General features: G+C 73.9%; 60 protein-coding genes (2 of these 60 only partly in view). 34 read left to right on the plus strand and 26 right to left on the minus strand.

The window, feature by feature from the left end; genetic code table 11:
* Positions 1-289, minus strand: the start of a protein-coding gene (gene miaB, locus KPL60_RS17265; RefSeq protein WP_226366466.1) for a tRNA (N6-isopentenyl adenosine(37)-C2)-methylthiotransferase MiaB. It extends 1208 nt beyond the left edge of the window; the window shows 289 of its 1497 coding nt (coding positions 1-289); its start codon is at positions 287-289; its stop codon lies beyond the left edge, outside the window.
* Between the two features lie 99 nt (positions 290-388).
* Here miaB and KPL60_RS17270 point away from each other — a divergent pair, with 99 nt between their 5' ends.
* Positions 389-1318: a TAXI family TRAP transporter solute-binding subunit gene (locus KPL60_RS17270; protein ID WP_226366467.1), complete on the plus strand. Its 930-nt coding sequence runs from the start codon at positions 389-391 to the stop codon at positions 1316-1318.
* Here KPL60_RS17270 and KPL60_RS17275 read toward each other — a convergent pair.
* Together KPL60_RS17275 and KPL60_RS17280 are read right to left on the minus strand one after the other, a co-directional pair.
* Positions 1312-2730, minus strand: a complete 1419-nt coding sequence (locus KPL60_RS17275) for a HAMP domain-containing sensor histidine kinase (RefSeq protein ID WP_226366468.1) — start codon at positions 2728-2730, stop codon at positions 1312-1314. The two genes, KPL60_RS17270 and KPL60_RS17275, sit on opposite strands and share 7 nt — an antisense overlap.
* 3 nt (positions 2731-2733) lie before the next feature.
* Positions 2734-3417 carry a response regulator transcription factor gene (locus KPL60_RS17280; RefSeq protein WP_062396678.1) on the minus strand — a complete coding sequence of 228 codons (684 nt, stop codon included), beginning with the start codon at positions 3415-3417 and terminating at the stop codon, positions 2734-2736.
* A 134-nt stretch (positions 3418-3551) separates the two neighbouring features.
* On the opposite strand from KPL60_RS17280, the gene KPL60_RS17285 reads away from it, so the two are divergent.
* From KPL60_RS17285 to KPL60_RS17300, 4 genes are all read left to right on the plus strand, one after another.
* The gene (locus tag KPL60_RS17285) at positions 3552-4280 is read left to right on the plus strand and encodes an amino acid ABC transporter ATP-binding protein (protein ID WP_020622568.1); all 729 of its coding nucleotides are present in this window, start codon (positions 3552-3554) and stop codon (positions 4278-4280) included.
* Positions 4281-4320: 40 nt separating this feature from the next.
* A complete protein-coding gene (locus KPL60_RS17290; protein WP_226366469.1) occupies positions 4321-5205 on the plus strand; it encodes a glutamate ABC transporter substrate-binding protein in 885 nt (294 codons plus the stop codon).
* A gap of 97 nt (positions 5206-5302) precedes the next feature.
* A complete protein-coding gene (locus KPL60_RS17295; protein ID WP_208820948.1) occupies positions 5303-5950 on the plus strand; it encodes an amino acid ABC transporter permease in 648 nt (215 codons plus the stop codon).
* Positions 5947-6813: an amino acid ABC transporter permease gene (locus tag KPL60_RS17300; protein WP_226366470.1), complete on the plus strand. Its 867-nt coding sequence runs from the start codon at positions 5947-5949 to the stop codon at positions 6811-6813. Before KPL60_RS17295 ends, KPL60_RS17300 begins: the two co-directional genes overlap by 4 nt.
* Positions 6814-6824: 11 nt before the next feature.
* Here the strand turns inward: KPL60_RS17300 and KPL60_RS17305 are convergent, their stop codons facing one another.
* Positions 6825-7538 carry an AAA family ATPase gene (locus KPL60_RS17305; protein WP_226366471.1) on the minus strand — a complete coding sequence of 238 codons (714 nt, stop codon included), beginning with the start codon at positions 7536-7538 and terminating at the stop codon, positions 6825-6827.
* A gap of 23 nt (positions 7539-7561) precedes the next feature.
* Positions 7562-9574, minus strand: coding sequence for a prolyl oligopeptidase family serine peptidase (locus tag KPL60_RS17310; RefSeq protein WP_226350493.1), 2013 nt, complete (start codon positions 9572-9574; stop codon positions 7562-7564).
* Between the two features lie 49 nt (positions 9575-9623).
* Between KPL60_RS17310 and KPL60_RS17315 the strand changes: the two genes are divergently transcribed.
* Positions 9624-10532 (plus strand): LysR family transcriptional regulator, encoded by a 909-nt coding sequence (locus tag KPL60_RS17315; protein WP_226366472.1) that lies wholly within the window; start codon positions 9624-9626, stop codon positions 10530-10532.
* 13 nt (positions 10533-10545) lie between these two features.
* On the opposite strand, the gene KPL60_RS17320 is transcribed toward KPL60_RS17315, so the two are convergent.
* From KPL60_RS17320 to KPL60_RS17335, 4 genes are all read right to left on the minus strand, one after another.
* Positions 10546-11256: an SDR family oxidoreductase gene (locus KPL60_RS17320; protein WP_226366473.1), complete on the minus strand. Its 711-nt coding sequence runs from the start codon at positions 11254-11256 to the stop codon at positions 10546-10548.
* A 77-nt stretch (positions 11257-11333) separates the two neighbouring features.
* Complete coding sequence (locus KPL60_RS17325; RefSeq protein ID WP_226366474.1) at positions 11334-12161, minus strand: CoA ester lyase; 828 nt, start codon at positions 12159-12161, stop codon at positions 11334-11336.
* A gap of 83 nt (positions 12162-12244) precedes the next feature.
* Positions 12245-12574, minus strand: a complete 330-nt coding sequence (locus KPL60_RS17330) for a hypothetical protein (protein WP_226350489.1) — start codon at positions 12572-12574, stop codon at positions 12245-12247.
* A gap of 20 nt (positions 12575-12594) precedes the next feature.
* On the minus strand, positions 12595-13263 hold the full coding sequence (locus KPL60_RS17335) for an alpha/beta fold hydrolase (RefSeq protein ID WP_226366475.1): 669 nt from the start codon (positions 13261-13263) through the stop codon (positions 12595-12597).
* 68 nt (positions 13264-13331) lie between these two features.
* Here KPL60_RS17335 and KPL60_RS17340 point away from each other — a divergent pair, with 68 nt between their 5' ends.
* Positions 13332-13616 carry a hypothetical protein gene (locus KPL60_RS17340; RefSeq protein WP_073577416.1) on the plus strand — a complete coding sequence of 95 codons (285 nt, stop codon included), beginning with the start codon at positions 13332-13334 and terminating at the stop codon, positions 13614-13616.
* Between the two features lie 80 nt (positions 13617-13696).
* Here the strand turns inward: KPL60_RS17340 and KPL60_RS17345 are convergent, their stop codons facing one another.
* The 7 genes from KPL60_RS17345 to KPL60_RS17375 all read right to left on the minus strand — a co-directional run bounded on the left by KPL60_RS17345 (position 13697) and on the right by KPL60_RS17375 (position 21530).
* Positions 13697-14458 (minus strand): succinate dehydrogenase/fumarate reductase iron-sulfur subunit, encoded by a 762-nt coding sequence (locus tag KPL60_RS17345; RefSeq protein WP_062396701.1) that lies wholly within the window; start codon positions 14456-14458, stop codon positions 13697-13699.
* Positions 14455-16362 carry a fumarate reductase/succinate dehydrogenase flavoprotein subunit gene (locus KPL60_RS17350; protein WP_226366609.1) on the minus strand — a complete coding sequence of 636 codons (1908 nt, stop codon included), beginning with the start codon at positions 16360-16362 and terminating at the stop codon, positions 14455-14457. The genes KPL60_RS17345 and KPL60_RS17350 overlap by 4 nt, the downstream gene beginning before the upstream one ends.
* Before the next feature lie 8 nt (positions 16363-16370).
* Positions 16371-17171: a hypothetical protein gene (locus tag KPL60_RS17355; RefSeq protein WP_226350486.1), complete on the minus strand. Its 801-nt coding sequence runs from the start codon at positions 17169-17171 to the stop codon at positions 16371-16373.
* Positions 17172-17343: 172 nt separating this feature from the next.
* Entirely contained in the window at positions 17344-18000 is a 657-nt protein-coding gene (locus KPL60_RS17360) for an alpha-ketoglutarate-dependent dioxygenase AlkB (RefSeq protein ID WP_226366476.1), read from the minus strand.
* 75 nt (positions 18001-18075) lie between these two features.
* Positions 18076-18825 (minus strand): succinate dehydrogenase/fumarate reductase iron-sulfur subunit, encoded by a 750-nt coding sequence (locus tag KPL60_RS17365; protein WP_208820962.1) that lies wholly within the window; start codon positions 18823-18825, stop codon positions 18076-18078.
* Between the two features lie 14 nt (positions 18826-18839).
* Entirely contained in the window at positions 18840-20807 is a 1968-nt protein-coding gene (locus KPL60_RS17370; RefSeq protein ID WP_226350484.1) for a fumarate reductase/succinate dehydrogenase flavoprotein subunit, read from the minus strand.
* Positions 20808-20810: 3 nt separating this feature from the next.
* Positions 20811-21530: a succinate dehydrogenase cytochrome b subunit gene (locus tag KPL60_RS17375; RefSeq protein ID WP_178372991.1), complete on the minus strand. Its 720-nt coding sequence runs from the start codon at positions 21528-21530 to the stop codon at positions 20811-20813.
* An 87-nt stretch (positions 21531-21617) separates the two neighbouring features.
* On the opposite strand from KPL60_RS17375, the gene KPL60_RS17380 reads away from it, so the two are divergent.
* Positions 21618-22577 carry a LysR family transcriptional regulator gene (locus KPL60_RS17380; RefSeq protein WP_224401790.1) on the plus strand — a complete coding sequence of 320 codons (960 nt, stop codon included), beginning with the start codon at positions 21618-21620 and terminating at the stop codon, positions 22575-22577.
* Between the two features lie 9 nt (positions 22578-22586).
* Here KPL60_RS17380 and KPL60_RS17385 read toward each other — a convergent pair whose 3' ends face one another.
* On the minus strand, positions 22587-23021 hold the full coding sequence (locus KPL60_RS17385; RefSeq protein ID WP_226350483.1) for an STAS domain-containing protein: 435 nt from the start codon (positions 23019-23021) through the stop codon (positions 22587-22589).
* A gap of 135 nt (positions 23022-23156) precedes the next feature.
* On the opposite strand from KPL60_RS17385, the gene KPL60_RS17390 reads away from it, so the two are divergent.
* Complete coding sequence (locus KPL60_RS17390) at positions 23157-24524, plus strand: mycothione reductase (protein ID WP_226366477.1); 1368 nt, start codon at positions 23157-23159, stop codon at positions 24522-24524.
* Here KPL60_RS17390 and KPL60_RS17395 read toward each other — a convergent pair.
* Positions 24521-25681, minus strand: a complete 1161-nt coding sequence (locus tag KPL60_RS17395) for a low temperature requirement protein A (protein ID WP_226366478.1) — start codon at positions 25679-25681, stop codon at positions 24521-24523. The two genes, KPL60_RS17390 and KPL60_RS17395, sit on opposite strands and share 4 nt — an antisense overlap.
* Positions 25682-25734: 53 nt before the next feature.
* On the opposite strand from KPL60_RS17395, the gene KPL60_RS17400 reads away from it, so the two are divergent.
* From KPL60_RS17400 to KPL60_RS17415, 4 genes are read left to right on the plus strand one after another with little or no spacing between them, the layout of a single operon-like run.
* The gene (locus KPL60_RS17400) at positions 25735-26889 is read left to right on the plus strand and encodes a low temperature requirement protein A (protein WP_226366479.1); all 1155 of its coding nucleotides are present in this window, start codon (positions 25735-25737) and stop codon (positions 26887-26889) included.
* Positions 26890-26905: 16 nt separating this feature from the next.
* Positions 26906-27394: a carboxymuconolactone decarboxylase family protein gene (locus KPL60_RS17405; protein WP_226366480.1), complete on the plus strand. Its 489-nt coding sequence runs from the start codon at positions 26906-26908 to the stop codon at positions 27392-27394.
* Between the two features lie 12 nt (positions 27395-27406).
* Entirely contained in the window at positions 27407-27745 is a 339-nt protein-coding gene (locus KPL60_RS17410) for a GNAT family N-acetyltransferase (protein WP_226350478.1), read from the plus strand.
* Positions 27742-28710, plus strand: a complete 969-nt coding sequence (locus KPL60_RS17415; protein ID WP_226366481.1) for a pirin family protein — start codon at positions 27742-27744, stop codon at positions 28708-28710. The genes KPL60_RS17410 and KPL60_RS17415 overlap by 4 nt, the downstream gene beginning before the upstream one ends.
* Before the next feature lie 1478 nt (positions 28711-30188).
* Here the strand turns inward: KPL60_RS17415 and KPL60_RS35150 are convergent.
* Positions 30189-30464 carry an ACT domain-containing protein gene (locus KPL60_RS35150; protein ID WP_226350651.1) on the minus strand — a complete coding sequence of 92 codons (276 nt, stop codon included), beginning with the start codon at positions 30462-30464 and terminating at the stop codon, positions 30189-30191.
* A gap of 187 nt (positions 30465-30651) precedes the next feature.
* Between KPL60_RS35150 and KPL60_RS17430 the strand changes: the two genes are divergently transcribed.
* The gene (locus KPL60_RS17430) at positions 30652-31404 is read left to right on the plus strand and encodes an SGNH/GDSL hydrolase family protein (protein ID WP_226366482.1); all 753 of its coding nucleotides are present in this window, start codon (positions 30652-30654) and stop codon (positions 31402-31404) included.
* A 105-nt stretch (positions 31405-31509) separates the two neighbouring features.
* Here KPL60_RS17430 and KPL60_RS17435 read toward each other — a convergent pair whose 3' ends face one another.
* From KPL60_RS17435 to pdhA, 3 genes are read right to left on the minus strand one after another with little or no spacing between them, the layout of a single operon-like run.
* Positions 31510-32928, minus strand: coding sequence for a dihydrolipoamide acetyltransferase family protein (locus KPL60_RS17435; RefSeq protein ID WP_226366483.1), 1419 nt, complete (start codon positions 32926-32928; stop codon positions 31510-31512).
* Positions 32925-33893, minus strand: coding sequence for an alpha-ketoacid dehydrogenase subunit beta (locus KPL60_RS17440; RefSeq protein ID WP_226350650.1), 969 nt, complete (start codon positions 33891-33893; stop codon positions 32925-32927). Before KPL60_RS17440 ends, KPL60_RS17435 begins: the two co-directional genes overlap by 4 nt.
* A gap of 23 nt (positions 33894-33916) precedes the next feature.
* Entirely contained in the window at positions 33917-34975 is a 1059-nt protein-coding gene (gene pdhA, locus KPL60_RS17445; protein ID WP_374228704.1) for a pyruvate dehydrogenase (acetyl-transferring) E1 component subunit alpha, read from the minus strand.
* A 166-nt stretch (positions 34976-35141) separates the two neighbouring features.
* Between pdhA and KPL60_RS17450 the strand changes: the two genes are divergently transcribed.
* Positions 35142-35576, plus strand: a complete 435-nt coding sequence (locus KPL60_RS17450; RefSeq protein ID WP_226366484.1) for an Lrp/AsnC family transcriptional regulator — start codon at positions 35142-35144, stop codon at positions 35574-35576.
* Here KPL60_RS17450 and KPL60_RS17455 read toward each other — a convergent pair.
* From KPL60_RS17455 to paaZ, 3 genes are read right to left on the minus strand one after another with little or no spacing between them, the layout of a single operon-like run.
* Entirely contained in the window at positions 35573-36232 is a 660-nt protein-coding gene (locus tag KPL60_RS17455; protein WP_226366485.1) for a DsbA family oxidoreductase, read from the minus strand. The genes KPL60_RS17450 and KPL60_RS17455 overlap by 4 nt on opposite strands.
* Before the next feature lie 37 nt (positions 36233-36269).
* A complete protein-coding gene (paaK, locus tag KPL60_RS17460) occupies positions 36270-37589 on the minus strand; it encodes a phenylacetate--CoA ligase PaaK (RefSeq protein ID WP_226366486.1) in 1320 nt (439 codons plus the stop codon).
* On the minus strand, positions 37589-39619 hold the full coding sequence (gene paaZ, locus KPL60_RS17465) for a phenylacetic acid degradation bifunctional protein PaaZ (protein ID WP_226366487.1): 2031 nt from the start codon (positions 39617-39619) through the stop codon (positions 37589-37591). The genes paaK and paaZ overlap by 1 nt, the downstream gene beginning before the upstream one ends.
* 158 nt (positions 39620-39777) lie before the next feature.
* Between paaZ and KPL60_RS17470 the strand changes: the two genes are divergently transcribed.
* Genes KPL60_RS17470 through KPL60_RS17480 form a run of 3 tightly spaced genes read left to right on the plus strand, consistent with a single transcriptional unit; the run spans position 39778 to position 41587 of the window.
* Entirely contained in the window at positions 39778-40596 is an 819-nt protein-coding gene (locus tag KPL60_RS17470; RefSeq protein WP_226366488.1) for an enoyl-CoA hydratase/isomerase family protein, read from the plus strand.
* Positions 40593-41189 carry a TetR/AcrR family transcriptional regulator gene (locus KPL60_RS17475; RefSeq protein ID WP_226350469.1) on the plus strand — a complete coding sequence of 199 codons (597 nt, stop codon included), beginning with the start codon at positions 40593-40595 and terminating at the stop codon, positions 41187-41189. The genes KPL60_RS17470 and KPL60_RS17475 overlap by 4 nt, the downstream gene beginning before the upstream one ends.
* Positions 41186-41587 (plus strand): GNAT family N-acetyltransferase, encoded by a 402-nt coding sequence (locus KPL60_RS17480; protein WP_226350468.1) that lies wholly within the window; start codon positions 41186-41188, stop codon positions 41585-41587. Before KPL60_RS17475 ends, KPL60_RS17480 begins: the two co-directional genes overlap by 4 nt.
* Before the next feature lie 52 nt (positions 41588-41639).
* Here KPL60_RS17480 and KPL60_RS17485 read toward each other — a convergent pair whose 3' ends face one another.
* Positions 41640-41993: a hypothetical protein gene (locus KPL60_RS17485; RefSeq protein ID WP_226350467.1), complete on the minus strand. Its 354-nt coding sequence runs from the start codon at positions 41991-41993 to the stop codon at positions 41640-41642.
* Between the two features lie 143 nt (positions 41994-42136).
* On the opposite strand from KPL60_RS17485, the gene paaA reads away from it, so the two are divergent.
* From paaA to KPL60_RS17565, 16 genes are all read left to right on the plus strand, one after another.
* Complete coding sequence (gene paaA, locus KPL60_RS17490; RefSeq protein WP_226366489.1) at positions 42137-43084, plus strand: 1,2-phenylacetyl-CoA epoxidase subunit PaaA; 948 nt, start codon at positions 42137-42139, stop codon at positions 43082-43084.
* Positions 43081-43449, plus strand: a complete 369-nt coding sequence (gene paaB / locus KPL60_RS17495; protein WP_226350465.1) for a 1,2-phenylacetyl-CoA epoxidase subunit PaaB — start codon at positions 43081-43083, stop codon at positions 43447-43449. Before paaA ends, paaB begins: the two co-directional genes overlap by 4 nt.
* Positions 43446-44324 (plus strand): 1,2-phenylacetyl-CoA epoxidase subunit PaaC, encoded by an 879-nt coding sequence (gene paaC, locus KPL60_RS17500; protein WP_226350464.1) that lies wholly within the window; start codon positions 43446-43448, stop codon positions 44322-44324. Before paaB ends, paaC begins: the two co-directional genes overlap by 4 nt.
* The gene (gene paaD / locus KPL60_RS17505) at positions 44321-44809 is read left to right on the plus strand and encodes a 1,2-phenylacetyl-CoA epoxidase subunit PaaD (protein ID WP_226366490.1); all 489 of its coding nucleotides are present in this window, start codon (positions 44321-44323) and stop codon (positions 44807-44809) included. Before paaC ends, paaD begins: the two co-directional genes overlap by 4 nt.
* Positions 44809-45978, plus strand: coding sequence for a 1,2-phenylacetyl-CoA epoxidase subunit PaaE (gene paaE, locus KPL60_RS17510; protein ID WP_374228706.1), 1170 nt, complete (start codon positions 44809-44811; stop codon positions 45976-45978). The genes paaD and paaE overlap by 1 nt, the downstream gene beginning before the upstream one ends.
* A gap of 11 nt (positions 45979-45989) precedes the next feature.
* Positions 45990-46766: an IclR family transcriptional regulator gene (locus KPL60_RS17515; protein WP_226350462.1), complete on the plus strand. Its 777-nt coding sequence runs from the start codon at positions 45990-45992 to the stop codon at positions 46764-46766.
* 98 nt (positions 46767-46864) lie between these two features.
* The gene (locus KPL60_RS17520) at positions 46865-48208 is read left to right on the plus strand and encodes an MFS transporter (protein WP_226350461.1); all 1344 of its coding nucleotides are present in this window, start codon (positions 46865-46867) and stop codon (positions 48206-48208) included.
* Complete coding sequence (locus KPL60_RS17525; protein WP_226350460.1) at positions 48205-49269, plus strand: aromatic ring-hydroxylating dioxygenase subunit alpha; 1065 nt, start codon at positions 48205-48207, stop codon at positions 49267-49269. Before KPL60_RS17520 ends, KPL60_RS17525 begins: the two co-directional genes overlap by 4 nt.
* Positions 49266-49457 carry a hypothetical protein gene (locus tag KPL60_RS17530; RefSeq protein WP_073577386.1) on the plus strand — a complete coding sequence of 64 codons (192 nt, stop codon included), beginning with the start codon at positions 49266-49268 and terminating at the stop codon, positions 49455-49457. Before KPL60_RS17525 ends, KPL60_RS17530 begins: the two co-directional genes overlap by 4 nt.
* Positions 49454-50395 (plus strand): PDR/VanB family oxidoreductase, encoded by a 942-nt coding sequence (locus KPL60_RS17535; RefSeq protein WP_226350458.1) that lies wholly within the window; start codon positions 49454-49456, stop codon positions 50393-50395. The genes KPL60_RS17530 and KPL60_RS17535 overlap by 4 nt, the downstream gene beginning before the upstream one ends.
* 27 nt (positions 50396-50422) lie before the next feature.
* On the plus strand, positions 50423-51019 hold the full coding sequence (locus KPL60_RS17540; protein ID WP_226350457.1) for a phosphoribosylanthranilate isomerase: 597 nt from the start codon (positions 50423-50425) through the stop codon (positions 51017-51019).
* A gap of 68 nt (positions 51020-51087) precedes the next feature.
* On the plus strand, positions 51088-51843 hold the full coding sequence (locus KPL60_RS17545) for an SDR family oxidoreductase (RefSeq protein WP_226350456.1): 756 nt from the start codon (positions 51088-51090) through the stop codon (positions 51841-51843).
* On the plus strand, positions 51843-52985 hold the full coding sequence (locus KPL60_RS17550) for a CaiB/BaiF CoA-transferase family protein (RefSeq protein ID WP_226350455.1): 1143 nt from the start codon (positions 51843-51845) through the stop codon (positions 52983-52985). Before KPL60_RS17545 ends, KPL60_RS17550 begins: the two co-directional genes overlap by 1 nt.
* Positions 52982-53623: a GntR family transcriptional regulator gene (locus KPL60_RS17555; protein WP_226366491.1), complete on the plus strand. Its 642-nt coding sequence runs from the start codon at positions 52982-52984 to the stop codon at positions 53621-53623. Before KPL60_RS17550 ends, KPL60_RS17555 begins: the two co-directional genes overlap by 4 nt.
* A gap of 10 nt (positions 53624-53633) precedes the next feature.
* Entirely contained in the window at positions 53634-54824 is a 1191-nt protein-coding gene (locus tag KPL60_RS17560; protein WP_226366492.1) for an alpha-amylase family glycosyl hydrolase, read from the plus strand.
* Positions 54825-55045: 221 nt separating this feature from the next.
* Positions 55046-55237, plus strand: partial view of a hypothetical protein gene (locus KPL60_RS17565; protein ID WP_226366493.1) — the beginning only. Its footprint extends 696 nt past the window's final position; only the first 192 of its 888 coding nucleotides appear in the window; the start codon lies at positions 55046-55048; its stop codon lies beyond the right edge, outside the window.

The raw sequence follows: 55237 nt of genomic DNA on the forward strand, positions 1-55237 counted from the left end.
ACGGGGCCCGCCGCGTGATCGTGTCGCGGTCCTTCTGGGCCAGGCAGCCGCCCACGGCGATCTGCATGTCCGGGTTCGCGACCTTGCGGGGGCGCAGGTGCCCGAGGTTGCCGTAGAGCTTGTTGTCCGCGTTCTCCCGCACCGCGCAGGTGTTGAACACGACGACGTCGGCGGTGTCGGGGTCCTCGGCCCGGGCGTACCCGGCGTCCTCCAGCAGACCGGCCATCCGCTCCGAGTCGTGCACGTTCATCTGGCACCCGTAGGTGCGCACGGTGTAGCTGCGGCTCACACACCCGAGGGTAGGCGCCCGGTGCGACGACGCCGGGACGGGGCCGTCGGGGATGATGGGCGGGTGCACCGGCCCGGGCCCCCGCTGACGAGGCGCACCGTGCTGCGCGCGGGGGCGGCGCTGGGTCTGGGGGCGGGGCTGGCCGCCTGTACCGGGCCCCGGCCCGCCGCCCCCCTGGTGATCGCCGGCGGGGTGCAGCCGGGGGTATACATCAACCTCGCGCGCACGCTGTCGGAGATCTGGCGGGAACGGCTCGGGCTCGCCGCGGCCCCGCAGGTGCTGGAGACCGCGGGCAGCGCGCAGAACATGGACCTGCTGACCACCGGGGCGGCCGCGGTCACGATCAGCCAGGTCGACGTGGCCGCCGACGTCGCCGCCCGCACCACCGGTCCGGCCGAGCCGCGCGCACTGGCCCGGCTCTACGACGACGTCACCCACATCGTCGTGCGCGCCGACTCCGGCCTGCGCACCATCGCCGACCTGCGCGGACGACGGGTGTCGATCGGCCCGGGCGGCAGCGGCTACCAGCCGATCGCGACCCGGCTGCTCGACGTCGCCGGGATCGGCGTCGCGGGCCTGGGCACCCGCGCGGAGCTGGGTCTCCCGGACGCGGCGGCGGCGCTGCGTGAGAACGGCCTCGACGCGTTCTTCTGGTCCGGCGGGGTCCCCACCGACGGCGTGCGGGAGCTGGCCGCGCAGGTCCCGATCCGGCTGCTGGAGCTCGGCGGCGTGCTCGACCGCATGCGCGACCGGTACCCCGTCTACTCGGTGGCGACGGTCCCCGCGAACACCTACGGCCTGCCCGGCCCGGTCTCCTGCCTGTCGGTGCGTAACGCGCTGCTGGTCACCGAGGGGATGGACGCCGACCTGGCCGGCGCGCTCATCCGCGCCGCCTTCGACGAGCAGCCGCGGCTGGCCCAGGCCAGCCCGGCCGCGGTGACCGTCGACTCCCGCTCGGCGATCGGCACCCAGCCGATCCCGCTGCACGAGGGCGCCGTCGCGTTCTACCGGGCCACCAAGGGCTACTGAGGTGCCCCCGGGCGCAGCCACAGCGTGACCCGCAGCCCGCCGCCCGGGGCGTCGCCCAGCTGCAGGCTCCCGCCGGCCGCGGCCGCGGTCCGCACCGCGATGGCCAGGCCCAGCCCGCTGCCCTCGACGTTGGTCTGCCCGGGCGCCCGCCAGAACCGGTCGGTGGCCCGCGCCCGGTCCTCCGGCGCCAGGCCGGGACCGCCGTCGACGACGCTGACGCCGATCCGGTCCGCGGTGCGCAGCGTCGCGACCCGCACCCGTCGCCCGGCCGGGGTGTACTTGAGCGCGTTGTCGAGCAGCGCGTCGAGCACCGACTCCAGCGCGGGCTCGCCGATCCGGGCGTGCAGGCCGTGCGGGCCGCTGCGGCGCAGCTCGATCCCGGAGTGCTCGGCCAGCGGCCGCCAGTTGTCCACCCGCTCGGCGATGACGACGTCGAGGTCGGTGTCCTCGGCGTCGCCCGGGTCCTCCACCGCGCGCTCGGCGCGGGCCAGCGCGAGCAGCCCGTCGAGCACCCGGGACAGCCGCTCGGCCTCCTCCATCGCCGCGAGGTGGTCGTCGGCGGCGGCCGGGTCGACGTGCCCGTCGAGGTTCGACAGCCGCAGGCGCAGCGCCGTGAGCGGGTTGCGCAGCTGGTGGGAGGCGTCGGCGACGAACGCGCGCTGGGCGGCCAGCGCCTCGCGCACCGTCTCGGTCATCCGGTCGAAGGACCCGGCCAGCGAGCGCAGCTCCGGCGGGCCGCTGCGCCGCGACGGCGGACCGGGCGGCCCCCCGGCGACGACGGCCGTCCCGACCCGGCCCATCGCCTCGTCGAGCCGGCGGACCGGGCGCAGCACCCAGGCGGTCAGCGGCAGCGCGACCAGGGTGCCGGCGAGCAGCGCGAACACCGCGGCCCCGGCGATCAACGACCAGGTGCGCACCGCCTCGGCCCGCAGCGCGTCGGTCGATGACACCGTCGCCACCGCGCCGACGACCTCGCCGTCGACGAGCACGGGCTCGGCCAGCACCAGCGGCCGGGCGTCCCACGGCATCAGCAGCGGGTAGGTCGACGAGCGGCGCCCGGCCAGCGCGACCGCGGTCCGCTCGGTGGCGTAGTCCCCCAGCTCGGGCAGCCGGTCGGCCGGGCGGGACGCGGTCAGGGTCCGGCCGGTCCGGTCGAACACCAGCACCGCGACGCCGTAGACGTCGTCGTAGCGGGTGATCTCGTCGGTGAAGGTGGTGAGCGCGGAGCTGCCCGCGGGGGCCTCGATGAGCGGGCGCTGCGCGGTGGAGGCGAAGGAGATCGTGTCGGTGAGCCGGTCGGTGAAGACCTCCTCCTGGGCGCGCTGGGCGGCGGTCCAGGCCAGCGGGACGCCCAGCCCGGCGGCGAGCAGCCCGACGAGCACGAGCACGACCAGCAGCAGCCGGCTGCGCACGGGTCAGTCCTCGGTGGCGGCGAAGCGGTACCCGACGCCACGCACGGTGCGCACCAGCTCGGGGCGACCGAGCTTGGTCCGCAGCGTCGCCACGTGCACGTCGAGGGTCCGGTTCGCGCCCGCCCAGCCGCGCCCCCACACCTCGGCGACGATCTGGGCGCGGGTGCAGACGGCGCCGTCGGCGCGGGCGAGCAGCGACAGCACCTGGAACTCCTTGCGGGTGAGCACGACCTGCTCCCCGGCGACGGTGACCTCGTGCCGTTCGGGGTCGACGCGGACGTCGCCGACGGTCACCGGGGCCGACCCGGCCGGGGCGACCGTGCCGTCGTCGCCGACCTTGCGGCGGCGCTGCACCGCGTGCACGCGGGCCACGAGCTCGCCGATGTCGTAGGGCTTGACCAGGTAGTCGTCGGCGCCGGTGTGCAGCCCGGCGATGCGGTCGGTGACCTCGCCGCGGGCGGTCACCATCAGCACCGGGACCTCGGAGACGGCGCGGATCGCGCGGCAGACGTCGAGCCCGTCGGCGTCGGGGAGGCCCAGGTCGAGCAGCACGACGTCGACGCCGTCGAGGTGGTCGACGGCGCCGCGGCCGTGGTCGAGGCGGGTCGTGGTCATCCCGTGCCGGTGCAGCGCCGGGCGCAGCGCGGCGGCGACCCGGTCGTCGTCCTCGATCAGCAGGATGTGCACCGCTGTCCGCCCTTTCCGTTATGTGGCCGAGACCCTAAAGGTTCCTCAAGGTGATGGACTCGCTTGTCCGTTCCGTCCAGGCTCTCGCCATGTCCGGAGGCAGCATGACCAGCCCGCCCGCGTCCAGCACTCCCATGGTGCGGATGGCCGGGGTGCAGAAGCACTTCGGCGACCTCCACGTGTTGCGCGACATCGATCTGGACGTCGCCCGTGGGGAGGTCGTCGTCGTCCTCGGCCCCTCCGGTTCCGGCAAGTCCACACTCTGCCGCACGATCAACCGGCTCGAGCCGATCGACACCGGAACGATCGAGATCGACGGCACCGCGCTGGCGGCGGAGGGCAAGGCGCTGGCCGCCCTGCGCGCCGACGTCGGCATGGTCTTCCAGTCGTTCAACCTGTTCGCGCACAAGACGATCCTGGAGAACGTCACGCTGGCCCCGCTCAAGGTCCGCGGCGTCTCCAAGGCCGAGGCCGAGAAGACCGGGCTGGCGCTGCTGGAGCGCGTCGGCATCGCCAACCAGCGCGACAAGTACCCGGCGCAGCTCTCCGGCGGCCAGCAGCAGCGCGCGGCGATCGCCCGCGCGCTGGCGATGAAGCCGAAGGTGATGCTCTTCGACGAGCCGACCTCGGCGCTCGACCCGGAGATGGTCAACGAGGTGCTCGACACCATGACCTCGCTGGCCAAGGAGGGCATGACGATGGTCGTCGTGACCCACGAGATGGGCTTCGCCCGCCGGGCCGCGCACCGCGTCGTCTTCATGAGCGACGGCGAGATCGTCGAGGACGCGACCCCGGACGAGTTCTTCACCGCCCCGCGCAGCGACCGCGCCAAGGACTTCCTCGGCAAGATCCTCTCGCACTGAGGACGCCTTCCACCACCACCCCCGACGAGCGGAGCGAACCGTGAAGAGAACCCGCATCCTGGTGGCTGCCGCCCTGGCCGCCACCCTCGCCCTGGCCGGCTGCGGCCGCGAGGGCGCCCCCGGCGCCGAGGGCTCGGGCTACCAGCCGACCGTCGCGCAGAACGTGACCGTCGAGGGCTCTCCCACCTTCGACGCCATGAAGCAGCGCGGCCGCGTCGTCGTCGGCGTCAAGGACGACCAGCCGAACCTGGGCTTCCGCGACGCCACCACCAACGAGTTCTCCGGGTTCGACATCGACATCGCCCGGATGGTCGCGGGCGGTCTCGGCTTCTCCCCCGACCAGATCGACTACAAGGTCATCCCGTCGGCGGCGCGCGAGGACAACATCGAGCGCGGCGACGTCGACTACTACGTCGGCACCTACACGATCAACGACAAGCGCAAGCAGCGCGTCGGGTTCGCCGGTCCGTACTACGTCGCCGGGCAGAGCCTGCTCGTCCGCGCCGACGACGACGCGATCACCGGCCCCCAGACCCTGCAGGGCAAGCGGGTCTGCTCGGTCACCGGCTCCACCCCGATCCAGCGGGTCAAGGACCAGAAGCTGACCGACCAGGTCGTGGAGTTCCAGACCTACACCCAGTGCGTCGACCAGCTGATCAACAACCAGGTCGACGCCGTCACCACCGACGACGCGATCCTGCTCGGCTACGCCGCGCAGAACCCGCAGCAGCTGAAGGTCGTCGGCGAGAAGTTCTCCTCCGAACCCTACGGCATCGGCGTCCCGAAGGCCGACACCGCGCTCCGCAACAAGATCAACGACCTGCTGCAGGCGTCGATCGACGACGGAACCTGGAAGACCATCTACGACGGCACCCTGGGCAAGTCCGGTACCCAGACCGAGCCGCCGGCCATCGAGCGCTACTGATCCCGCCCGCGGCCCGGCGGGGCGGTGACCGCGTCACCACCCCGCCGGGCCGCGTCGGGTCCAGACACGTCGGGACCAGAGAAAGGAGAGCCGCCCGGTGGATGTCCTGCTGGACAACCTCGACCTCTACGTCGGCGGGTTCGCCGGCACGATCGGCCTCTTCGTCGTCGCCGCGATCGGGTCGCTGCTGCTCGGCACGCTGGTGGCGGGCATGCGGGTCAGCCCCGTCCCCGCGCTGCGTGCCTTCGGCACCGGCTACGTGACGATCCTGCGGAACACCCCGCTGACGCTGGTGCTGTTCTTCTTCGCGTTCGCCTACCCCCGCCTCGAGCTCGTCCAGCTCAGCTTCTTCGCGCTGGCGAGCGTCGGCCTGATCCTCTACACCGCCGCGTTCGTGTGCGAGGTCGTGCGGTCGGGCATCAACACGGTCCCGGTCGGACAGGCCGAGGCCTCGCGGGCGCTGGGCTTCACCTTCACCCAGACCCTCGGTCAGGTGGTGCTCCCGCAGGCGGTGCGCGCCACCGTCCCGCCGATGACGAACATCCAGATCGCGCTGCTGAAGAACACCACGATCGCGTCCGGCTTCTCGGTGTTCCAGGCCGGCGGCATCTACCAGAACCTCTCCGAGCGCGGCTACAACGTGCTCGTCGGGCTGCTGTGGGTGGCGCTGATCTTCGTGATCCTGGTGGCCCCGCTGACCTGGATGCAGCGCCGCCTCGACGCCCGCTGGGGGGTGGCCCGATGAGCTCGGTCCTCTACGACATCCCGGGCCCGGCGGCCCGCGCCCGCAACCGCACGATCGGCGTCGTCGGCGTCGCGGTGATCGTGGCGATCCTCGGGTTCGTCGTCTACCGCTTCTGGGCCACCGGCCAGTTCAGCGGCCGGATGTGGGACTGGATCACCTACGAGGCGATCCAGATCCGGATCCTCGAGGCGCTGTGGAACACCATCCGCGCATTCGCCGTCGCGGCGGTCCTGTCCCTGCTGTTCGGGGCGGTGTTCGCCGCCGGGCGGCTGTCGGACCACGCGTGGATCCGGGTCCCGTGCACCGTGATCGTGGAGTTCTTCCGCGCCGTCCCACTGCTCGTCCTGATCTTCATCATGTACTACGGCATGTCGCAGGGCGCGGGCATCGAGATCACCGCGTTCTGGGCCGTCGTGCTCGGCCTGATGCTCTACAACGGCTCGGTGCTCGCCGAGGTGTTCCGCGCCGGGATCAACGCGGTCCCGCGCGGGCAGAGCGAGGCCGCCTACGCCCTGGGGCTGCGCAAGACCCAGGTGATGTCCTCGGTGCTGCTCCCGCAGGCGGTCCGCTCGATGCTGCCGACGATCCTGTCGCAGCTGGTGGTGGTCCTGAAGGACACCGCGCTCGGCTTCCTGATCCTCTACGAGGAGCTGCTGCTCGTGGCCCGCCAGCTCGGCAGCCAGGTGCAGCTCGGGTCGCCGATCCTGCAGGTCGCGCTGGTCGTCGCGGTCATCTACATCGGGCTGTGCCTGATCCTGACCGGGCTGTCCCGGCTGGTGGAGAAGCGGCTGTCGCAGGGCCCGCGCAAGGCCACCGCCCAGGCGGCCCCGGAGCCCGTGCCCACCGGCGGCGCGGCGGTCTGAGGCCCGTCGCCCTACAGGTGCCGCAGGAACGCGTCGGGGTCGGCGAGGAAGCTCCGGGTCAGGACGACCGGGAGCGCCTCGTCGTACCCGACGCGGCGGACCGCGCCGTCGTCGCCGATCTGCAGGACGGTCGCCCCGGACAGGGCGAGCAGGATCGGCGAGTGGGTGGCGACGACGAACTGGCTGCCCTGCGCGGTCAGGTCCACCATCCGGGCCAGCACCGCCAGGGCCCCGGTGACCGACAGCGCCGCCTCCGGCTCGTCGAGCAGGTAGAGGCCGCGCGGGAAGAACCGGTGGCGCAGCAGCGCCAGGAACGACTCGCCGTGGCTGCGCTCGTGCCCGGAGCCGCCGTAGGCCGGCAGCAGCGGCGGGCCGCCCGGCTCCCGGTCGAGTCGTTCCACCTCGGACGCCACGTTGTAGTACGACTCCGCACGCAGGAAGAAGCTGGTGCGCTCCCGGCCCGGCCGCCGGGCGACCCGCACGTGGGACCCGAGGTCGGACTCGCTCGCCCGGGTCGCGAACCGGAACGACCGCGACCCGCCCTCGGGGTTCAGCCCCAACGCGACGGCGACGGCCTCCACCAGCGTCGACTTCCCGGACCCGTTCTCCCCCACCAGGAACGTCACGCCCGGGTAGAGCGCGAGCCCGCCGTGCTCGCGCAGCCACCGGACCACGGGGAGCTCGAACGGGTAGCCGCGCGACGGGGCCGCGGGATCGAGGGACATGCGGGCGATGAAGTGCCCCGCACTCACAGGTTCTCGATCTCCACCGGCTCGATGTCCTCCTCCGCGGGCAGCGCGAACCCGAACACCCGGGAGTAGAACGCGAGCTCGGCGTCGAGGGCCCGGCGGATGTTCGCGGCCTGCCGGAAGCCGTGCTGCTCCCCGGCGAACAGCAGGTAGGCGACCGGCACCCCGCGCCCGCGCAGCGCATCGACGATCATCTCCGACTGGTTGGGCGGGACGATGGCGTCCTCGTCGCCCTGGAGCACGATCAGCGGGGTGCGGAAGCGCCCGACGTGGGTGAGCGGGGAGCGCTCGGTGTACACCGCCTCCGCCGCGGGCCACGGCCCGACCAGGCCGTCGAGGTAGCGGGACTCGAACTTGTGGGTGTCCCGGGCGAGCGCGGCCAGGTCGGCGACGCCGAAGTGGTCGGCCCCGGCGGAGAACGGGGTGTCGTCGCGGGCGAGGGCGGCCAGGGTGGTGAACCCGCCCGCGGAGCCGCCGCGGATCGCCATCCGGGCCGGGTCGACGCGGCCGGTGTCGGCGAGCGTGCGGGCCGCGGCGAGGCAGTCGGCGACGTCGACGATCCCCCAGGCGCCCTTCAGCTGCTCGCGGTAGGCGCGGCCGTAGCCGGTGGAGCCGCCGTAGTCGACGTCGACGACGCCGAACCCGCGGCTGGTCCAGTACTGCACGGCGACCGAGAGGACCGGGGTCGCGGAGCCGGTCGGCCCGCCGTGGATGACGACGAGCAGCGGCGGCAGCTCACCCTCGGGGGCGTCGTGGCCGCCCAGCGGCGGGTAGAACAGCGCGTAGCCGGTGCGCGGGCTGCCCGCGGCGTCCGAGGACAGGAACGTGATCGGCTCGGGCACCGACACGGTCTCCGGGTGCAGGCCGAGGTCGCGCGGGGCGCGCAGGGTCTGCACCCCGGCCGCGCCGGGCTCCCCCGCGCCGTCCGGGGCGGGCACGACGCGGTGCACGCCCGGCTCGGCGGTGGGCGTCCCCGCGACGCAGACGACGGCGTAGGGCCCGTCGGCGCGCACCGAGCCGATCGCGGTGAACGGGGTGTCGAGCTCGATGATCCGGCCGTCGACCTCCCGCACCACCAGCGCGTCGAAGCCCCGCGAGGAGCGGGCGAACACGACGCGGCCGTCCTCCAGGACGGCGTAGCGCGACCCGCCCAGCACCCAGCCGGGCACGCCGATCTCGGCGTCGATGCGCACGAGCGCCTCGATGTCGTGGCCGGGCAGCCAGCGGTAGAGGTTCCACCAGCCGGTGCGGTCGCTGAGGAAGGTCAGGGACCCGTCGGGCTGCCACTGCGGCTCGGTGACCGACTCCCCCGGCCCGCCCGCGACGACGGTGTCCACCCCGGACGCCAGGTCGCGGACGGTGAGCTCGACGTCGTCCCACGGCATCGACGGGTGGTTCCAGGACAGCCAGGCCAGCGTGCCGCCGTCCGGGGAGATCCGCGGCGCGGCGACGAAGTCCGGGCCGCCGACCAGCACCTCCGGCGTCGACGGGGCGCGGGCGTCGAGCCGCACGATCTCGTTGACGACCTCGGCGGCCGGGGTGTGCGCGGCGTGGTGGCGCTCGCGGACCACGACCATCCAGGTGCCGTCGGGGGCGACGTCGCCGTCGGCGTGCCGGTCGCCGCGGGGCACCGCGGGCTCCGGGGTGAGCGCGACCGGGGCGGCGCCGCGGTCGAGCCGGTACAGGCGCTGGTCGGCCCACTCGACGTACCAGACGACGCCGGGGCTGCCGGCGTGCAGCCACCACGCGCCGCCGCCGTACTCGTGGACCGCCGAGCGGGCGTTCGCGCCCTCGGGCAGCAGGTCGGTGCGCGAGCCCGCGGCGTCGCCGCCGGTACGGCGCACCAGCTGGGTCCGGCCGCCCTCCGCGGCGCGGCCCTCGGCCCAGACCACCCCGGTGTCCTCGGTGCCGGGCGCACCGTCGGGGCGGACCTCCCCGAGCCGCACCGCGGCCGTCACCACCACTTCGGACGTGACCGGTGTCGGCCACGACCCGTACCCGGAGATCGTCACGGCGCCCACGCTAGTCATCGCCGGGCCGCCGTGCCCGTAGGTTGTCGCCGTGCCGACACTGCGTGCGCTGGAATGCCTGGTGGCCGTCCTCGACCACGGGTCGGTGACCGGGGCGGCCACGGCCCTGCACCTGTCCCAGCCCGCGCTGTCCCACCAGCTGGCCCAGCTCGAACGCGAGATCGGCACCCCACTGCTGGAGCGGCTGCCGCGCGGGGTGCGCCCGACCGTCGCGGGGCGGGCGGTGCACGCCGACGCCGTCGCCGCGCTGGCGGCCGCGGACCGGGTGCTGACGACGGGGCGCGCGGTCGCCCACGGCGGCGCCGGGGTGCTGCGGGTGGCGTGCGCGGAGACGATGACCGCGGGGCTGCTCGCCCCGGTGCTGCGGGCCTCCTCCGGTGCCGCCGCCCGGACCCGGGTGGAGCTCACCGAGCTGACCAGCGCCGACGAGATCGCGGCCCGGGTGGCCGACGGCGCGGCCGACGTGGGGGTGTCCCCGCGCCCCGGCCGCGACGGCGTCGACGCCGAGGTGCTCGGCCGCGAGCCGCTGGTCGCGGTGCTCCCCCGCCGCCACCCGCTCGCCGGCACACCGGGCCCGGTCCCGGTCGCCGCGCTCGGCGACGGCCCGGTGGTGCACTACGACCCCGGCAACGGCCTGGCCGGCTGGCTCGACACCCTCGCCGCCGGGCACGGCGTCGCCCTCGACGCGGTGACCCGCACCCGCAGCGCGACGACCGCGGCCCGGCTCGCCGACGCCGGGCTGGGCGTCGCGGTGGTGCCGGTGACGGCGCTGCCCGCGGGCGCCCCGGGCGTGGTGCGGGCGCTGGACCCGGCGCAGGACCGGGAGGTGGTCGCGCTGACCCGGCCGGGCCGGGACCCGGTGGTGACGGCGTTCGTCGCCGCGCTGCGACGGCGCGGGGTGCCCGTGCCCGCCGCCGTCGCCGCGCAGCTCACCCCCTGAGCGGCGCCGCCGGTCAGGCCAGCCGGCCGCCGCCGTCGACGTGCAGGGTCGTGCCGGTGACGAAGGTGTTGGTGAGCAGCGAGCGGGCCGCGGCGGAGAGCTGGGCCGGGGTGCCGGTGCGCCGCGCCGGGTTGGCCGCGGCGGTGGCGGCGAGGAAGGCGTCCTTGCCGTCGCCGAGCCGGTCCCACTGGCCGGAGTCGACGATGCCGGGCGAGAGCGCGTTGACCCGCACCGGGGAGAGCTCGACGGCCAGGGCCTGCGCGAGGAACGCGACGGCGCCGTTGGTCGTCGCCATCACCGACCGTCCGGGGGCCGGGCGCCAGGCCGCGACGCCGGAGAACAGCAGGAACGAGCCGCGCACGAGCGGGGCGAGGTGCTTGGCCAGCAGCAGCGGGCCGATGACCTTCGCGTCGAACGCGGTGTGGACGGCGTCGCGGTCCAGCTCCGCGACGGGCCCGTTCGCCGGTGCGGCGGCCAGCGACACGACGTGGTCCAGCGGCCCCGAGGTCGCGGCGAAGGCGGCGATGCTCCCCTCGTCGGTCAGGTCGATCCGGGCGGTGGCGGCGCCGACCTGTGCGGCCACCGGGGCGAGCCGCTGCGGGTCGCGTCCGGCGAGGGTGACCGTGGCCCCTTCCGCGACGGCGTCGGCGGCGAGCGCGCGGGCGATGCCCGAGCCGCCGCCGACGATCAGCAGGTCCTGTCCGGCCAGTGTGGTGATGTCCATGCCCGGTACAGCGCCGCCGGGCCGTCGCACAGTCCCGTCGCGCGATCGATGCTTCCGAGCGCTGCGATAGACGTCGTCTATGCCTCGGCCAGCCGCAGCGTCGCCCGGGCCCGGGCGAGCACCGGCGCGTCGACCATCTCCCCGCCGAACCGGAACACCCCGGGGTGCCGCTCCGCCTCGGCGAGCAGGGCGCGGGCGTGCTCGATCTCGGCGTCGCCGGGCCGGAACCCGCGGCGCACGACCTCCACCTGCGACGGGTGGATGCACACCTTCGCCGCGAACCCCGCGTTCGCCGCGTCGACGGTGTCGGCGAGCAGGGTGTCGGTGTCGGCGATGTCGGTGATCACGGTGTCGACCGGGGCCGGGCCCGCGGCGCGGGCGGCGTAGAGGATCCGGGTGCGGGCCTCGGTCAGGGCCGGGCCGTAGCCGCCGCCTGCCGCGCGCCCGGTGCGCCCGCCCAGGTCGGCGAGCAGGTCCTCGCTGCCCCACATCAGGCCCGAGCAGTTCGACGCCCGGGCGATCGACGGCGCCTCCAGCACCCCGTGCGCGGTCTCGCACAGCGCGATCACCGGGTGCGGGGCCAGCGCCTCCACCGCGGCGGCGCTCGTCGCCATCGGCAGCATCAGCGTGAGGTCGGGGTAGGCGGCCAGCGCGGCGACGTCGCCGTCGTGGGCGGGGGTGCCGGGCGCGTTGACCCGCACGACCACCCGGGTGCGGTCCAGCTCCGCCAGCGCGGCGACGACGGTGTCCCGGGCGCCGTCCTTGTCGTCCGGGCCGACGGCGTCCTCCAGGTCGAGGATGACGGCGTCGGCCGCGGCGAGCGCCTTGGCGAACCGGTCGGGCCGGTTGCCGGGGCAGAACAGCAGGGCCGGCCCGTGGTCGAGGGGTCGGGCGGTGGTGTCCACGGGTGGGCCCCTCCGGTCGGACGGCGAGTCTGGTCCGACCAGGATCTCCGGTGCGGCGATGATCGGCTCACCGGGGCCCGGCCTCAGCGCCGCACCGCGGCCGCCTCCCGCAGCAGCCGGACCGCGACCGGCAGCGCGCCGGGCCGCAGCACCGGCGCCAGCCCGACGATCCCGCGCATCCCGGTCCACCAGCGGACCTGCCCGTCGGTGCGGAGCACACCGACCGCCGGCGCCCGGCACCCGGCGACGGCGGCCGGCAGGTTCGGGTAGATCTCGGCCAGCCGCGGCTCGTGGCAGGACCGCGCCCGGACCCGGACGGTCACGCAGCCCGGCAGCTCCTGGGCGATCCGCGAGCACGGCGCGCAGGCCGCGTCGTGCACCACCACCAGCTCCCGGATCCGCGTGCGCGCCACGGCGCCATCATCGCCTGCCCTCAGCGGCCGAGCACCGCCGCGGCCAGCGCGCCCGGGTGCGACAGCATCGGGTGGTGCCCGCCGGGGACCATCTCGGGCACGACGCCGCGCAGCCGCCGGGCGAGCATCGTCCGGACGAACGCGGCCGGGAACAGCTTGTCCTCGCGGCACAGCAGGTACCGGGTCGGCACGTCCGGCCAGGCCGCACGCGGCCACGGCTGGGTCCACGGCGTCGCGGACTGGTCGCGCTCGTGACGCAGTGCCTCGTTCGCGACCGACTCGTCGACGTCGTGGTAGAAGAGCCCGACGACGTCGTCGGGGTCGCGCCCGTCGCGGGCGTCCTGCTCCGCGAGCGCCGCCCCGGCGCCCGTCGCGTCGCCCCACTGCGCCGCGGACTCGCCCGGCAGCGGCACCATCGCCGTCACCAGGACGAGCTCGCGCACCGCGACCCGGTCGCACACCAGCGGAGCGCTGAACCCGCCGAAGGAGTGCGCGACGACCACGAGGTCCTCGGCACCCCCGACCGCGGCCACGACGGCGTCGGCGTAGTCGCCCAGCCCGGCGGTGTCGTCGTCGCAGGGCAGCTCGACCGGCACCGCGCGGTGGCCGCGCCGGGTCAGCTCCCGTTCCAGCGGGCCCCAGTACCAGGTGTCGGTCCCCGCCCCGGGGACGAGCGCGAAGGTCGTCATGACGGTGACGACCGCCCACCGGCGCCGTTCTCATCGCCTACCGTCGGGGGCGGAACCGAGGAGGCCCGATGACCGACCCGACCCACCTGCCCGCCGTCCCCGACCCGGAACCGGCCCTGCCCGACCCTGCCGTGCCCGACCCGGTCGAGCCCGTCACCGACTACACCGACGACGGCGTCCCCACGTTCTCCTACGTGCGCGACCGCATCGAGGGCCGCGCCGCGACCGCGGCGGCCGCCGAGGAGCTCGCAGGCGGCGACGCGCGCGCCGCGGAGGCCGAGGACGCGTTCGCCGAGCGCGAGCGCAAGGCCGCCGACCGGCTCGCCGAGATCCGCCGGTCGATGGAGCGCTGAGCGACCCGTCGCACCCCCGGCGCGGTCCCCGCACCCCGTGCGGCGGGTGCGACGGCCGCCGCCGGGGTGCGGGGGCACGCTCAGCTCCCGGAGCGCCGGAAGATCTTGTCCCCCAGCCACACCAGCGGGTCGTACTTGCGGTCCACCGCACGCTCCTTGAGCGGGATGAGCGCGTTGTCGGTGATCTTGATGTGCTCGGGGCACACCTCGGTGCAGCACTTGGTGATGTTGCAGAACCCCAGCCCGTGCTCCTCCTGGGCCTCGACGGCGCGGTTGCCGTGCGCGTCGAGCGGGTGCATGTCCAGCTCCGCCATCCGCATCAGATAGCGCGGCCCGGCGAACGCCTCCTTGTTCTCCTCGTGGTCGCGGACCACGTGGCAGGTGTTCTGGCACAGGTAGCACTCGATGCACTTGCGGAACTCCTGGCTCCGCTCGACGTCGACCTGCGCCATCCGGTACTCGCCCGGAGCCACACCCTCGGGCGGGGTGAAGCTGGGGATCTCGCGGGCCTTGGTGTAGTTGAACGACACGTCGGTCACGAGGTCGCGGATCACCGGGAAGCTGCGCAGCGGCGTGACGGTGACGACCTCCTCGTCGTCGAAGGTGTTCATCCGCGTCATGCACATCAGCCGCGGCCGGCCGTTGATCTCCGCCGAGCACGAGCCGCACTTGCCCGCCTTGCAGTTCCACCGCACGGCCAGGTCGCCGGCCTCGGTGGCCTGCAGCCGGTGGATGACGTCGAGGACGACCTCGCCCTCGTTCACCTCCACCGGGTAGTCGACCAGCTCGCCCTTGTTGTCGTCGCCGCGCCAGACGCGGAAGTGGTGCAGGTGACTGCTCACTGGTTCCCCTCCGCGGAGTCGGCGCGGTGACCGCCCAGCTCGTCTCCGGTGTAGTACTTCTTCAGCTCGTCCATCTCGAACAGGTCGAACAGGTCCGACCGCATCGGGAGCTGCTCCTGACGGGTCAGCTCGACGTCGTCCTCGCCGATCGCCCGGCACACCAGCAGCAGGTGCCGCCAGTCCGAGTCCATGACCGGGAAGTCGTCGCGGGTGTGCCCGCCCCGGGACTCCTGGCGCTCCAGCGCGGCCTTCCCGGTGCACAGCGCGACGAGCAGCATGTTGCGCAGGTCCAGGGCCAGGTGCCAGCCCGGGTTGAACCGGCGGTGCCCCTCGACCGAGACGGTGCGGGTGCGGGTGGCGATGTCCTCGAGCTTCTTGAGGGCGAGCTCCATCTCGTCGCCCTTGCGGATGATCCCGACGAGCTCGTGCATCGTCTTCTGCAGTTCCTGCTGCACGACGAACGGGTTCTCCCCGCCCTCGGTCGCGCTGGAGAACGGCAGCATCGCCCGCTCCAGCGCGGCGGCGACGTCGGACTCGGCCACGGCGGGCCGGCCGGCGTCGGCGTGCTGCGCGGCGTGCAGCCCGGCGCGACGGCCGAACACCAGCAGGTCCGACAGCGAGTTGCCGCCGAGCCGGTTGGAGCCGTGCATGCCGCCCGCGACCTCGCCCGCGGCGAACAGGCCGGGGACCTTCGACATCGCGGTGTCCGGCTCGACCTCCACCCCGCCCATCACGTAGTGACAGGTCGGGCCGACCTCCATCGGCTCCTTGGTGATGTCGACGTCGGCCAGCTCCTTGAACTGGTGGCGCATCGACGGCAGCCGCTTGAGGATCTCCTCGGGCTTCAGCCGGGTCGACACGTCGAGGAACACCCCGCCGTGCTCGGTCCCGCGCCCGGCCTTGACCTCGGAGTTGATCGCCCGGGCCACCTCGTCGCGGGGCAGCAGCTCCGGCGGGCGCCGGTTGTTGTCCGGGTCGGTGTACCAGCGGTCGCCCTCCTCCTCGGAGGTGGCGTACTGCTCCTTGAACACGTCCGGCACGTACTCGAACATGAACCGCTTGCCGTCGGTGTTGCGCAGCACGCCGCCGTCGCCGCGGACCGACTCGGTGACCAGCAGGCCCCGCACCGAGGGCGGCCACACCATGCCCGTCGGGTGGAACTGCAGGAACTCCATGTTGATCAGCGTCGCGCCGGCGCGCAGGGCCAGCGCGTGGCCGTCGCCGGTGTACTCCCAGGAGTTCGACGTGACCGAGTAGCTCTTCCCGACCCCGCCGGTGGCGAGCACGATCGCCGGGGCGTCGAAACGCACGAACCGGCCGTCGCCGCGGAAGTAGCCGAAGCAGCCCGAGATCGCGCCATCGGTGGTGAACAGCTCGGTGATCGTGCACTCGTGGAAGACCCGGATGCGGGACTCGGCGTCGCCGGTCTCGGCGAGGTCCTCCTGCTGCAGCGAGACGACCTTCTGCTGCAGGGTGCGGATCAGCTCCAGGCCGGTCCGGTCGCCGACGTGCGCCAGCCGCGGGTAGGTGTGCCCGCCGAAGTTGCGCTGGCTGATCTTGCCGTCCTTGGTGCGGTCGAACAGCGCACCGTAGGTCTCCAGCTCCCAGACCCGGTCCGGGGCCTCCTTGGCGTGCAGCTCGGCCATCCGCCAGTTGTTGAGGAACTTCCCGCCGCGCATGGTGTCGCGGTAGTGGACCTGCCAGTTGTCGTTCGGGTTGGCGTTGCCCATCGACGCCGCGCAGCCGCCCTCCGCCATCACGGTGTGCGCCTTGCCGAACAGCGACTTGGAGATGATCGCCGTCCGCTTGCCCTGCAGCCGCGCCTCGATCGCCGCCCGCAGGCCGGCACCGCCGGCCCCGATGACGACGACGTCGTAGTCGTGCCGCTCGATCTGTTCGTCCATCTCGGTGCTCACCCCACGATCCGCAGGTCGCTGATCCAGCCGGCGGAGACGGCCATGACGTAGAAGTCGGTGACGGCGAGGCTCACCAGCGTCGCCCACGCGAACTGGTTGTGCCGCGTGTTCAGCTTCGAGACCTGGGTCCAGAGCTTGTAGCGGACCGGGTGCTTCGAGAAGTGGTTGAGCCGCCCGCCGACGGCGCTGCGGCACGAGTGGCACGAGAGCGTGTAGCCGAACAGCAGCACCACGTTCACGACCAGGATGATGTTGCCCAGCCCCAGGCCGAACCCGCCGCCGGGCTTGGCGAAGGCCAGCACCGCGTCGTAGGCGTTGATCAGCGTGATGATCCCGGCGATGTAGAAGAAGTAGCGGTGCGCGTTCTGCAGGATCAGCGGGAAGCGCGTCTCACCGCTGTAGCGCCGGTGCGGCTCGGCGACCGCGCAGGCCGGCGGGGAGAGCCAGAACGCCCGGTAGTAGGCCTTGCGGTAGTAGTAGCAGGTCAGCCGGAACAGCAGCAGGAACGGCAGGGAGACCGCCGCGTAGGGCAGCCACCAGACGTCGGGCAGGAACCGGCCGAAGTGCGACGCCTCCTCGACGCAGCCCGTCGAGACGCACGGCGAGTAGAACGGCGTCAGATAGCCGTACTCGGGGACGAAGTAGTAGTTCTGCATGAACGCCCGCACGGTCGCGTAGGCGACCCAGGCGACGAACGCCACGAAGGTGGCCAGCGGGGGAAGCCACCATCGGTCCGTGCGCAGCGTGCGCGCGGCGATGGTGGCCCGGCCGGTGGACGCGTCAGTGGTGGATGACACGTACGGGAGCTCCTGTCGTCTCGACGACGCCGAAGAGACCTGACACGACGTCGTGTCCTCGTGAACACCCGCCGCACACACGGTGCGGTGGTCGCCAGAGAGTACGACCCAGATCACATGTGATCTACGTCGGGACGGCGATTGGCCGTCCTATCGAGACGTGGCTCACACGTCACGGGCCGTCGAGACCCGATTCGCGCAGCGTGACGTTGAGCCGCCCGGACCGCAGGCCGGTGCCGGGCGGTCCGGGGTCGTCGAGCAGCCGGGGCACCCCGTGGAACGCCAGCCGGCTCGCCCCGCCGAACACCACGAGGTCACCGGAGTACAGCTCGACGTCGGTCCACGGCTGCCCGCGGTGCCCGGCGGTGCCGAGCCGGAACACACACGCCCGCCCGACCGACAGCGACACCACCGGGGCGGGCGAGCGTTCCTCGCGGTCCTGGTGCAGGCCCATGCGGGCGTCGCCGTCGTAGAAGTTGACCACCGCGACGTCCGGCCGGTACGCCTGCGCGTCCGGGTGGCCGGTCGCGGCCAGCGCGGCCCGGCCGAGGTCGGCCAGCCACGACGGGACCGGCGGGACGGCGCCGCCGTCCTGGTCGTCGCGGGTGCGCGAGTAGCGGTAGGGCAGCCAGTGCCACCCCAGGCAGACGCTGCGGACCGACATCACGCCACCGCCGGGGAGCGTCACCGTGCGGAGGCCGGGACCGTCGCGGACCCACCCCCGGCAGGCGTCGGCCAGCCTGCGCTGCCCGGGGAGGTCGAGCCAGTCCGGGACGTGCACCGCGCCGGGCCCGAGCGCACGCCGCTCCCGTCCGAACAGTCCGTCCACGACCCCTCCCCCACGACGCACGACGGCCCGGGCACCCCGCGGAAGAGGTGGCCCGGGCCGTCGCGACGGTGTGTCCTACTTCTTCCGGCCGCCCACCGTGGCCGCGAGGTAGTCGCGGTTCAGCTGGGAGATCACGTCGAGCGGAATCTCCTTCGGGCAGGCGGTGGCGCAGGCGCCGGTGTTGGTGCAGCCGCCGAACCCGGCGGCCTCGTGCTCCTCCACCATGCTGACGACGCGCTCGTAGCGCTCCGGCTGGCCCTGCGGCAGCTCGCCCAGGTGGGTCAGCTTCGCGCCCAGGAACAGCGACGCCGACCCGTTCGGGCAGGCCGCGACGCAGGCACCGCAGCCGATGCAGTTCGCCGCGGCGAACGAGCGGTCCGCGGCGACCTTCGGCACGGCGTTGGAGTTGGCCTCCGGCGCCGACCCGGTGTTCACCGAGACGTAGCCGCCGGCCTGGATCATCTTGTCGAACGCGGCGCGGTCGACGACGAGGTCCTTGATGACCGGGAACGAGCCCGAGCGGAACGGCTCGATGACGATCGTGTCGCCGTCGGAGTAGTGCCGCATGTGCAGCTGGCAGGTGGTGGTCGCCCGCTGCGGGCCGTGCGGCCGGCCGTCGATGACCATGCTGCACGAGCCGCAGATGCCCTCGCGGCAGTCGTGGTCGAACGCGACCGGCTCGTCGCCGGAGAGGATCAGCTTCTCGTTGAGCACGTCGAGCATCTCGAGGAACGACATGTCCTCGTCGGCGTCGACGGTGTAGGTGACCAGGCGCCCCTTGTCGACCGCGTCGCGCTGGCGCCAGACCTTCAGGTTGAGCTTCATGTCCGTCGGTCCTCTTACTTGTAGCTGCGCTGGGTCGGGTGCACGTACTCGAACGTGAGCTCCTCCTTGTGCAGGACCGGAGCCTGCCCGCGGCCGGTGTACTCCCAGGCCGAGGTGAAGGAGAAGTTCTCGTCGTCGCGCTGCGCCTCGCCGTCCTCGGTCTGGCTCTCCCCGCGGAAGTGACCGCCGCAGGACTCGCGACGCACGAGCGCGTCGAGACACATGAGCTCGCCGAGCTCGAGGAAGTCGGCCACCCGGCCGGCCTTCTCCAGGCTCTGGTTGAGCTCCGCGCCGGTACCCGGCACCTTGACGTTGTTCCAGAACTCGCGACGGAGCTCAGGGATGCGGTCCAGCGCCTTGCGCAGACCCTCCTCGGTGCGCTCCATGCCGCAGTAGTCCCACATGATCTGGCCCAGCTCGCGGTGGAACGAGTCCACCGTGCGGGTGCCGTTGATCGACAGGAACTGGTCGATCCGGTCGGTGACCGACTGCACGGCCTCGACGACCTCGGGCGCGTCGTCGGGGACGGCGTCGAGCTCGTTCTTGGCCAGGTAGTCGCCGATCGTGACCGGGAGGACGAAGTAGCCGTCGGCCAGACCCTGCATCAGCGCGGACGCACCGAGCCGGTTCGCACCGTGGTCGGAGAAGTTCGCCTCGCCGGCCACGTAGAGACCCGGAATGGTCGACTGCAGGTCGTAGTCGACCCAGAGGCCACCCATCGTGTAGTGCACGGCGGGGAAGATCCGCATCGGGACCTCGTACGGGTTCTCACCCGTGATCCGCTCGTACATCTCGAACAGGTTGCCGTACTTGTTCTCGACGGCCTTGCGGCCGAGGCGCTGGATGGCGTCGTCGAAGTCCAGGTACACGCCCAGGCCCGACGGTCCGACGCCGCGCTTCTCGTCGCAGACCTCCTTGGCGGCCCGGGACGCGATGTCGCGGGGCACCAGGTTGCCGAACGCCGGGTACTTGCGCTCGAGGAAGTAGTCGCGCTCCTCGTGCGGGATCTCGTTCGGCCCGCGGTCGTCGCCGAGCTTCTTCGGGACCCAGACGCGGCCGTCGTTGCGCAGCGACTCCGACATCAGGGTCAGCTTCGACTGGTGGTCGCCGGAGACCGGGATGCAGGTCGGGTGGATCTGGGTGAAGCAGGGGTTCGCGAACAGCGCGCCCTTGCGGTGCGCCCGCCAGCCGGCGGTCACGTTGCAGCCCTTGGCGTTCGTCGACAGGTAGAAGACGTTGCCGTAGCCGCCGGAGGCGAGCACGACCGCGTCGGCGGTGTGCACCTCGATCTCGCCGGAGACCATGTCGCGCGCGACGATGCCGCGGGCACGACCCTCGACCATGATCAGCTCGAGCATCTCGTGCCGGGCGTACATCTCGACGGTGCCGGCCTTCACCTGGCGCTCCAGCGCCTGGTAGGCGCCGATCAGCAGCTGCTGGCCGGTCTGACCGCGGGCGTAGAAGGTGCGGGAGACCTGCACGCCGCCGAACGAGCGGTTGTCGAGCAGACCGGCGTAGTCGCGGGCGAACGGGACGCCCTGCGCGACGCACTGGTCGATGATCTGGCGGGAGATCTCGGCGAGCCGGTGGACGTTGGACTCCCGCGCGCGGAAGTCGCCGCCCTTCACGGTGTCGTAGAACAGCCGGTAGACGCTGTCGCCGTCGTTGCGGTAGTTCTTCGCCGCGTTGATGCCGCCCTGCGCGGCGATCGAGTGCGCGCGCCGCGGGCTGTCCTGGTAGCAGAACGTCTTGACGTGGTAGCCGGCCTCGCCGAGCGTCGCGCTCGCGGAGCCGCCGGCCAGGCCGGAGCCCACGACGATGATCTTCTTCGAGCGCTTGTTCGCCGGGTTGACCAGCTTGACGCCGAAACGACGACGCTCCCAGCGGGTCTCGATGGCGCCCGAGGGGACCGCCTTGTCGACGACCGGCTCGCCGGTCGCGTAGTCGGCGTAGGAGATGTGGTGGGACGAGGCGTCAGTCATGGGTCAGACCACTCCGAACGTGACGGCGAGGGGCACCGAGATGAAGCCGAGGGTCAGCACGGCGGCGAAGACCGTCGACACCACCTTGATGGTGCGCTCACGGCTGTTCGACGACCACCCGAGCGTCTGGATGCCCGAGAAGATGCCGTGCTGGACGTGGAAGCCCAGCGCGACCACCGCGAGGACGTAGAACAGGGTGACGTACCAGCGGGCGAGGGTGAAGTCGGCCGCGAGGTTGTCGGCCACCGCGAGGTGCACGCCGTTCGGGTTCAGCGTGCCCGCGGTGAGGTCGAGCAGGTGGTAGATCACGAACAGCGCGATGATCACGCCGCCCCAGCGCATGGTGCGGGCCGCGTAGCTGCCCTTGACCTGGTAGGAGCCACCCGCGTACTTGATCGGGCGGGCCCTGCGCGCACGCAGGGCGAGCATCGTCGCCGACCAGATGTGGGCGACCACCGCGACGACCAGCACCACGCGGACGATCCAGAGCATGCCCGAGTAGGGCAGCGCCGGCTCCAGGATGGTGCGCAGCCAGGCCGCGTAGTGATCGATCGCCTCGGGGCCGAAGAAGATCTTCAGGTTCCCGATCATGTGCAGCGTGACGTAGCCGAGCAGCACGACGCCGCTCACCGCCATCACGAACTTCAGCAGCGCACTGGGCGTGCGCGGGCGCCGGGGTGCGGCGGGCTTGGCTCCGCCGCCGGCCCGGGACTTCTCGGACATCGTGACCACGTCCTCCAGTGGACATACCAACGGGTAAGGCAGTCCAATGCATGAAACGGTCTCCGCTCATAGCCGTAAGCTATGCACGTGACACTTCAGCAGCTCATGTACTTCGTCGCCGTGGCGAACGTGCGCAGCTTCACTCGGGCGGCCGACCAGGTGGGGGTCGCCCAGCCGACCCTGAGCCGCGCGCTGCGGGCGCTGGAGGACGAGCTGGGCTCCCCACTGATCAACCGCGGGTCGGCCGTCACGCTGACCCCGGCCGGTGAGGCGGTGCTGCCACTGGCACGCAGGATGCTCGCCGATTCCGACATGGTCCGCACGACGGTGGCCGAGATGGTCGGCCTGCGCAGCGGCCGGGTGCGGGTCGGGGCGACGCCGTCGCTGTGCATCGGCGTGCTGTCCGACGTGCTGCGGGTCTTCCACGCCCGGCACCCCGAGATCGCCGTCGAGCTCGCCGAGGACGGCTCGCAGCCGCTGGAGGCGGCGCTGGTGCAGGGGGAGCTGGACGTCGCGCTGGTGATCGTGCCCCCCGACGGGGTGGACCCGACCCTGCACACCGCTCCCCTGCTGCGCGAACGGCTCTCGGTCGCCTCGCCGCGGGCGCGCAGGCCGCTGACCCCGCGCGGGTCGATGACGGTGTCCGAGCTCGCCCGGCACGACCTGGTGATGGTGCGCCAGGGCTACGACCTGCGGGAGGTGACCCTGCGGGCCTACGCCGTCGCCGGGGTCACGCCGCGGATCGCCGTCGAGGGCGGCCAGATGGACGCGGTGCTGCGCATGGTCGAGGCCGGCACCGGGGTGGCGGTGGTGCCGGACCTGACGTTCATCGGGCGGCCGCGGCTGCGGCGCACGGTGCTCAACCCGGCGATCCACCGCACGGTGGCGCTGGCGCGGCGGGCCGACATCGCCCCCACCCCGGCCGTCATCGCCTTCGCGGACACGCTGCTGGAGCACATGTCCGACACCTCGGCGTCGCTGCGGGAGGGCACGACCGACGTCCAGGTGCTGCACCGGCACCGGACCGGCCGGGAGCTGCTCGGCTGAGGGCCGAGGTCAGTCGGGCACCGGGAACAGCGGGGCGCGGCCCTCGGGGGTCTCCGGCGGCGGGTGCGGGTCGAGCACCCGCAGGTGTTCCAGGGTGCCGGTGACCTGCAGGACCCGGCGGACCTGGCGCGCCGTGCCGCAGTACAGCTCCAGCACCACCCCGGCCGCGGCGGCGTCGCGGTGGCAGTCCAGCAGCGCCGCGATCCCGGCCGAGCCGAGGAAGCCGACCGCGGACAGGTCCAGCACGATCCGCGGGGCCGCGGCGAACCAGGCGCCCACCTGCTCGGCCAGGAACGGCGCGGTCGCGACGTCGACGTCGCCGACGGCGTGCAGCGCCACCGGCCCTGACGGGTGTGGCACCGCCTCCAGGGCCAGGCCGCCGCCCTCCGCGGTCGCGGCGGACAGGCCGGGCACTCCTCCCGGGCCGTCCGTCGGATCGGTCATCACCGGCCGCCTCCCGCGGGGCGCCGCGCCACCGCCGGGGCCAGAGTGCCAGTACCGCACGCCGACCGCCCGATGGCGGCGGCGTCGTCGCCCCGTCGACGCGCGGGATGCCGCCGGTCTTCCTAGGCTCGGCGGGTGGCCCATCACGATCTCGCAATCGTCGGCACCGGATCCGGGAACATGATCGTCGACGACCGCTTCGACGGTCTCGACGTCGCCCACGTCGAGGCGACCCGGTTCGGCGGGACCTGCCTCAACGTCGGCTGCATCCCGACCAAGATGCTCGCCTACACCGCCGAGGTCGCCGAGACGGTGCGCGCGGCGTCGTCCTACGGCGTGGACGCCCGGATCGACCGGATCCGCTGGAGCGACATCCGCGACCGGGTCTTCGCCCGGCTCGACCCGATCGGCGACGAGGGCCGCGACTACCGCCGTGACCACGGCACCGTCTACGACGGCACGGCCCGCTTCACCGGGCCGCGCGCGATGACGGTGGACCTGGCCGACGGCGGCACCGCGGAGTTCACCGCGGACCGGATCGTGCTCGCCGTCGGGGGGCGGCCGGTGGTCCCGCCGCCGGTCGCGGACTCGGGCGTCCCGTTCCACACCTCGGACACGATCATGCGGATCGACGAGCTGCCCGAGCACCTGGCGATCATCGGAGGCGGCTACATCGCGGCCGAGTTCGCGCACGTGTTCGGCGGGCTGGGCTGCGAGGTCACGATCGTCGAGAGCTCCGACACCCTGCTCGGCGGGATGGACGAGACCGTCGTGGAGCGGTTCACCGACGCCGCCCGCGAGCGCTTCACCGTCCACACCGGCCGGACGGTGGAGAAGGTCACCGGCGGCGAGGGCGACGTGCGGCTGCACCTCGACGACGGCACCGAGGTCCGGGCCGACCGGCTGCTCGTCGCGGCCGGGCGCCGTCCGAACTCCGACCGGCTCGACCTGGACCACGCCGGGGTGGACATCGACGACGCCGGCCGCGTCGTCGTCGACGCCCACGGCCGCACCACCGCCGACGGCGTGTGGGCGCTGGGTGACATCTCGACCCCGCACCCGCTCAAGCACGTCGCGAACCACGAGGCCGAGGTCGTCGGGCACAACCTCGCCCACCCCGACGAGCTGCGCGAGGTGGACCACGGGTTCGTCCCGGCCGCGGTGTTCACCACCCCGCAGATCGGCACCGTGGGGCGCACCGAGCAGCAGTGCCGCGAGGAGGGCCTGGAGTTCCGGGTCGGGTTCCACGAGTACGCCGACGTCGCCTTCGGCTGGGCGCTGGAGGAGCAGCGCGGGTTCTGCAAGGTCCTCGTCGCCCCCGACGGCACGCTGCTGGGGGCGCACCTGCTCGGCCCGCAGGCGTCGACGATGGTCCAGCAGCTGGTGCAGGCGATGGTGCTGGGCGTGACCGCGCAGCGTCTCGCCGACGTCCAGTACTGGATCCACCCCGCGCTGACCGAGGTGCTGGAGAACGCGCTGCGCGACGCCGTCGACCCGGACTAGGCCCGCCGCTCGGCCAGCTCGGTGACCACGGCCAGCCCGACCACCACGGCGAGCACGACCAGCCCGATCACGATCGCGGGCAGGGCGTGCCCGGCGACCAGCGCGACCGCCGCGGCGACGACCAGCACCGCGGCGGCGACGTAGCGCGACCGCCCGACCGTCCCGGTGCGGCCCTGCAGGTAGAGCTTGTTGCCCGCGAGGTAGAGCAGCGGCCCGCCGACCGAGGTGAGCACCAGCGACGGGGTGTTCTCCGGGTGCGTGAGGTGCAGGTCGATCGCGACCGCGAACAGCACCGCGCCGGCCACCATCAGGCCGTGCGCGTAGGCGAACGCGGCCCGCGCCGCGCGGGTCGACCCGTCACCGGAGCTCGCCCGGGTGCCGTGCCCGGCGAGCGCGAAGTAGGACCACCACAGTGCAACCAGGCCGGCGAACCCGAGCAGGGTGATCACCACCGCGTAGGGGGTCACGACCTCCATCTCCGACAGCGTGAAGCCCATGATCAGGATCGACTCGCCGAGCGCGATGATGAACACCAGCCGGTTGCGCTCGGCGAGGTGCTCCACGTCGGTCGGCCAGTCCTCCAGCGGGGTGTACCCGAGCCCCGGCACCCGGAACTCGAACCGCGGCCCCGCCATGTCGACGGCGACGGCCAGCGCCCAGACGACCAGCCGGGCCACCGGCGGGAGGAACGCGCCGACGACCATCAGCACCGACGCGACGGCGCTCCACACCAACAGGTTGCGGTAGTTGCGCGCCATGACGTGCCCGCGCGCGCTCACGACGAGGAACAGCGGGCGCCCGATCTGGGCGGCGGCGAAGCACAGCGCGAACAGCAGCCCGGAGTCGCCGAACGCGCCCGGCAGGGCGAGCGCCATCCCCAGCGCCGCCAGCATCAGCCCGGCGTTGAGCATCCGGACCGACGGGCGCGCCGGGTCCAGGTAGTTCATCGCCCAGGCCGAGTAGTTCCACAGCCACCAGACCGCGGCGAACAGCACCGCCGTCTCCAGCGCCCCGAGCGGGGTCAGGTGGTACAGCAGCGTGTGCGAGACCTGGACGATCGCGAACACGTAGACCAGGTCGAAGAACAGCTCGATCGGGGCGACCTCGGAGTCACCCGTCCGGCGCAGCACCCGCGGTCGGGTGTCCGGTGTCGTCATCGATGGGTCCTTCCCCGTGTCGGCGCAGCCGAAGGGTAGTGCGGCGCGCAACGATGGCCGGCGTGAACCTCGGCCTGCGTGCGATGCGCCCCCGCGACCCGGACGAGCCCCACCGGGCGGCGAGTCCGCTGGAGCTGTTCTTCGACCTGGTCTTCGTGGTGGCGGTGTCGCTGTCGTCGGCCGCGCTGCACCACTCCGAGTCCGGCGGGCACGTCGGCGCCGGGGTCGGGTCGTATCTGCTGGTGTTCTTCGGCATCTGGTGGGCCTGGATGAACTTCACCTGGTTCGCCTCGGCCTTCGACGTCGACGACTGGCTCTACCGCGTCACCACCCTGGTGCAGATGGCCGGGGCGCTGGTGTTGGCCGCGGGGACCCCGTCGGCGATGGCCGGTGAGGGCTACGGCGTGCTCGTCGCGGGCTACGTGGTGATGCGCCTGGCGATGGTCACGCAGTGGCTGCGGGCGGCCCGCTCGCACCCGGAGCTGCGGGTCACGGCGCTGCGCTACGCGGGCGGCATCGTCGTCGTCCAGCTGCTGTGGATCGCCTGGGTGCTCGTGGACCCGCACCCGGTGGGGTTCGTCGTGCTGGCGCTGGCCGAGCTGGCGGTCCCGGTGGTCGCCGAGCGGGCGCGGACGACGCCGTGGCACCCGCACCACATCGCCGAGCGCTACAGCCTGTTCACCCTGATCCTGCTGGGCGAGTCGGTCCTGGCGTCGACGACGGCCGTGGTCGACGCGCTGTCCTCCGCCGAGCACCTCGGCCCGCTGCTGCTGCTCTCGGCGTGCGGGCTCGTGCTGGCCGCGGGCATGTGGTGGGTCTACTTCGCCCGCGACCAGCACGAGCACCTGCGGGCCATGCCGCGGGCGCTGGTGCACGGCTACGGCCACTACCTCGTCTTCGCCGCGGCCGGGGCGTTCTCGGCGGGCATCGAGGTGGCCGTCGACGTCGACACCACCGCGACCGGGCTGTCCGCCGCCGCGGCCGGGGCGACGCTGACCGTGCCGGTCGCCCTGTTCGTCCTCGGGGTGTGGGCGCTCGCGCTGCGCCCCACGCTCACCGCCGGGCGCAGCGCCGCCGTCGTCGTGCTGGCGGTGCTGCTGGGGCTGTCGGCGTTCGCGCCGTTCACCCCGGTCGTCGCCGCGGTGGTGATGGTGGCGGTGGTCGTGACCGTCGAGACAGCACCCGCCCGGAACACCGTCGCCGCGTGACGGGTTCGGAGGTGACATGGGCCGGGTGTGGATCGACAAGCAGACCCCCGAGGTGTTCCGGGCGATGACCGACGTCGTCGCGGTCGTGCGCGAGCGCGCCGCCGCGGCCGGGGTGGGCCGGGACCTGCTGGAGCTGGTGAACCTGCGGGTCTCACAGATCAACGGCTGCGAGACCTGCCTGGACACGCACTGGCGGGCGGGGCTCGCGGCCGGGCTGACCCCGCAGCGGATGACGCTGCTCCCGGCCTGGCGCGACAGCGCCCTCTACGACGACCGCGAGCGCGCCGCACTCGGTCTCGCCGAGGCCGTCACCCGGACCGCCGGGACCCACCTCGACGACGACGCCTACGCCGCCGTCCGCGGTGACCTCACCGACGACGAGGTGTCGGTGCTGGTCTGGGCGGCGATCACCATCAACGCGTTCAACCGGGTCTCGATCCTGTCGGCGCACCCCGTCCCCGAGCGCGACGCCGACGGCCGCGTGGTGCGGCGCCGGGCGTCCTGAGAGGCTGAGCACATGTCCGGCGACACCGACGACACCGTGGTCACCCACGACACGGGCCACCACCGATACGAGATCCTGATCGACGGCACCGTGGTCGGCCGGGCCGAGTACGTCGACGACCACGAGCAGCGGATCTTCCACCACACCGAGGTCGACCCGGAGCTGTCCGGGCGCGGGCTCGCGAGCACCCTGGTCCGCTTCGCGCTGGACGACACCCGCGCCGCCGGGCAGCGGATCGTGCCGGTCTGCCCGTACGTGCGGCGCTGGGTGTCGACCCACCAGGGCTACGCCGACATCCTCGACCTGGTGACGCCCGACGCCGTCGCCACCGTCCGGCGGAGGGCGCGGTGAGCAACGTCGAGACCGCGCCGGAGGAGGTCGTCTGCGGGGGCGACGCCGCCGCCGCGGAGCTGGTGACCCCGCGCGACGTGCCGCTGGGCGGGCCGCGCGCGATGACGGTGCGCCGCACGCTGCCGCGCCGTACCCGGTCGCTGATCGGGGCCTGGTGCTTCCTGGACCACTACGGCCCGGACCGGGTCGCCGACACGGGCGGGATGGCCGTGCCGGGGCATCCGCACACCGGGCTGGCGACGGTGTCGTGGCTGTTCAACGGGGAGGTCGAGCACCGCGACACCACCGGCGCGCACGCACTCGTGCGCCCGGGTGAGCTGAACCTGATGACCGCGGGGTCCGGCATCGCGCACTCGGAGTTCTCCACGCAAGGTACCGAGGTGCTGCACGGGGTGCAGCTGTGGCTGGCGCTGCCCGCCGCGCACCGGGACACCGCGCCCCGCTTCGAGCACTACGCGCCGCCCCGGGTGCGGGCCGGGGACGCCGCGCTGCGGGTGTTCCTCGGGTCGCTGGCCGGGTCGACGTCGCCGGTGGAGACGTTCACCCCGCTGCTGGGCGCCGAGGTCGTACTGCCCGCCGGGGCGGCGGTGACGCTCGACGTCGACGCCGGGTTCGAGCACGGCGTGCTGGTCGACGCCGGCTCGGCGCGGGTGTGCGGGACGGCGGCCGCGTCCGCCGAGCTCGTGTACCTCCCGCCGGGCCGGACGACCCTGGACCTGCACGCCGGCGACGACGGCGCCCGCCTCGTGCTGCTCGGCGGGGAGCCGCTGGGCGAGCAGATCGTGATGTGGTGGAACTTCGTCGGTTCCACCCACGACGAGGTCGCGGCCTACCGGGAGCAGTGGCAGGACGAGCGTGCCGCCGGAGGGCGGGACGGTGGGCGCTTCGGGGTGTTCCCGGACGCCTGGGAGTCGACGTTGCCGGCGCCGGAGCTGCCGAACGCGCGGTTGACGCCTCGGGGGTAGGGCGGGGTTCGCGGATCGCGAGGTGTGGCGGCGTCTCCGCAGCTCAGGGATTCGCAATAGCGAACGGAAACTAGAGATCGAACACACGTTCGAGTATCCTCGATGGTGTGACCGCCACCCAGGGACCACCCGCCCACGCCACCGGCGTGCCCAGCGGCGGGTTCCCCTCCGGTGACCTCACACTGCTCCGGTTCCTCGTCGAACAAGCCCTCAGCGCCGACACCTGCGCGTGGTCCGAGGCCGAGCTGGTCGACCAGATCCAGCAGATCGAAGCCCTCCAGGCCTCGCTCGCCGCCCTCCAGGCGAGCCGGATCCGCGCCTTCGCCCGCAGTCAGGTGGAGAGCGGCTCGACCGACCTGGATCCCGAGAAGCTCCACCGCAGCGTGGTCGCCCAGATCCAGCTCGCCTGCCGGGTCTCCACCACCGAGGCCCGAACCCGGGCGGCGAACGCCCGCGACCTGCACTCCGGGCTCGACCGGATCCGCGGCCTGCACCGAGCCAGCGAGCTCAGCGCCGCGAAGGTCACCGCGATCGCCGTCGAATGCCGCGACCTCGACACCACCCAACGCGCGCAGGTCGACGCCCGGCTTGCCACCAACCGGGACCTGACCCGGTACGGCATCGGCCGGCTGCGGGCGATGACCCGGCGTCTGGTCGCCGAGATCGCCCCCGACCGCTTCCGCGCCCGCGTCCACGCCGCCAAGGCCGAACGCCGAGTGACACTGCGCCCGGCACCGGATGCGATGAGCTACCTGACCACCTACGTCCCGGTCGAACAGGGCGCCGCCTGCCTCGCCGCGCTCCAGAGAGCGTTCGTCGAGGTCCAGGTCGACCCGCAGCCGCTGACCCGCACCCGCGGGCAGGTGATGGCCGACACCCTCGTCGAACGCGTCACCGGACAGGCCACCGCGACGGCGGTGAACCTCGAAGTACAGGTCACCGTGCCCGTGCAGTCCCTGCTCGACCCGCATTCCCCGCTGCCCGCCGAGATCCCCGGGCTCGGACCGGTGCCGGTCGACCTGCTCGCGAACCCCGAGGGCACCAAGTCGCTGCGCAGACTGCTCACCGACCACGGTCTGGTCATCGGCGGCGACTCCCGCAGGCGCACCTTCACCGGACTCCTCGCCACCCTCGTGAAAGCCCGCGCCGGGAACCGGTGCACCGAGCCCTACTGTGACGCTCCCGTCCGTCACCTCGACCACATCCAGCGGAATGCCGACGGTGGGCGGACGGAGCTGGAGAACGGGCGCGGGGTGTGCGAGTTCCACAACCACGTCCGCGAACAACCCGGCTGGCACGTGGCTCGCGCCCCCGACCGGGGCCGTCGTCACCACCACTCCGACCGGGCACACCTACCGCGGACCGGACTGACGACGATGCTGCTCGCAGACGTCACCCACATCGCATCGACGTCACACCGACCTGCACCGTCGACGACTGAGCCTCGGGGTCCCCGACCAGGGACGTGGTGCGGCGGTTCAGCCCAGGTCGGCGCGCACCACCGGGACGACCCGGCGCAGCTGCTCGAGCAGCAGGTCGGCGTCCCGTCCGTCGCGGGTGACGACGAGGTCGACCCGGCCGATCTCGCCGGACATGTCGACCCGCAGCGAGCGGACCTTCCAGCGGCGCGACCGCAGCATGGTGAGGACCTTGTACAGGCCGTCGTCGGCGTCGGTCAGCAGCAGCGAGACGACGTGACCGTGCTCGGCGGGATCGCTGTCGGTGCTGGTGCGCTCGGCGGTGAGGGCGTTCATCGGATCTCCGGTGTTCGAGGGCGAACGTCAGGATCCGGCCAGGTCCGGCGGGCACGACGTGCCACGCGCCGGCTCCCTGGCTTCAGCCGGCGCGCCGGGTAATGATCCGACCGCGCACGAATCGAGGGTAACAGCCGTCACCACCCCCGGGCAGAGCCGTGGCGATCGCGACGCGGATGCTGACCCCGTGCGGTACGTGGCGATCGGGGACAGCTTCACCGAGGGCGTGGGCGACGAGGACGCGGCGGGCGTCCCCCGCGGCTGGGCCGACCGGGTCGCCGCCGGGCTGGCCGGCGCCTCCGGCGAACCGGTGCACTACGCGAACCTGGCCGTGCGGGGCCGGCTGCTGGCCGACGTCGTCGGGCCGCAGCTCGACGCCGCGCTGGCGCTGGACCCCGCACCGACGCTGATCACGCTCAACGGTGGCGGGAACGACATGCTGCGCCCCCGCACCGACGTCGACGGGCTCGCCGCGCTGACCGCCCGCGCCGTCGACCGCTGCGCGGCGGCGGGGGTCCGGCTGGTGCTGCTCAGCGGCGCCGACCCGTCGGACCGCCTCCCGCTGGGGCGGGTCGTCCACCGCCGCGGCGCCGAGCTGTCGGCGACGGTGCGCACGCTCGCCACCGCCCGCGGGCTCACCTTCGTCGACGTGTTCGGCGACGCCGAGATCCGCAGGCCCGGCTACTGGTCGGACGACCGCCTGCACCTGGGCACGCCCGGGCACCTGCGCGCCGCCGGACTGGTGCTGGAGGCACTCGGGGTGCGGGGCGCGACGCCCGCGACGACCGTCGCCACGACCCCGCCGACCGGGCCGGCCGCGGGGCTCGCGTACTACCGCGCCCACGTCCTGCCCTGGGTCGGACGACGCCTGCGGGGCCGGTCATCCGGGGACGGCCGCCCGGCGAAGGCCCCGGCCTGGACCGTCGTCCCGGCGCGCTGAGCTGCGGCGACCCGCGACACCGCGATCACGGAAGCCGCTGGGAGTGCGTTCGGGCAGGTCCCGCAGCGCGTCGAGCCGGTGGTGATCACGCGGCGGCGCTGAGGGTCACAGGTCGGCCAGCGCGGACAGCGGGGACTCGACGGCGTCGGCGACGAACCGCAGGAACCCGCCCGCGGTGCCGCCGTCGCAGACGCGGTGGTCGAACACCAGTGACAGCTGGGTGATCGACCGCGGGACGACCACGCCGTCGACGACCCACGGCCGCGGCAGCACCCGTCCGACGCCCAGCATCGCGACCTCGGGATGGTTGATGATCGCGGCGCTGCCGTCGACGCCGAGCACCCCGTAGTTGTTCAGGGTGAACGAGCCGCGGGTCAGCTCCGCGGCGGTGACCGAGCCGTCCCGGGCGGCCGCGGTGAGCCGACGGATCTCGGTGTCGAGTCCGCGCATCCCGAGGCGGTGGGCGTCGGCCACCGAGGGGACGACCAGGCCACGGTCGGTCTGCGCGGCGATGCCGAGGTGCACCCCGTCGAGGTGCACGATCTCCCCCGCCTGCGTGTCGACCCGGGCGTTGAGCTCGGGGAACCGCGCGAGACCGGCGACGACGAACCGGGCCAGGATCGCGAGCAGCCCGACCGGGCGACCGTCGGCGCCGGCGAGCTGCGGGCGCAGGGCGAGCAGGTCGGTGGCGTCGACGTCGACCCAGGTCGTGGCCTCGGGGATCTCGGCGCGGCTGCGGGTCAGGGTCTCGGCGACGGCGCGGCGGACCCCGCGGAGCGGCACGACCTCGCGCACCGCGAGCCCGGTGCGGGGGTCGCGGTCCGGTGCGATGGCGGTCGTCGCGGCGGGCGGTGCAGCAGCGGCGGGCGGTGCTGCGGCGGGCGGCGCGGCAGCGGGCGGCGCGGCAGCAGGCTCGGCGGCGGCAGCCTCCGCGGCGCGTGCGGCGGCGAGTGCCACGTCGTGGCGCAGCACCATCCCGCCGAGCCCGGTCCCCTCGACCGTCGCGAGGTCGATGCCGTGGTCGCGGGCCAGCCGCCGCACCACCGGCGACTGCACCGGCCGGCGCTCCCCCGGCGCGCGCTCGGCGACGGACGTCGCCGCCGGGACCGCGGGCGCGGCAGCGGGCTCGGGCTCGGGCTCGGGCTCGGGCGAAGCGGCGGGTGCGGCGGCGGGCTCGGGCGCGAGCGCGGGGGCACGCTTCGCGGCCCGGCGACGCCGGCGGGCCCCCTCGTGCCCGCCGGACATGCCGTACCCGATCAGGACGTTCCCCGACCCGGCGTCCTCGGCGTCCCCGACCGAGACCAGCGGCTCCCCGACCCGCAGCGTCTCGCCCTCCGCGCCGTGCCGGGTCAGCACCGTGCCCGCGTACGGCGACGGCACCTCGACCACGGCCTTCGCCGTCTCGACCTCGGCCACGGGCTGGTCGACGCCGACGGTGTCCCCGTCGGCCACGAGCCAGCGGACCAGCTCGGCCTCGGTCAGCCCCTCCCCCAGGTCGGGCAGGGTGAACACCTGCGCGCTCACGCCGCGTCCTCCCAGCCGAGCGAGTCGACGGCGTCGAGCACCCGGTCCACCCCGGGCAGGTGGTGCTGCTCCAGCTTCGGCGGCGGGTAGGGCACGTCGAACCCGGTCACCCGGCGCACCGGCGCCTCGAGGTGGTGGAAGCACCGCTCGGAGACCCGGGCGGCGATCTCCGAGGCGACCGAGGCGAACCCCGGGGCCTCCGCGACGACGACCGCCCGCCCGGTCCGGCGGACCTGCGCGCAGACGGTCTCGTCGTCGAACGGGACGATCGACCGCAGGTCGACCACGCCCAGGTCACGGCCCTCGCGGGCGGCCTCCTCGGCGGCGGCGAGCGCGACCGGGACCGTCGGGCCGTAGGCGATGAGCGTCGCGTCGACCCCGGGGCGGCGGACGACGGCACGTCCGATCGGCGGCACCGGGACGGTCGTGTCCACCTCCTCCTTGGTGAAGTAGTGCTTCTTCGGCTCCAGGAAGACCACCGGGTCCGGGTACTCGATCGCCGCGCGGAGCAGGCCGTGGGCGTCGGCGTTCGTGGCCGGGGCGAGCACGGTCAGCCCGGCGGTGTGGGCGTAGTACGCCTCGGAGGAGTCGCAGTGGTGCTCGACGCCGCCGATCCCGCCGGCGTAGGGCACCCGGATGACCATCGGCAGCCGCATCCGGCCCGAGGTGCGGTTGCCGAATTTCGCGACGTGGCTGGCGATCTGCTCGAACGCCGGGTAGGCGAACGCGTCGAACTGCATCTCGACGACGGGCCGCAGCCCGTTCATCGCCATCCCCACCGCGGTGCCGACGATGCCGGACTCGGCGAGCGGGGTGTCGAAGCAGCGGTGCTCGCCGAACTCGGCGGTGAGCCCGTCGGTGACCCGGAAGACCCCGCCGAGCGGGCCGACGTCCTCCCCGAACACGACGACGGTCGGGTCGGCGGCCATCGCCTCGCGCAGTGCCGTGTTGATCGACTGCGCCATGGTGAGCTTCACGGGACCGGTGTTCACGGCATGACCTCCAGCTCGGCGCGCAGCTGGTCGCGCTGCTCGCGCAGCTGCGGGGTGGGGTGGGCGTAGACGTGCGCGAACAGGTCCTCGGGGTCCACCGGGGACTCGGTCGCGATGCCGGTGCGCAGGTCGGCGGCCATCCGCTCGGCGTCGTCGGTGAGGGCGCGCTCGGCGTCGTCGTCGAGCAGGTCGTCGGCGCGCAGCCGGGCGCGCAGGCGTACCAGCGGGTCGCGGCCGGCCCAGGAGGCGACCTCGCTCTCGTCGCGGTAGCGGCCCGCGTCGTCGGCGTTGGTGTGGGCCTCCATGCGGTAGGTGTCGGCCTCCACCAGCGTCGGGCCGCCACCGGAGCGGGCCAGGGCGACGGCGTCGTCGAGCACGGTGAGCAGCGCGGGGAGGTCGTTGCCGTCGACCCGCACGCCGGGCATGCCGTAGCCGACCGCCTTGTCCGCGAGGCTGGCGGCGGCGCTCTGCCGGTGCAGCGGCACCGAGATCGCGTACTTGTTGTTCTGCACGAGGAACACCACCGGCGCGCGGAAGACCGCGGCGAAGTTCAGCGCCTCGTGGAAGTCGCCCTCGCTGGTGGCGCCGTCGCCGCAGAGCGCCAGGACGGCGTCGGGCTCGCCCTTGAGCCGCGCCGCGTGGGCGACGCCGACGGCGTGCAGCAGCTGCGTCGCGAGCGGGGTCGCCTGCGGGGCGACGCGGTGGGCGGCGACGTCGTAGCCGCAGTGCCGGTCCCCGCGCAGCATCGTGAGCACCTCGACCGGGTCGACGCCGCGGGCGACGATCGCGGCGGTGTCGCGGTAGGTCGGGAAGAGCCAGTCGCCGTCGGCCAGCACCATCGCCGCGGCCACCTGGCAGGCCTCCTGGCCGCGCGAGGACGGGTACACGGCCAGGCGCCCCTGCCGGACCAGCGCGCCGGCCTGCTCGTTGAGCCGCCGGGCGTGCACCAGGCCGCGGTAGCCGGCGAGCAGCCGGTCCGGCGGCGGGAGCTGCGCGCCGGGCACGGTGGTGCCGTCCGGTTCCAGCAGGCGGACGGTCTCGCGCCGGTCGTCCACGATGACTCCCCTCCGTGCGGACACAGTGCCTCGAGAATGGCGCATGATCCGTACGATCGGCCCGTAACAAGGAGATGACGAGACGATCGGCCCGCAGCACGGCACAGCCCCGGACGAGTGGTCCGGGTCACCGGTGCCCGGCGGGGCCCAGTGAGACGAACGGAGGGTGCCGGTGCTCGACGACATCGACCGGCGGATGGTCGCGGAGCTGCAGCGCGACGGCAGGCTGACCGGGCGCGCGCTGGCCGAGCGCCTGACGATCTCGCGGGCGAACGCCTACGCCCGCCTCGCCCGGCTCGTCGACGACGGCGTGGTCACCGGGTTCACCGCACTCGTCGACCCGGACAGGGTGGGGCTGCACACCTCGGCGTACGTGACGCTGACGGTGCGCCAGAACAGCTGGCGCGAGCTGCGCGAACAGCTGCGCGCGATCCCCGAGGTCCGGCACATGGCACTGGTCGGCGGGGACTTCGACGTGCTGCTGCTGGTGCGCACCACCGGCAACGACGCACTGCGCAGCGTCGTGCTCGAACGCCTGCAGGCGCTGCCGACGGTCGTGTCGACGCGGACGATCCTGATCTTCGAGGACGAGTCCCGCTAGCTGCGGGCGGGCGTCTCCCGCTCGGCCCAGGCGGTGTCGAGGAGCTGCCGCAGCGCGTCCGCCGGCTGGGCGCCGGCGACGCCGTAGCGGTCGTCGACGACGAGGAAGGGCACCGAGGTGATGCCGAGGCGGCGGGCCAGGTCCTCGTCGGCGCGGACGTCGTCGAGGTACCGGTCGGAGCCGAGCACGGCGCGCACCCCGTCGTCGTCGAGGCCGGCGTCCACCGCGATCCGGGCGAGCGCCCCGGGGTCGCCGATCGGCTCGCCGTCGGTGAACGAGGCCCGCAGCAGCCGGCCCTTCAGCTCGTCCTGCACCGTGGCGCCGCCGGTCTCCCAGGCGTGGTGCAGCAGCCGGTGGGCGTCGACGGTGTTGCCGTGCCGGGCCCGGTCGAAGCGGAACTCCAGGCCGTCCTGCGCGGCGGTGGCGGCGACGCGCTCCTGCATCCGCCGGGCCTCCTCGACGCTCATGCCGTACTTCGACGCCAGGTGCTCGGCGCCGCCGCTGCGCTCGCGGGGTGCTTCCGGCTCCAGCTCGAAGCTGCGCCACCGCAGCGTCACGTCGTCGCGGTGGGCGAATCCGGCCAGCGCGGCCTGCAGCCGGGCACGCCCGATCGCACACCACGGGCAGACGACGTCGGACCAGATCTCGAGCTTCACAACCGGCCGCAACCGGCCGGGGACCCGCCGCATTCCCTCAGCGGCGGTCCTTGAGCCGCTGCAGCTTCCCGACCGAGCGCTCCAGGGTGTCGGGGTCGACGACGTCGCAGGTCACGGAGATGCCGACGGTCTCCTTCACCGCGCGCACGAGCTCCGCGGCGGCCGGGTCGCGGCGGTCGGCGGGCGTGTCGCCGCGGGCCTCCACGCGCACGGTCATCGCGTCGAGCCTGCCCTGGGTCGTCAACTCCAGCTGGAAGTGCGGCGCGAGCCCGGGCGTGCGGAGCACGATCTCCTCGATCTGGGTCGGGAAGACGTTCACCCCGCGCAGGATGATCATGTCGTCGGACCGGCCGGTGATCTTGGCCATCCGCCGCATCTGCGGCCGCGCTGTGCCCGGGAGCAGCGTCGTGAGGTCGCGGGTGCGGTAGCGGATGATCGGCAGCCCCTCCTTGGTGAGGCTGGTGAACAGCAGCTCGCCCTCGGAGCCGTCGGGCAGCGGGGTGCCGTCGAGCGGGTCGACGACCTCGGGCAGGAAGTGGTCCTCCCAGATGTGCAGGCCGTCCTTGGTCTCCACGCACTCCTGCGAGACACCGGGTCCCATGACCTCGGACAGCCCGTAGATGTCGACGGCGTGGATGCCGGCCCGCTCCTCGATCTCGGCGCGCATCTGCTCGGTCCACGGCTCGGCGCCGAAGATCCCGACCTGCAGGCTCGTCGACCGGGGGTCGACGCCCTGGCGCTCGAACTCGTCGAGCAGGGTGAGCATGTAGCTCGGGGTCAGCATGATGACCTCGGGCTCGAAGTCGCCGATGAGCTGCACCTGGCGCGGGGTCATCCCGCCGGACACGGGGATGACGGTCGCGCCAAGCTTCTCCGCGCCGTAGTGCGCGCCGAGCCCGCCGGTGAACAGGCCGTACCCGTAGGCGACGTGCACGCGGTGGCCGGGGCGCCCGCCCGCGGCCCGGATCGACCGGGCGACGAGCCCGGCCCACCGGTCGAGGTCGCCCGCGGTGTAGCCGACGACGGTCGGGCGGCCCGTGGTGCCCGACGACGCGTGGATCCGCGCGATCCGCTCGCGCGGCACCGCGAACATGCCGAACGGGTAGGTCTCCCGCAGGTCGGCCTTGGTCGTCGTCGGGAACTTCGCGATGTCGGCGAGCTCGCGGCAGTCGTCGGGGTGCACGCCGTGCTCGTCGAACTTCGCGCGGTAGTGCGGCACGTTGTCGTAGGCGTGCCGCAGCGACCACTGCAGACGCTCCAGCTGCAGCGCGCGCAGCTCGTCGACCGACATCCGCTCCGCGGGGTCCAGCAGCTCGGCCGGGGGCGCGTCGCCCGGGCGCTTCGTGGCGGTCGTCATCACGCGTCCTTCTTCGCGACGAGGGTGAGCACGTCGTAGCGGGCGACGGACTCGCCGTCCTGCCGCGTGACGTCGGCGTCCCAGCGGACCTCGCCGTAACCGGCGGACTCGCGCGGGGTGAGCTGCTTGCAGGTCAGGGTCACGGTGAGCTCGTCGTCGAAGCGGACCGGGGTGAGGAAGCGCAGCCCGTCGACGCCGAAGTTCGCGAGCACCGGGCCCGGGTCCGGGTCGACGAACAGGCCCGCGGCCAGCGAGACGACCAGGTAGCCGTGCGCGACGCGCTGCCCGAACAGCGGGTTCGCCGCGGCGGCGGCCTCGTCCATGTGCGCGTAGAACGTGTCGCCGGTGAACTCGGCGAAGTGCTCCACGTCCTCCCGGGTCACCCGGCGCGGGCCGGCGACCAGGCAGTCGCCGGGGCGCAGCTCCTCGAGATGTCTGCGGAACGGGTGCACGTCGCTGGTGTGGCGCTGCGCGCCGGTGACCCAGCGGCCGGTGATCGCGGCGAGCGAGTCGGGGTCGGCCTGGACCGCGGTGCGCTGCATGTGGTGGAACACCCCGCGCACGCCGCCCATCTCCTCGCCGCCGCCGGCGCGGCCCGGGCCGCCGTGGACGAGCTGCGGCAGCGGCGACCCGTGCCCGGTGGACTCGCCCGCGTCGCGGGCGTTGAGCACGTGCACGCGGCCGTGGAACGGCGCGACACCGAGCACGACCTCGCGGACGAACCCGGGGTCGGCGGAGACGACGGACCCGGCGAGCGAGCCCTGGCCGCGGGCGGCGTAGTCGATCAGCTGCTCGGTGGTGTCGTAGGGCAGCACGGTCGACACCGGGCCGAACGCCTCGACCTCGTGCGGCTCGGCGCGGTCCGGGTCACCGACCAGCAGCAGCGGGGAGACGAACGCGCCCCGGTCGGCGTCGGCGCCGGTCACCTCGACCCGGTCGGGGTCGCCGAACACGATCCGGCCGGCGTCGCGCAGGGCCTTCACGCTGCGGCGGACCTCCTCGCGCTGGTCGAGGCTCGCGAGCGCTCCCATCCGGACGCCCTCGGCGCCGGGGGCGCCGACCACGACCCTCGCGAGCCGCGCGGTGACGGCCTCGACGACGGCGTCGACGTGTGCGCGCGGTACGAACGCGCGCCGGATCGCGGTGCACTTCTGGCCGGCCTTGACCGTCATCTCGGTGGTCAGGGCCTTCACGAACAGGTCGAACTCCTCGGTGCCGGGCGTCGCGTCCGGGCCGAGCGCGGCCAGGTTCAGCGAGTCGGCCTCGGCGGAGAACCGCACGGAGTTCCGGACGATCCCGGGGTGGCTGCGCAGGGTCTGCGCGGTCGACGCCGAGCCGGTGAAGCTCACCAGGTCCTGCCCGGTGAGGTGGTCGAAGGTGTCGCCGATCGAGCCGGCGACGAACTGCACCGACCCCTCGGGCAGCAGGCCGGAGCCGATGATCAGCTCGGCGAGCTCCGCGGTGAGGAACGCCGTCGGCGACGCGGGCTTGATCAGCGTCGGGACGCCCGCGAGGAAGGCCGGGGCGAGCTTCTCCAGCGGGCCCCAGACGGGGAAGTTGAACGCGTTGACCTGCACCGCGACCCCGTGCAACGGGGTGAGCACGTGCTGGCCGAGGAACGTCCCGCCCCGGCCGAGCGGCTCGACGTCGCCCTCGACGTGGATCGTGTCGCTGGGCAGCTCGCGCTTCGCCTTGGAGGCGTAGGCGAGCAGGACGCCGATGCCGCCGTCGACGTCGAACTTCGAGTCGCCGAGGGTGGCGCCGGTCCGCGCGGAGACGGCGTAGAGCTGCTCGCGGTGCTCGCGCAGGTGCTGCCCGAGCGCCTTCAGCAGGGCGGCACGCTGGTGGAAGGTGAGCTCGCGCAGCGCGGGCCCGCCGGTCCGCCGCCCGTACTCCAGCGCCCCGGCGAGGTCCAGGCCATCGGCGGAGATTCGGGCGACCTCCTCGCCGGTCACCGCGTCGTACAGCGGGCGGCCCTCGCCGCTCCCGGTCTGCCAGGTACCGGAGAGGTGACTGCGGAGCAGGGTCATCGGCGAGCCTCCGTCGCGCTTCGTCGTCGCGGGTCAGCGATTGAACCGACCGTTCGTTCGGGCGAACCTAGCACCGGTCCACGGAACCGCACCAGGGTCCGTCCGGACGCCGGCAGGACGGGGAGACCGATCGTTCGGTCGGCCGCTAGGCTCACCGGATGACCTCCCCCGCCACCGGCACCGATCCCGCCGTCCTCGTGACCCGCGACGAGACCGACCCGTCGGTCGCGGTGGTCACGCTGAACCGGCCCGCGAAGTACAACGCGCTCACCGTCGAGCTCAAGGAGGCGCTGCTCCCCGCGGTCGTCGAGGTCGCCGGGGACGAGTCCGTGCGCGCGATCGTGCTGACCGGCGCGGGGAAGGCGTTCTGCGTCGGGCAGGACCTGGGCGAGCACGCCGCGGCGCTCGACGTCGACCCGGTCGACGCCCTGGGCACCGTGCGCCGCCACTACAACCCGCTGATCCGCGCGCTCAACGAGGCACCGAAGCCGGTGGTCGCCGCGATCAACGGGCCCTGTGTGGGCGCCGGGCTCGGCATCGCGCTGGCCACCGACCTGCGGATCGCCGCGGAGGGGCTGAAGTTCGCGACCGCGTTCACCGGGATCGGGCTGTCCACCGACAGCGGCCTCGCGGCGTCGCTCGCGCACGCCGTCGGCGTCTCCCGGGCGACCGAGCTGGTGCTGCTGAACGAGCAGTTCACCGCCGAGGACGCCCGCAACTGGGGCCTGGTGCGCGACGTCGTCCCGGCCGACCAGGTCCTCACCACCGCGCTGGAGCTCGCGCGCCGGCTGGCCGCCGGACCCACCCGCGCCTACGCCGAGGTGAAGGGCGCGCTGCGCTTCGGCGCGGTCAACGAGCTCCCCGCCGTCCTGGAGTACGAGGCCGACGCCCAGGTCCGGCTCTCGACCACGCGCGACCACCAGCAGGCCGTGAGCGACTTCCTCGCGAAGAAGAAGCCCGTCTTCGAGGGCCGATGAGCTCGCCGGTCAAGCGGGCCCGGCGACCCAGCGGCGGCCGCGACGCGCTGCTCGAGACCGCGGTCGGGGAGTTCATCGACCGCGGCTACGACGCGACGTCGATGGAGGACCTCTCGCGGGCCGCCGGGATCACGAAGTCGTCGTTCTACCACCACTTCGCGGGCAAGGAGGCGCTGCTGCGCGCGGCGCTGGAACGCGCCGTCGACGGGCTGTTCGGCGTGCTCGACCTGCCCGAGGCCCGCACCGGCTCCCCCGCCGACCGGCTGCGGGTGATCGTCGCCGCGCAGGTCAGGGTGCTGATGGCCGAGCTCCCGTACGTCACCCTGCTGCTCCGGGTCCGCGGCAACACCGAGACCGAGCGCTGGGCGCTGGAACGCCGCCGTGCGTTCGACGCGGCCGTGCGAGCCCTGGTCCGCGACGCCGTCGACGCCGGCGAGGTCCGCTCCGACGTCGACCCCGCCCTGGCCGCACGGCTGCTGTCCGGCACGATCAACTCGATCGTCGAGTGGTACCGCCCCGGCCGCCCAGGGACCGCCACCCTGCCCGAGGACGTCGTCCGCGCCGCGTTCGCCGGCATCGTCCCGGCGCCGTGACCGACGTCCGGGTCCGCGTCCGCCCCGAGGTCGACGACGTCGCGCTCTCCGCGCTGCACGCCGCCGGGTTCGACGAGACCCCACGCCTGCGACGCTGGTCCGCCCAGCTCGCCGCACACAGCCTGAGCTGGCTCGACGCCCGCGACGGCGACGCGCTCGCCGGGTTCGTCAACCTCGCCTGGGACGGCGACCGGCACGCGTTCCTGCTCGACCTCGTCGTCGCCGACGGGTACCGCCGCCGCGGGATCGGCCGGGCGCTGGTCGCCGGGGCAGTGGAGCAGGCCACCGCGGCGGGCTGCACCTGGCTGCACGCCGACTTCGCCCCCCACCTGACCCCCTTCTACCGCTCCTGCGCCCTCCCCCCTACCGACGCCGGCCTCCTGCGCCTGCACCGCTGAGCAGTCGATCAGCACGTTCTCGCCCGTGACGGGGCGGAAACGTGCTGATCGATCACGCGTGACCGCCTCGGGACGTCAGGCGGCGGCGAACCTCGACGGCCAGGAGGTCGGGGTGGGCCAGCCCGAGCGCGACCACGACCTCCACCGGTACCCCGCGCGGTGCGCAGTCCGCCCCCAGCATCTCGGCCGCGGCCCAGCCGCCCAGCGCGGCCCGCCCGGTCCCGGCTCCGATCGCCCCGACCGCGACCGCCCCGGCCTCGCACCGCAGTAGGAAGGTGTCCGGGACGTGCGCGGCGACGAACACCCCGCGCACGACCGGACGGAACCGGGGCCCCCGCAGCTGCTTCGAGGTGACCACCCCGGCGCGCACCGCCGCAGTGCCGAGGAACGGCCGCGTGAGATCCATGCCCCTTGGACCGCCCCACCCACCGCCCGGTTCCTCCGGAGTCCCGGCCCGGCACCGACCACCGCGCGGGGGCCGGGGTTGCGGGATCCCCCGCTCATCCGCCACACTCGTAGCCGAACGAACATTCGGTACGGAGGTGTCCAGTGACGAGCACCGCGCCATCCCCGGCGGAGCTGGAGGAGCGGTTCGACGCGACGATCGCGGCGGACCAGCGGATCGAGCCGCGGGACTGGATGCCCGAGGCCTACCGCAGGAGCCTGATCCGGCAGATCGCCCAGCACGCGCACTCGGAGATCATCGGGATGCAGCCGGAGGGCAACTGGCTGCTGCGTGCGCCGTCGCTGCGGCGCCGGGCGATCCTGCTGGCCAAGGTGCAGGACGAGGCCGGCCACGGCATGTACCTCTACGCGGCCGCCGAGACCCTCGGCGTCGACCGCGAGGAGCTCACCGAGAAGCTGATCGACTCGAAGCAGAAGTACAGCTCGATCTTCAACTACCCGACGCTGTCCTGGGCGGACATCGGCGTCATCGGGTGGCTGGTCGACGGCGCGGCGATCGCGAACCAGGTCCCGCTGTGCCGCTGCTCCTACGGGCCCTACGCCCGGGCGATGATCCGCATCTGCAAGGAGGAGTCGTTCCACCAGCGCCAGGGCTACGAGTCGCTGCTCGCCCTGACCGCGGGGACCGAGGCGCAGAAGCGCATGGTCCAGGAGTCGGTGGACCGCTGGTGGTGGCCGTCGCTGATGATGTTCGGCCCGGCCGACAGGGACTCCCCCAACACCCACCAGTCGATGGCCTGGGGCATCAAGCGCCACACCAACGACGAGCTGCGCCAGCGCTTCGTCGACATGACCGTCCCGCAGGCGGCGGTGCTGGGCGTCACGCTGCCCGACCCGGACCTGCGCTGGAACGACGAGCGGCAGGCGCACGACTTCGGCGAGCCGGACTGGTCGGAGTTCACCGCCGTCGTCTCCGGGGCGGGGCCGGCGAACCGGCAGCGGCTGGACCACCGCCGTCGCGCGCACGAGAACGGGGCGTGGGTGCGCGAGGCGGCGCAGGCCTACGCGGAGAAGCAGGAGGCACGGGGATGAGCGAGCAGGACATGACCGCCGAGGGCGGCCACGGCGCCGTCCCGACGACGGGTGTCGAGACCGGGCAGGGCGAGAAGCCGAGCCGTCGCGCCTGGCCGCTCTACGAGGTGTTCGTCCGCGGCAAGCGCGGGCTCAACCACGTCCACGTCGGGTCGCTGCACGCCGCGGACGACGAGATGGCCCTGCACAACGCGCGCGACGTCTACACCCGCCGCAACGAGGGCGTGAGCATCTGGGTGGTCCGTGCCGACGCGATCACCGCGTCCAGCCCGGACGAGAAGGACCCGTTCTTCGCCCCGAGCGGGGACAAGGTCTACCGGCACCCGACGTTCTACGCGATCCCGGAGGAGGTGCCGCACCTGTGAGCGGCTCCGTCTACGACGGCCTGACCGAGGAGGGCGACGACCCGCGCTGGGCGTTCGGGTCGGGGTTCGAGGACAGCGAGGCGGACATCGTCGCGCCGGTTCCCGCGGGCACCGATCCGGCGGACCTCGCGGAGTACTGCCTGATGCTCGGCGACGACGCGCTGGTCCTGTCCCACCGGCTGACCGAGTGGGTCTCGAACGCCCCCGAGCTGGAGGAGGAGGTCGCGCTCGCCAACACCGCGCTCGACCTGCTCGGCCAGGCCCGGGTGCTGCTGTCGCGCGCCGGGCACCTGACCGGCCGCGACGAGGACGCGCTGGCCTACTGGCGCGAGGTGTCGGAGTTCCGCTGCGTCGGGCTCGTCGAGCCGTCCGACGACCTGGACTTCGCCCGCGCCATCGCCCGGCTGCTGGTGTTCTCCACCTGGCGGCTCGCGCTGCTGCACCGGCTCACGGACTCCGCCGACCCGGTGGTCGCCGCCGTCGCCGCGAAGGGGGTCAAGGAGGTCACCTACCACCGTGACCACGCCGCGCGCTGGACGCTGCGCCTCGGCGACGGCACACCGGAGTCGCACCGGCGCATGCAGGACGCGCTGGAGTGGGTGTGGCCGCACCTCGGCGAGCTGTTCCGCACCACCGACACCGAGCGACGCCTGGTCGCCGCCGGTGTCGCCGTCGACCCGGCGGACACCCGCGAGGAGGTCGACGCCGTCCTCGCGCAGGTGATCGGGCGCGCCACGCTGACCGTGCCGCAGGTCCCGCCGACCGGCACGATCGGGGGCCGCGGCGGCCGCCAGGGCGTGCACACCGAGAAGCTGGAGCCCGCGCTGGTCGTGCTGCAGAGCCTCGCGCGCCGGCACCCCGGGGCGTCCTGGTGAGCGGGGCGGGCGGGGTCGTCGCGCAGGTCGTCGACCCCGAGATGCCGATGCTCACCCTCGACGACCTCGGCGTGATCCGCTCGGTGTCCGAACAGGACGACCGCGTGACGGTCACGATCACCCCGACCTACTCCGGCTGCCCGGCGATCGAGGAGATGCGCGCGGACATCCGCGGCGCGCTCACCGCGGCCGGGTACGCGCGCGTCGAGGTGCGGACGGTGTTCTCCCCCGCCTGGAGCACGGACTGGATCAGCGAGGCCGGGCGGCGCAAGCTCGCCGAGGCCGGCGTCGCGCCGCCCGGGAGCGCCCCGCGGACGGGCGGGCCGATCCCGCTGACGCTGGACGCGCCGTCGACGGTCGTGCCCTGCCCGCAGTGCGGCTCCCGGGCGACCGAGGAGCTGTCGCGCTTCGGCCCGACCGCGTGCACCGCGCTGCGGCGGTGCACCACCTGCCGTGAGCCGTTCGAGCACATGAAGGAGATCTGATGAGCGAGCGGCGCGCGGCGGCGTGGCAGGCCCGGGCCAACCAGGCGTACGGCCGGACGACGCTCGCCCTGGACGACGAGATCGAGGCCCTGCTGGCCGAGGACGACGCGCTGCCCGCCGGCTTCCACCGGCTCGTGGTGACCGAGGTCGACCGGCTGTGCGACGACGCCGTCGCCGTCACCTTCGACGTCCCCGAGGACCTGCGCGGGCACTACGACTTCCGGCCCGGCCAGTACCTGACCCTGCGGAAGGACACCGCCGACGGCGAGGAGCGCCGGTCGTACTCGATCTGCTCCGCCGCCGGGACCGCGCCGCGGGTGGGGGTGCGCCGGGTCGACGGCGGGCTGTTCTCCGCCTGGCTGGTCGACGAGGTGGCCCCGGGCGACGTCGTCGAGGTCGGCCCGCCCGCCGGGTCGTTCACCCCGGAGCTGACCGCGGGCACGCACCACGGCCTCGTCGCCGCCGGGTCCGGGATCACCCCGGTGCTGTCGATCGCGGCGTCGCTGCTGGCCGCGCACGACGACACCCGCGTCACCCTCGTCTACGGCAACCGGCGGACCGACACGGTGATGTTCACCGAGGAGATCGCCGACCTGAAGAACCGCTACGGCCCGCGGCTGCACCTGCTGCACGTGCTCTCGCGCGAGCCCACCGAGGCCGAGATCGTCAACGGCAGGCTGGACGCCGACCGGCTGCGGCTGCTGTTCACCGCGCTGGTCGACACCACCGACGTCGACGACTGGTGGCTGTGCGGCCCGCTCGGCATGACCGAGGCCGCGGTCGCGGTGCTCGGTGAGCTCGGCGTCGAGCGGCGCCGGGTGCACCGCGAGCTGTTCTACGTCGACGAGCCGCCGCCGGAGGTCGACCGCCACGAGCCCGAGCCGGACGGCGACGGCGCGCAGGTCACGGTCGTCCTCAACGGACGGTCGACGACGCTGGCCGTCCCGGCCGGCGAGTACGTCCTCGACGCCGCCCAGAAGGTCCGCGGCGACCTGCCGTTCGCCTGCAAGGGCGGGGTGTGCGGGACGTGCCGGGCGAAGGTGACCGGCGGCGAGGTGACCATGCGGCGCAACTACGCGCTGGAGGACGACGAGGTCGCCGCCGGGTTCGTCCTCACCTGCCAGTCCCGCCCAGTGACCGACACCGCCACGGTCGACTACGACGCCTGATACTGGCGGGCATGACCACGTCGCGTCGCGGCCACCCGGTGGGACCGACCGGGTCGGTCGTGGTGCGCGCGCTCGGCCTGCTCGACGCGTTCGGCCCCGACCGGCCCGCGCTGTCGCTCAGCGACCTCGCCCGGCACGCGGACGTCCCGTTGTCGACCGCGCACCGGCTCGTCGCCGACCTGGCGGCGTGGGGCGCGCTGGAACGTGACGACGAGGGCCGCTACCGGATCGGGCTGCGCGTCTGGGAGCTCGGCGCGCTCGCCCCGCGCGGGCAGGCGCTGCGCGAGACGGCGCTGCCGTTCCTGGAGGACCTGTCCCGGGTCACCCGGGAGAACGTGCAGCTCGCGGTGCGTGAGGGCGCCGAGGTGGTGTTCGTCGAGCGGCTCGCCGGGTCCGGCGCGGTCCCGGTGCAGACCCGGGTCGGGGGGCGTTTCGCGCTCACCGCGACCGGGGTCGGTCTGGTGCTGCTCGCGCACTCGCCGCCGGAGCTGCAGGACGAGGTGCTGGGCGCGCGGATCGAGCGCTACACCCCGTTCACGGTGACCGACCCGCAGCGGATGCGCCGCATGCTCGCCGACGTCCGCCGCGACGGCCACTCGGTCAGCGACCGGCAGGTCACCGACGACGCGCTGTCGGTCGGCGCCCCCGTCTCCGACGCCCGCGGCCAGGTCGTCGCGGCCGTCTCGCTCGTCGTGCGGCACGGCAGCGTGTCCGCCCGCGCGCTCGCCCCGCTGGTGCGCACCACCGCCGCCGGGATCAGCCGCGCGCTCAGCACCACCACGCGCTGAAACCCTTCCATTCTCCGGAAGGGACGTACGGCGCGGCCCTCGTCGCCCCGCATCCTCGCTGCACCACCACGACCGCGCGGCGACAACGGAGTCCCACCATGCGCCCACCCCCCGCGGCGGACACCGTCCGCCGTCTGCTCGACGACGCACCGATGTCCCGCCACCAGTGGGGCGCGGTCGCGGCGTGCGTCCTGCTCAACGTCCTCGACGGCTTCGACGTGCTGGTCATGGCCTTCACGGGCCGCTCGGTCGCCACCGAGTGGGGGCTGTCCGGCAGCCAGCTCGGCCTGCTCCTGTCCGCGGGCCTGGTCGGCATGGCCGCCGGGTCGGTCCTCATCGGACCGTGGGCGGACCGGGTCGGGCGACGGCCGGTCGTGCTGGGCTGCCTCGTCGTCGCGGGGCTGGCGATGCTGGGCTCGGCGGCGGCGCAGTCCCCCGGCCAGCTCGGCGCGCTGCGGCTGGTCACCGGGCTCGGTGTCGGCGGCATCCTCGCCACCAGCAACGTCGTCGCCGCCGAGTACGCCTCGGCCCGCTGGCGGGGGCTCGCGGTCAGCCTGAACTCCACCGGCTACGCGATCGGGGCCGTCCTCGGCGGCGTGCTCGCGGCCACGCTGATCGGGCAGTTCGGCTGGCGGTCGGTGTTCCTCGCCGGGGGTCTGGCCACCCTGGCCGCGGTCCCGCTGGTCTGGTGGCGGCTGCCGGAGTCCCTGGACTTCCTGCTCGTGCGCCGCCCGGCCGGGGCGCTGGAGCGGGTCAACGCGCTGCTGGCGCGGATGGGGCACGCGGCGCTGCCCGCCCTCCCCGACGGCGCCCCGGTGCGGACCGGCGTCGCCGCGGGGTACGGGGCGCTGCTGCGCCCGGCGCTGCGGCGCACCACGGTGCTGCTCTGGGTCAGCTTCTTCTGCGTGATGGCCGGGTTCTACTTCGTCACCAGCTGGACGCCGACCCTGCTCGTCGAGGCCGGGCTCTCCCCGGACGCGGGCATCGCCGGCGGCACCCTGCTCAACGTCGGCGGCATCTTCGGCGCCGCCGGGCTCGGCCTGCTCGCCGCCCGGTTCGCGCTGCGGCACGTGCTCGCCGGGTACCTGCTGGCCACCGCGGTGCTGCTGGCCGTGTTCATCACCAGCACCTCCTCGCTCGCGGTGGCGTTCGTCGTCGCCGCGCTGGTCGGGCTGTTCGTCAACGGCTGCGTCGCCGGGCTGTACGCGATGGCACCGACCTCCTACGGCGCCGACGTGCGCACCACCGGCGTCGGCACCGCGCTCGCGGTCGGCCGGTCCGGGGCGATCCTCGCGCCGACCCTGGCCGGGGCGCTGCTCGACGGCGGCGCCACCCCGCAGTCGCTCTACCTGCTCTTCGCGGCCGTGTTCGTCGGCGCGGCCGCCCTCGTCCTGCTGCTCCGCCGATCCGGCACCCCCACCACCCAGGGAGTCCCCGCATGAGCTCGATCCCCCGCGACCAGTGGTACGTCGCCGCCTACTCCGCCGAGATCGGCCGCGAGCTGTTCGGCCGCACGATCTGCGACGAGCCGATCCTGTTCTGGCGCACCGAGGCCGGCCAGGTCACCGCGCACGCCGACCGCTGCGTGCACCGCCGGTTCCCGCTGTCCCAGGCCCCGAGCCGGCTCGTCGGCGACACCGTCGTCTGCGGCTACCACGGCTTCACCTACGGCGCCGACGGCAGGTGTGTGGCGGTGCCGGGGCAGAACCGGGTGCCACGCACGGCCCGGCTGGCGGCCTACCCCGTCGTCGAGCAGGACTCGCTGATCTGGGTCTGGATCGGCGACCCGGAGCTCGCCGACCCGCTGCGCATCCCCCGCGCGACCTACCTCGACGACGCCGCGTGGACCACGGTGCGCGGGATGGAGCCGCTGGCCGCCCGGTTCTCGCTGCTGGTGGACAACCTGCTCGACCTGTCGCACGAGACCTACCTGCACGGCGGCTACATCGGCACCCCCGAGGTCGCGGCCACCCCGATCTCCACCGAGGTCGACGAGGACGCCGGCGTCGTCTACGTCTCCCGGCACATGGCCGACGCCGAGTGCCCGCCGTTCTACGAGCGCTCCACCGGCCTGTCCGGGCGGATCTCGCGCTGGCAGGACATCGAGTACACCCCGCCGTGCCTGTACAAGCTGCACTCCCGGATCGCGCCGGTCGGCTCGGTCCCGCACCCCGACGGCTCCGACCCCGACGCCTTCCACGTGGAGGTCGTCTACGCGATCACCCCGGAGACCGAGCACTCCACACACGACTTCTGGATGGTCGCGCGCGACTTCGCCCTCGACGACGTCGAGGTCTCGGCGTTCCTCGCCGAGCAGAACCGCACCGTCGTGCTGCAGGACGTCGAGGCGCTCGACGTGCTGGAGAAGGTGATCGCGACCGAGCCGGCGGGCTACCAGGAGCTGTCGGTCAACATCGACACCGGCGGGCTCGCCGCACGCCGGATGCTCGCCCGGATGGCCGGTTCGGCACCGGCGGTCCCGTCCCCGGCGCCCGCCCGGTGAGCGCGATCCCCGAGGCCCCGCCCGTCCTGCACGGGCACCGTGTCCAGCGCATCCACTGGGTGCTGGGCACCGACCTGCTGCGCGCGGTGTGCCACTGCGGCGCCGAACGCGTCTTCGACGACCCGGTGCCGCTGTGGGACTGGCTGCTGGGCTGCCCCGTGGACCACGAGACCTGGAGTACGTCGTGACCGAACCCGAGCTGCACCTGGTGGTGGAGAAGAAGGAGCTCCTCGCCGACGACGTCGTGCTGCTGACCCTGCGCGACCCGTCCGGCGCCGAGCTGCCGGAGTGGACGCCCGGTGCGCACCTCGACCTCGTCCTGACCGCGGACCTCGTCCGGCAGTACTCGCTGTGCGGGGACCCGGGCGAGCGCTCGGTCTACCGGGTCGCGGTGCTGCGCGAACCCGCCGGGCGGGGCGGCTCGGCGCACGTGCACGACGTCGTCGCCGAGGGCGACACGGTGCTGGTCCGCGGGCCGCGCAACCGGTTCGCACTCGTCGACGCCCCGGGCTACGTGTTCGTCGCCGGCGGGATCGGCATCACCCCGCTGGTCCCGATGATCGCGGCGGCGCACGCCGCGGGCGCGGACTGGCGGCTGGTCCACGGCGGGCGCAGCCGGGCGTCGATGGCGTTCAGCGAGCTCGCCGGGCGTCACCCCGACCGGGTGGCCCTGGTGCCGCAGGACGAGGCCGGGCTGCTCGACGTCGCCGGGATCGTGGCCGCGGCCGCCGGGCGACCCGTGTACTGCTGCGGGCCGGAGGGGCTGCTCGCCGCCGTCGAGGCCGAGGGGGAGCGTCTCGGCGTGCCGGTGCACGTGGAACGGTTCTCCGCCCGGCCCGGCGCGCTCGACGGCCCGGACGAGGCGTTCGAGGTGGAACTGTCGGGGTCGGGGACGGTCGTCGCCGTCCCGGCGGGCTGCTCGATCCTCGACGCCCTGGAGGGCGCCGGGATCGCGACGCTGTCCTCGTGCCGGGAGGGGACCTGCGGGACCTGCGAGACCGGGGTCCTCGCCGGCGAGCCGGACCACCGGGACTCGCTGCTCACCGAGGAGGAGCAGGCGTCGAACGAGGTGATGATGCTGTGCGTGTCGCGGTCCCGGTCGCCGCGGCTGGTGCTCGAGCTCTGAGCCCGGGCGCCCCGTAGGGTCGGGCGCGTGTTCGTCAAGGTGTGCGGGCTGCGGACCCCCGGTGACGTCGACGCGGCCGTGGCCGCCGGCGCCGACGCGGTCGGGTTCGTCGTGTACCCGCCGAGCCCCCGCCACGTCGACCCGGCCGACCTCGGCGCGCTCGTCGCCCGGGTGCCGGACGGCGTGCGGTCGGTGGTCGTCGTCGCCGACCTGCCCGCCGACCGGGCCGCGGCGGTGACCGCCGACGCCGGCGCCGACGTGCTGCAGCTGCACGGCCGCTACACCCGCGACGACTTCACCGCGGCCGCCCGCGCGCCGATCACCCTGTGGCGGGCGACCTCGCTGGCCCACGACCCCGACCTCACCGTGGGCCTGTACGGCGAGGACGTGCTGCTGCTCGACTCCCCCGTCGCCGGGTCCGGCGAGCGCTGGGACGCCGAGGCGCTCGACCCGAAGCCGGACGGGCCGTGGTTGCTCGCGGGCGGGCTGGACCCGGACACCGTCGCCACCGCGGTGCGCCGGGTCCGTCCCTGGGGCGTCGACGTCTCCAGCGGCGTCGAGTCGTCCCGCGGCGTGAAGGACCACGCCCGCATCCGCGACTTCGTCGCCGCCGCCCGGGCGTGATGCACGATCCTCACGGATGATGCATGATCCGTGAGGATCAGGCATCGTCTCGACGTCGAGGAGCCGTCATGGCCGCGGGCGCACTGCAGGGCAAGGTCGCGATCGTCACCGGAGGGGCGTCCGGCATCGGCCGGGCCACGGCCGGGCGGTTCGTCGAGGAGGGGGCGTCGGTCGTCGTCGCCGACCTGGACGGGGAGGCGGCGGAGCGCGCCGCCGCCGAGCTCGGTGAGAGGGCGGTCGGACTCCGGGTCGACGTCACCGACGCCGCGGCGAACGCCGCTGCCGTCGAGCGGGCCGAGGCCGCGTTCGGCCGTCTGGACCTGCTGTCCTGCAACGCCGGGCTCACCGGCTTCCCCGTCCCCGCGCTCGACGCCGACCCCGAGGAGTTCTCGGCGATCTTCGACGTCAACGTGAAGGGCGTCTGGCTCGGTGTGCGCGCCGCGGTGCCCGCCATGCGACGCACCGGCGGCGGCGCGGTCACGATCACCGGGTCGGTGATGGGCGAGCGGACCCGTCCCGGGTTCGGCGCCTACGCCTCGTCCAAGGCCGCCGCCAACCACCTCGCCCGCACCCTGGCCCTGGAGCTGGCGCCCGACATCCGGGTCAACTGCCTGGCCCCGGTCGCCACCGACACCCCGATGCTGCCGAAGTTCCTCGGCACCGACGACCCCGAGGCGGCTCGCGAGCGCTTTGTCGCGGGCATCCCGCTGGCCCGGCTCGCGGAGGCGGGCGACGTCGCCGACGCCGCGGTGTTCCTCGCCTCCGACGCCGCCGCGTTCCTGACCGGCGTCGTCCTGCCCGTCGACGGCGGGCGGAGCATCTGATGACACTCCCCCTGGAGGGACTGCTCGTCGTGTCCTGCGAGCAGGCCGTCGCCGCACCGCTGGCGACCCGGCACCTCGCCGACCTCGGCGCCCGCGTCATCAAGATCGAACGCGAGGGCTCGGGCGACTTCGCCCGCGACTACGACGAGACCGTCCACGGCATGTCCAGCCACTTCGTGTGGCTGAACCGGTCCAAGGAGTCGGTCACCCTCGACCTCAAGTCCGACGACGGCCGCGCCACGATGCTGCGGCTGCTGGAACGGGCCGACGTGTTCGTGCAGAACTTCGCCCCGGGTGCCGCCGAGCGGCTCGGGCTCGGTGCCGCGGCGCTGCGCGAGCGGTACCCGCGGCTGGTGACCTGCTCGATCTCCGGCTACGGCTCGTCCGGCCCGTACCGCGACGCCAAGGCCTACGACCTGCTCATCCAGTCCGAGGCCGGGCTCGTCTCGATCACCGGGACCGAGGACGCGCCGGCGAAGAGCGGCATCCCGGCCGCCGACATCGGTGCCGGCATGTACGCCTTCTCCGGCATCCTGTCCGCGCTCTACGAGCGGGAACGCACCGGGCAGGGCACCGACCTCGAGGTCAGCCTGTTCGACTCGCTGGTGGAGTGGATGGGCTACCCGCTCTACTACGCCGGCTACGGCGGCACCGCCCCGAAGCGGACCGGCACCAGCCACGCCGCGATCGCCCCGTACGGCACGTTCTCCGCCGGCGACGGCACCGACGTCGTCCTGTCGATCCAGAACGAACGCGAGTGGGCCACGTTCTGCGAGGTCGTGCTGCGCCGCCCGGAGGTCGCGACCGACCCGCGGTTCGCGAGCGGCCGGGCCCGGGTGGAGAACCGCCCCGACCTGCACGCCGAGATCGACACCGTGCTCACGGGCCTGACCGGCGACGAGCTCGTCGCGCGGCTGGTCCAGGCGCGGGTCGCGCACGCCCGGCAGCGCGAGGTCGGGGAGGTCCTGGAGCACCCGCAGCTCGCCGCGCGCGACCGGTGGACCGAGGTCGGCAGCCCGGTCGGGCCGCTGCGCGCACTGCAGCCGCCGATCACCGTCGCCGGGCGGACCGCGCGGATGGACCCGGTCCCGGCCGTCGGCGAGCACACCGCGGCCGTCCTCGCCTGGCTCGACGAACGGTGAGCACCAAGCGGGACCGGATCGTCGACGAGCTGCGCCGCGACATCCTCGGCGGCGGCCTCGCCCGCGGGACGCCGCTGCGCCAGGACGAGCTGGCCCGCCGGTTCGGCGCCTCCATCACCCCGGTCCGCGAGGCGCTGAGCCTGCTGTCCGCGGAGGGGCTGGTCGTCGCCGAGCACCACCGCGGGGTGCGGGTCGCCGGCGTCGACGTGGACCGGGTGACCGCGACCTACGTGGTGCGCCGGCTCACCGAGGCCTACGCGGTCCGCCGCGCGACGCCGCGGGTCTCGCGGCACGACCTCGCCCGGGCCCGCGCCGTCCTCGACCGCCCCGCCGACGACCCGGCCGCCGCCCGCGAGCGGAACCGCGAGTTCCACTTCCTGCTCTACGACCGGTGCGGCGTGCCCGCGCTGCCGGAGCGGATCGCCGCGCTGTGGCAGGCGTTCCCGTGGGACCTGACCCTGCACGACGACGACCGCGCCGCCGCCTCGGCCGCCGAGCACCGGGCGATCCTCGACGCGGTGACCGACGGCGACGCCGACCGGGCCGCCGCCGCGACCGAGGAGCACGTGGCGGGCGGGTTCGCCTCGCTGCTCCGCGCACTCGGCGGGGCGCGGGCCGGGGACCCGTTCGACGACTAGGGTCGCGCGGATGGACTGGGTACGGCACGCGATCTGGTGGCACGTGTACCCGCTGGGGTTCACCGGGGCCCACCCCGACCGCGGCGACGGCGCGGACCACTCGCTGCGGCGGATCATCGGCTGGCTCGACCACGCCGTCGCGCTGGGGGCGAACGGGCTGCTGCTCGGCCCGGTGTTCGCCTCGGCCACCCACGGCTACGACACCACCGACCACCTGCGGATCGACCCGCGCCTGGGCTCGGACGCCGACTTCGACGCGCTCGTCGCCGAGGCGAAGGGACGCGGCCTGCGGATCCTGCTCGACGGCGTGTTCAACCACGTCGGCCCCGAGCACCCGCGGCTGCTCGCCGCCCGCGCCGACCCCGGCGGGCCGGACGACGCCTGGTTCCGGCACACCGACGACGGGGAGATCGCCGTCTTCGAGGGCCACCCCGGCCTGCACACCCTCGACCACGACAACCCCGCGGTCCGCGACCACGTCGTCGAGATCCTCTGCCACTGGCTCGACCGCGGCGCCGACGGGTGGCGGCTCGACGCCGCCTACACCGTTCCCGACGACTTCTGGGCCGACGTGCTCCCCCGCGTCCGCGAGCGCCACCCGGGTGCCTGGTTCCTCGGCGAGGTCATCCACGGCGAGCACGACGCGGTCACCGCCGCCACCACGATCGACGCACTCACCCAGTACGAGCTGTGGAAGGCGATCTGGTCGAGCCTCAACGACGGCAACCCGCACGAGCTGGCGTGGGCGCTGCAGCGCCACGACCGGTTCGTCGCCGCCGCGGTGCCGAACACCTTCGTCGGCAACCACGACGTCACCCGGCTCGCGTCGCAGCTGCACGACCGCCGCCACATCGAGCTGGCCGTCGCCGTGCTGTGCACCGTCGGTGGCACCCCCTCGGTCTACGCCGGCGACGAGCTCGGCCTCACCGGGGTCAAGGAGGAGCGGGCCGGCGGCGACGACGCGGTCCGCCCCGAGTTCCCCGCCGACGGGTCCCTCCCCTCCGGCGCCGACCCGCACGTCCTGGCCGTGCACCAGGAGCTGATCGGGCTGCGCAGGCGCCACCCCTGGCTGTACGACGCGCGGACCGAGGTGGCCGAGGCCACCGACGACCGGCTCGTCTACGTCAGCCACGGCGACGGCGGCGCGCTGCGGGTCACCCTCGACTACGCCGCGGGCACCTGGGACGTCCAGGACGCCTGACCCACCTCGGCAACAGGTGGATCACGGTTGATCCTTCCGGCCGAGCGGCCCGCCACTCGCAGCACCGCGACGGCCGGTGGTCGCGGACCGGCCCCACGCGGACAACCCGATCCGTACGGTCGATCACGGAACGGTCACGGTCCTGATCCCCAGCAGGACCCGCGCGCCCCGCTCCCCAGGCACACGGGCGCAGCCGTCTCCGACGAGGAAGGACGCCCTGCGTGCCGAGGAACATCCCCGGCTCCGTGGCGGCCCGGCGCTCCCCGAGCCGGACCGACCCGAGCCGACCCCTGCCGTCGACGACCGTCGTCACCCGTGACGTCGGCCCGGACCGGGGCGGGAGGCACCGCCGCGCGGGGCGGGCCCGCACCCTGCAGGCACTCACCTCCGCGCTCGCCGGTGGCGGCCTCGTC

Source organism: Pseudonocardia sp. ICBG162 (genome assembly GCF_020496225.1).
GTDB classification, from domain to species: Bacteria; Actinomycetota; Actinomycetes; order Mycobacteriales; family Pseudonocardiaceae; genus Pseudonocardia; species Pseudonocardia alni.

What these genes read in the sequence shown, in the direction of transcription:
- KPL60_RS17520 (WP_226350461.1), top strand. Translation starts at nt 46,865, where the DNA reads ATGCGCCCACCCCCCGCGGCGGACACCGTCCGCCGTCTGCTCGACGAC.
- paaB (WP_226350465.1), top strand. Translation starts at nt 43,081, where the DNA reads ATGAGCGAGCAGGACATGACCGCCGAGGGCGGCCACGGCGCCGTCCCG.
- KPL60_RS17305 (WP_226366471.1), bottom strand. Translation starts at nt 7,538, where the DNA reads ATGTCCCTCGATCCCGCGGCCCCGTCGCGCGGCTACCCGTTCGAGCTC.
- KPL60_RS17350 (WP_226366609.1), bottom strand. Translation starts at nt 16,362, where the DNA reads ATGGACGAACAGATCGAGCGGCACGACTACGACGTCGTCGTCATCGGG.
- KPL60_RS17385 (WP_226350483.1), bottom strand. Translation starts at nt 23,021, where the DNA reads ATGACCGATCCGACGGACGGCCCGGGAGGAGTGCCCGGCCTGTCCGCC.
- KPL60_RS35150 (WP_226350651.1), bottom strand. Translation starts at nt 30,464, where the DNA reads ATGAACGCCCTCACCGCCGAGCGCACCAGCACCGACAGCGATCCCGCC.
- KPL60_RS17515 (WP_226350462.1), top strand. Translation starts at nt 45,990, where the DNA reads ATGACCACGTCGCGTCGCGGCCACCCGGTGGGACCGACCGGGTCGGTC.
- KPL60_RS17440 (WP_226350650.1), bottom strand. Translation starts at nt 33,893, where the DNA reads ATGGCGCAGTCGATCAACACGGCACTGCGCGAGGCGATGGCCGCCGAC.
- paaK (WP_226366486.1), bottom strand. Translation starts at nt 37,589, where the DNA reads ATGACGACCGCCACGAAGCGCCCGGGCGACGCGCCCCCGGCCGAGCTG.
- KPL60_RS17300 (WP_226366470.1), top strand. Translation starts at nt 5,947, where the DNA reads ATGAGCTCGGTCCTCTACGACATCCCGGGCCCGGCGGCCCGCGCCCGC.
- KPL60_RS17395 (WP_226366478.1), bottom strand. Translation starts at nt 25,681, where the DNA reads ATGACGACACCGGACACCCGACCGCGGGTGCTGCGCCGGACGGGTGAC.
- KPL60_RS17320 (WP_226366473.1), bottom strand. Translation starts at nt 11,256, where the DNA reads ATGGACATCACCACACTGGCCGGACAGGACCTGCTGATCGTCGGCGGC.
- KPL60_RS17340 (WP_073577416.1), top strand. Translation starts at nt 13,332, where the DNA reads ATGACCGACCCGACCCACCTGCCCGCCGTCCCCGACCCGGAACCGGCC.
- KPL60_RS17470 (WP_226366488.1), top strand. Translation starts at nt 39,778, where the DNA reads ATGACCTCCCCCGCCACCGGCACCGATCCCGCCGTCCTCGTGACCCGC.
- KPL60_RS17410 (WP_226350478.1), top strand. Translation starts at nt 27,407, where the DNA reads ATGTCCGGCGACACCGACGACACCGTGGTCACCCACGACACGGGCCAC.
- KPL60_RS17370 (WP_226350484.1), bottom strand. Translation starts at nt 20,807, where the DNA reads ATGACTGACGCCTCGTCCCACCACATCTCCTACGCCGACTACGCGACC.
- KPL60_RS17525 (WP_226350460.1), top strand. Translation starts at nt 48,205, where the DNA reads ATGAGCTCGATCCCCCGCGACCAGTGGTACGTCGCCGCCTACTCCGCC.
- KPL60_RS17365 (WP_208820962.1), bottom strand. Translation starts at nt 18,825, where the DNA reads ATGAAGCTCAACCTGAAGGTCTGGCGCCAGCGCGACGCGGTCGACAAG.
- KPL60_RS17485 (WP_226350467.1), bottom strand. Translation starts at nt 41,993, where the DNA reads ATGGATCTCACGCGGCCGTTCCTCGGCACTGCGGCGGTGCGCGCCGGG.
- KPL60_RS17560 (WP_226366492.1), top strand. Translation starts at nt 53,634, where the DNA reads ATGGACTGGGTACGGCACGCGATCTGGTGGCACGTGTACCCGCTGGGG.
- KPL60_RS17285 (WP_020622568.1), top strand. Translation starts at nt 3,552, where the DNA reads ATGGTGCGGATGGCCGGGGTGCAGAAGCACTTCGGCGACCTCCACGTG.
- paaZ (WP_226366487.1), bottom strand. Translation starts at nt 39,619, where the DNA reads ATGACCCTGCTCCGCAGTCACCTCTCCGGTACCTGGCAGACCGGGAGC.
- KPL60_RS17335 (WP_226366475.1), bottom strand. Translation starts at nt 13,263, where the DNA reads ATGACGACCTTCGCGCTCGTCCCCGGGGCGGGGACCGACACCTGGTAC.
- KPL60_RS17375 (WP_178372991.1), bottom strand. Translation starts at nt 21,530, where the DNA reads ATGTCCGAGAAGTCCCGGGCCGGCGGCGGAGCCAAGCCCGCCGCACCC.
- KPL60_RS17400 (WP_226366479.1), top strand. Translation starts at nt 25,735, where the DNA reads ATGGCCGGCGTGAACCTCGGCCTGCGTGCGATGCGCCCCCGCGACCCG.
- KPL60_RS17545 (WP_226350456.1), top strand. Translation starts at nt 51,088, where the DNA reads ATGGCCGCGGGCGCACTGCAGGGCAAGGTCGCGATCGTCACCGGAGGG.
- KPL60_RS17405 (WP_226366480.1), top strand. Translation starts at nt 26,906, where the DNA reads ATGGGCCGGGTGTGGATCGACAAGCAGACCCCCGAGGTGTTCCGGGCG.
- KPL60_RS17475 (WP_226350469.1), top strand. Translation starts at nt 40,593, where the DNA reads ATGAGCTCGCCGGTCAAGCGGGCCCGGCGACCCAGCGGCGGCCGCGAC.
- KPL60_RS17550 (WP_226350455.1), top strand. Translation starts at nt 51,843, where the DNA reads ATGACACTCCCCCTGGAGGGACTGCTCGTCGTGTCCTGCGAGCAGGCC.
- paaE (WP_374228706.1), top strand. Translation starts at nt 44,809, where the DNA reads ATGAGCGAGCGGCGCGCGGCGGCGTGGCAGGCCCGGGCCAACCAGGCG.